The organism is Chitinivibrio alkaliphilus ACht1, from assembly GCF_000474745.1.
In the GTDB taxonomy this organism is placed as follows: Bacteria; Fibrobacterota; Chitinivibrionia; order Chitinivibrionales; family Chitinivibrionaceae; genus Chitinivibrio; species Chitinivibrio alkaliphilus.
Genome location: NZ_ASJR01000001.1, coordinates 1 through 57,671 on the forward strand (window position 1 = coordinate 1; position 57,671 = coordinate 57,671).

General features: G+C 47.7%; 46 protein-coding genes, 5 tRNA genes, 1 other RNA gene and 1 riboswitch (1 of these 53 running past the window's edge). Of the genes, 36 read left to right on the plus strand and 16 right to left on the minus strand.

The features are described 5' to 3' along the window. Positions 1–10 precede the first annotated feature (10 nt). Positions 11–154: a hypothetical protein gene (locus CALK_RS12730; protein ID WP_155851748.1), complete on the minus strand. Its 144-nt coding sequence runs from the start codon at positions 152–154 to the stop codon at positions 11–13. A 196-nt stretch (positions 155–350) separates the two neighbouring features. Between CALK_RS12730 and CALK_RS00005 the strand changes: the two genes are divergently transcribed. The 11 genes from CALK_RS00005 (at position 351) to CALK_RS00055 (ending at position 14,853) form a co-directional block, all read left to right on the plus strand. Continuing rightward, the gene (locus tag CALK_RS00005; protein WP_022635576.1) at positions 351–1,625 is read left to right on the plus strand and encodes a pyridoxal phosphate-dependent aminotransferase; all 1,275 of its coding nucleotides are present in this window, start codon (positions 351–353) and stop codon (positions 1,623–1,625) included. A 171-nt stretch (positions 1,626–1,796) separates the two neighbouring features. Then, positions 1,797–2,183, plus strand: coding sequence for a DUF2721 domain-containing protein (locus CALK_RS00010; protein WP_022635577.1), 387 nt, complete (start codon positions 1,797–1,799; stop codon positions 2,181–2,183). A gap of 32 nt (positions 2,184–2,215) precedes the next feature. Beyond that, the gene (locus tag CALK_RS12980) at positions 2,216–2,692 is read left to right on the plus strand and encodes a hypothetical protein (RefSeq protein WP_022635578.1); all 477 of its coding nucleotides are present in this window, start codon (positions 2,216–2,218) and stop codon (positions 2,690–2,692) included. Between the two features lie 34 nt (positions 2,693–2,726). Beyond that, positions 2,727–4,139 (plus strand): exodeoxyribonuclease V subunit alpha, encoded by a 1,413-nt coding sequence (gene recD / locus CALK_RS00020; RefSeq protein ID WP_022635579.1) that lies wholly within the window; start codon positions 2,727–2,729, stop codon positions 4,137–4,139. Continuing rightward, on the plus strand, positions 4,130–7,399 hold the full coding sequence (gene recC / locus CALK_RS00025; protein ID WP_022635580.1) for an exodeoxyribonuclease V subunit gamma: 3,270 nt from the start codon (positions 4,130–4,132) through the stop codon (positions 7,397–7,399). The genes recD and recC overlap by 10 nt, the downstream gene beginning before the upstream one ends. Next, the gene (locus CALK_RS00030; RefSeq protein ID WP_022635581.1) at positions 7,396–10,758 is read left to right on the plus strand and encodes a UvrD-helicase domain-containing protein; all 3,363 of its coding nucleotides are present in this window, start codon (positions 7,396–7,398) and stop codon (positions 10,756–10,758) included. Before recC ends, CALK_RS00030 begins: the two co-directional genes overlap by 4 nt. Before the next feature lie 66 nt (positions 10,759–10,824). Next, positions 10,825–11,730: a GIY-YIG nuclease family protein gene (locus CALK_RS00035; protein WP_022635582.1), complete on the plus strand. Its 906-nt coding sequence runs from the start codon at positions 10,825–10,827 to the stop codon at positions 11,728–11,730. 160 nt (positions 11,731–11,890) lie between these two features. Continuing rightward, positions 11,891–13,255: a DNA recombination protein RmuC gene (gene rmuC / locus CALK_RS00040; RefSeq protein WP_022635583.1), complete on the plus strand. Its 1,365-nt coding sequence runs from the start codon at positions 11,891–11,893 to the stop codon at positions 13,253–13,255. Positions 13,256–13,342: 87 nt separating this feature from the next. Next, positions 13,343–13,804, plus strand: a complete 462-nt coding sequence (locus tag CALK_RS00045; RefSeq protein WP_022635584.1) for a hypothetical protein — start codon at positions 13,343–13,345, stop codon at positions 13,802–13,804. Next, positions 13,801–14,148, plus strand: coding sequence for an endonuclease NucS domain-containing protein (locus CALK_RS11795; RefSeq protein WP_022635585.1), 348 nt, complete (start codon positions 13,801–13,803; stop codon positions 14,146–14,148). Before CALK_RS00045 ends, CALK_RS11795 begins: the two co-directional genes overlap by 4 nt. A gap of 165 nt (positions 14,149–14,313) precedes the next feature. Further along, positions 14,314–14,853: a hypothetical protein gene (locus CALK_RS00055; RefSeq protein ID WP_022635586.1), complete on the plus strand. Its 540-nt coding sequence runs from the start codon at positions 14,314–14,316 to the stop codon at positions 14,851–14,853. A gap of 482 nt (positions 14,854–15,335) precedes the next feature. Here CALK_RS00055 and CALK_RS00060 read toward each other — a convergent pair whose 3' ends face one another. Then, the gene (locus CALK_RS00060) at positions 15,336–16,226 is read right to left on the minus strand and encodes a DMT family transporter (protein WP_155851749.1); all 891 of its coding nucleotides are present in this window, start codon (positions 16,224–16,226) and stop codon (positions 15,336–15,338) included. Positions 16,227–16,498: 272 nt separating this feature from the next. On the opposite strand from CALK_RS00060, the gene leuC reads away from it, so the two are divergent. The 6 genes from leuC to CALK_RS00090 all read left to right on the plus strand — a co-directional run bounded on the left by leuC (position 16,499) and on the right by CALK_RS00090 (position 24,430). Further along, entirely contained in the window at positions 16,499–17,914 is a 1,416-nt protein-coding gene (gene leuC, locus CALK_RS00065; protein WP_022635590.1) for a 3-isopropylmalate dehydratase large subunit, read from the plus strand. Further along, the gene (gene leuD / locus CALK_RS00070) at positions 17,911–18,546 is read left to right on the plus strand and encodes a 3-isopropylmalate dehydratase small subunit (RefSeq protein WP_022635591.1); all 636 of its coding nucleotides are present in this window, start codon (positions 17,911–17,913) and stop codon (positions 18,544–18,546) included. The genes leuC and leuD overlap by 4 nt, the downstream gene beginning before the upstream one ends. A gap of 176 nt (positions 18,547–18,722) precedes the next feature. Next, positions 18,723–19,949: an MFS transporter gene (locus CALK_RS00075; RefSeq protein ID WP_022635592.1), complete on the plus strand. Its 1,227-nt coding sequence runs from the start codon at positions 18,723–18,725 to the stop codon at positions 19,947–19,949. After that, the gene (locus CALK_RS00080; protein WP_022635593.1) at positions 19,942–22,530 is read left to right on the plus strand and encodes a phosphoenolpyruvate carboxylase; all 2,589 of its coding nucleotides are present in this window, start codon (positions 19,942–19,944) and stop codon (positions 22,528–22,530) included. Before CALK_RS00075 ends, CALK_RS00080 begins: the two co-directional genes overlap by 8 nt. 116 nt (positions 22,531–22,646) lie before the next feature. Continuing rightward, a complete protein-coding gene (locus CALK_RS00085) occupies positions 22,647–22,826 on the plus strand; it encodes a hypothetical protein (RefSeq protein ID WP_022635594.1) in 180 nt (59 codons plus the stop codon). A 161-nt stretch (positions 22,827–22,987) separates the two neighbouring features. After that, entirely contained in the window at positions 22,988–24,430 is a 1,443-nt protein-coding gene (locus CALK_RS00090; RefSeq protein WP_022635596.1) for a glycoside hydrolase family 5 protein, read from the plus strand. A gap of 192 nt (positions 24,431–24,622) precedes the next feature. Here the strand turns inward: CALK_RS00090 and CALK_RS00095 are convergent, their stop codons facing one another. From CALK_RS00095 to CALK_RS00105, 3 genes are all read right to left on the minus strand, one after another. After that, positions 24,623–25,726, minus strand: coding sequence for a phosphoribosylaminoimidazolesuccinocarboxamide synthase (locus CALK_RS00095; RefSeq protein ID WP_022635597.1), 1,104 nt, complete (start codon positions 25,724–25,726; stop codon positions 24,623–24,625). 68 nt (positions 25,727–25,794) lie between these two features. After that, entirely contained in the window at positions 25,795–26,172 is a 378-nt protein-coding gene (hisI, locus tag CALK_RS00100) for a phosphoribosyl-AMP cyclohydrolase (protein WP_022635598.1), read from the minus strand. Beyond that, a complete protein-coding gene (locus tag CALK_RS00105) occupies positions 26,169–27,428 on the minus strand; it encodes a glutamate-5-semialdehyde dehydrogenase (RefSeq protein ID WP_022635599.1) in 1,260 nt (419 codons plus the stop codon). The genes hisI and CALK_RS00105 overlap by 4 nt, the downstream gene beginning before the upstream one ends. Before the next feature lie 195 nt (positions 27,429–27,623). On the opposite strand from CALK_RS00105, the gene CALK_RS11800 reads away from it, so the two are divergent. After that, entirely contained in the window at positions 27,624–29,129 is a 1,506-nt protein-coding gene (locus CALK_RS11800; protein ID WP_022635600.1) for a T9SS type A sorting domain-containing protein, read from the plus strand. Between the two features lie 329 nt (positions 29,130–29,458). Here the strand turns inward: CALK_RS11800 and CALK_RS00115 are convergent, their stop codons facing one another. Continuing rightward, positions 29,459–29,641: a hypothetical protein gene (locus tag CALK_RS00115; RefSeq protein ID WP_022635601.1), complete on the minus strand. Its 183-nt coding sequence runs from the start codon at positions 29,639–29,641 to the stop codon at positions 29,459–29,461. Positions 29,642–29,757: 116 nt separating this feature from the next. Here CALK_RS00115 and CALK_RS00120 point away from each other — a divergent pair, with 116 nt between their 5' ends. Then, positions 29,758–30,495, plus strand: a complete 738-nt coding sequence (locus CALK_RS00120) for a hypothetical protein (RefSeq protein ID WP_022635602.1) — start codon at positions 29,758–29,760, stop codon at positions 30,493–30,495. A gap of 38 nt (positions 30,496–30,533) precedes the next feature. Here CALK_RS00120 and CALK_RS11805 read toward each other — a convergent pair whose 3' ends face one another. Further along, positions 30,534–32,267: a glycoside hydrolase family 19 protein gene (locus CALK_RS11805; protein ID WP_022635603.1), complete on the minus strand. Its 1,734-nt coding sequence runs from the start codon at positions 32,265–32,267 to the stop codon at positions 30,534–30,536. Between the two features lie 151 nt (positions 32,268–32,418). Here CALK_RS11805 and ssrA point away from each other — a divergent pair. Continuing rightward, positions 32,419–32,772, plus strand: a transfer-messenger RNA (tmRNA) gene (gene ssrA / locus CALK_RS12480). 99 nt (positions 32,773–32,871) lie between these two features. Here the strand turns inward: ssrA and CALK_RS00130 are convergent. From CALK_RS00130 to CALK_RS00140, 3 genes are all read right to left on the minus strand, one after another. Next, positions 32,872–35,103 (minus strand): glycoside hydrolase family 9 protein, encoded by a 2,232-nt coding sequence (locus tag CALK_RS00130; protein WP_022635604.1) that lies wholly within the window; start codon positions 35,101–35,103, stop codon positions 32,872–32,874. 186 nt (positions 35,104–35,289) lie between these two features. Then, positions 35,290–35,373: transfer RNA gene (locus CALK_RS00135), tRNA-Ser, on the minus strand. Positions 35,374–35,421: 48 nt separating this feature from the next. After that, a complete protein-coding gene (locus CALK_RS00140) occupies positions 35,422–36,072 on the minus strand; it encodes an MtnX-like HAD-IB family phosphatase (protein WP_275574358.1) in 651 nt (216 codons plus the stop codon). A 90-nt stretch (positions 36,073–36,162) separates the two neighbouring features. Here CALK_RS00140 and CALK_RS00145 point away from each other — a divergent pair, with 90 nt between their 5' ends. The 4 genes from CALK_RS00145 to recO are packed head-to-tail and all read left to right on the plus strand — an operon-like array spanning position 36,163 to position 42,704. Then, on the plus strand, positions 36,163–37,500 hold the full coding sequence (locus CALK_RS00145; protein ID WP_034636041.1) for an ATP-dependent 6-phosphofructokinase: 1,338 nt from the start codon (positions 36,163–36,165) through the stop codon (positions 37,498–37,500). Between the two features lie 17 nt (positions 37,501–37,517). Further along, positions 37,518–41,180, plus strand: coding sequence for a methionine synthase (gene metH, locus CALK_RS00150; RefSeq protein WP_022635607.1), 3,663 nt, complete (start codon positions 37,518–37,520; stop codon positions 41,178–41,180). Beyond that, complete coding sequence (locus tag CALK_RS00155) at positions 41,173–41,976, plus strand: amidohydrolase family protein (RefSeq protein ID WP_022635608.1); 804 nt, start codon at positions 41,173–41,175, stop codon at positions 41,974–41,976. Before metH ends, CALK_RS00155 begins: the two co-directional genes overlap by 8 nt. Continuing rightward, on the plus strand, positions 41,970–42,704 hold the full coding sequence (gene recO / locus CALK_RS00160) for a DNA repair protein RecO (RefSeq protein ID WP_022635609.1): 735 nt from the start codon (positions 41,970–41,972) through the stop codon (positions 42,702–42,704). The genes CALK_RS00155 and recO overlap by 7 nt, the downstream gene beginning before the upstream one ends. A 39-nt stretch (positions 42,705–42,743) precedes the next feature. Here recO and CALK_RS00165 read toward each other — a convergent pair whose 3' ends face one another. Both CALK_RS00165 and CALK_RS00170 read right to left on the minus strand, forming a co-directional pair. Next, positions 42,744–42,944, minus strand: coding sequence for a hypothetical protein (locus tag CALK_RS00165; protein ID WP_022635610.1), 201 nt, complete (start codon positions 42,942–42,944; stop codon positions 42,744–42,746). 108 nt (positions 42,945–43,052) lie between these two features. Next, positions 43,053–43,139: transfer RNA gene (locus CALK_RS00170), tRNA-Leu, on the minus strand. Positions 43,140–43,260: 121 nt separating this feature from the next. Between CALK_RS00170 and CALK_RS00175 the strand changes: the two genes are divergently transcribed. From CALK_RS00175 to queG, 9 genes are all read left to right on the plus strand, one after another. Beyond that, positions 43,261–43,899: an RluA family pseudouridine synthase gene (locus CALK_RS00175; RefSeq protein WP_022635611.1), complete on the plus strand. Its 639-nt coding sequence runs from the start codon at positions 43,261–43,263 to the stop codon at positions 43,897–43,899. 125 nt (positions 43,900–44,024) lie between these two features. After that, a riboswitch (cobalamin riboswitch) is annotated at positions 44,025–44,188 on the plus strand. A gap of 35 nt (positions 44,189–44,223) precedes the next feature. Next, complete coding sequence (locus CALK_RS00180) at positions 44,224–46,242, plus strand: TonB-dependent receptor plug domain-containing protein (RefSeq protein ID WP_022635612.1); 2,019 nt, start codon at positions 44,224–44,226, stop codon at positions 46,240–46,242. An 18-nt stretch (positions 46,243–46,260) separates the two neighbouring features. Then, positions 46,261–47,325: a hypothetical protein gene (locus CALK_RS00185; RefSeq protein ID WP_022635613.1), complete on the plus strand. Its 1,065-nt coding sequence runs from the start codon at positions 46,261–46,263 to the stop codon at positions 47,323–47,325. A gap of 92 nt (positions 47,326–47,417) precedes the next feature. Beyond that, positions 47,418–47,618, plus strand: a complete 201-nt coding sequence (thiS, locus tag CALK_RS00190) for a sulfur carrier protein ThiS (RefSeq protein WP_022635614.1) — start codon at positions 47,418–47,420, stop codon at positions 47,616–47,618. Positions 47,619–47,620: 2 nt separating this feature from the next. After that, on the plus strand, positions 47,621–48,388 hold the full coding sequence (locus CALK_RS00195) for a thiazole synthase (protein WP_022635615.1): 768 nt from the start codon (positions 47,621–47,623) through the stop codon (positions 48,386–48,388). A 1-nt stretch (position 48,389) separates the two neighbouring features. Continuing rightward, on the plus strand, positions 48,390–49,493 hold the full coding sequence (gene thiH / locus CALK_RS00200; RefSeq protein ID WP_022635616.1) for a 2-iminoacetate synthase ThiH: 1,104 nt from the start codon (positions 48,390–48,392) through the stop codon (positions 49,491–49,493). 25 nt (positions 49,494–49,518) lie between these two features. Then, positions 49,519–50,295, plus strand: coding sequence for a TMEM165/GDT1 family protein (locus tag CALK_RS12485; protein WP_022635617.1), 777 nt, complete (start codon positions 49,519–49,521; stop codon positions 50,293–50,295). After that, positions 50,292–51,185: a DUF3078 domain-containing protein gene (locus CALK_RS00210; RefSeq protein WP_022635618.1), complete on the plus strand. Its 894-nt coding sequence runs from the start codon at positions 50,292–50,294 to the stop codon at positions 51,183–51,185. Before CALK_RS12485 ends, CALK_RS00210 begins: the two co-directional genes overlap by 4 nt. 6 nt (positions 51,186–51,191) lie before the next feature. Continuing rightward, on the plus strand, positions 51,192–52,127 hold the full coding sequence (queG, locus tag CALK_RS00215) for a tRNA epoxyqueuosine(34) reductase QueG (protein WP_034635976.1): 936 nt from the start codon (positions 51,192–51,194) through the stop codon (positions 52,125–52,127). On the opposite strand, the gene mfd is transcribed toward queG, so the two are convergent. The 4 genes from mfd to CALK_RS00235 form a co-directional block, all read right to left on the minus strand. After that, a complete protein-coding gene (mfd, locus tag CALK_RS12490) occupies positions 52,106–55,522 on the minus strand; it encodes a transcription-repair coupling factor (protein WP_022635620.1) in 3,417 nt (1,138 codons plus the stop codon). The genes queG and mfd overlap by 22 nt on opposite strands. A 41-nt stretch (positions 55,523–55,563) precedes the next feature. Further along, positions 55,564–55,636 (minus strand) — tRNA-Lys (locus tag CALK_RS00225). 20 nt (positions 55,637–55,656) lie between these two features. Beyond that, positions 55,657–55,729, minus strand: a tRNA-Lys gene (locus tag CALK_RS00230). Positions 55,730–55,749: 20 nt separating this feature from the next. Further along, positions 55,750–55,822, minus strand: a tRNA-Lys gene (locus tag CALK_RS00235). Positions 55,823–55,965: 143 nt separating this feature from the next. Between CALK_RS00235 and CALK_RS00240 the strand changes: the two genes are divergently transcribed. The 3 genes from CALK_RS00240 to CALK_RS00250 all read left to right on the plus strand — a co-directional run. Continuing rightward, on the plus strand, positions 55,966–56,601 hold the full coding sequence (locus CALK_RS00240; protein ID WP_022635621.1) for a hypothetical protein: 636 nt from the start codon (positions 55,966–55,968) through the stop codon (positions 56,599–56,601). A gap of 66 nt (positions 56,602–56,667) precedes the next feature. Further along, positions 56,668–57,060 (plus strand): response regulator transcription factor, encoded by a 393-nt coding sequence (locus CALK_RS00245; RefSeq protein ID WP_034635983.1) that lies wholly within the window; start codon positions 56,668–56,670, stop codon positions 57,058–57,060. Between the two features lie 18 nt (positions 57,061–57,078). Next, positions 57,079–57,671, plus strand: the 5' end (the start) of a protein-coding gene (locus CALK_RS00250; RefSeq protein ID WP_022635623.1) for a response regulator. 1,675 nt of this gene lie beyond the right edge of the window; the window shows 593 of its 2,268 coding nt (coding positions 1–593); the start codon lies at positions 57,079–57,081; its stop codon lies beyond the right edge, outside the window.

Consider the following 57,671-nt stretch of genomic DNA (forward strand, 5'->3'; position numbering starts at 1 on the left):
GGATTGAAACCTACAACTGCATTACCACTATTAACAAGATTAGTCGCCCCCTTCGCGGGGGTGTGGATTGAAACACACGCAACAGATAGTGCGTAAGACGATTTTCCCGTCGCCCCCTTCGCGGGGGTGTGGATTGAAACTCAAATACTCTCATAAGATCTCCTTGTTTTGCCGTCGCCCCCTTCGCGGGGGTGTGGATTGAAACATTGGTATGGGCATATACAGCCGGCTTATTTAGCGTCGCCCCTTTTGACCACCTATGATTTGTTCTGGATGGTAGATCGTATCCACAAAGTACTTGCATACTCATAGAGGCCAAGGTATACTCTGAGAAAAAGAAAGGACGATCGATGATACCTGCTCTTAATCCTCTCGTGCTAAACTTGAAAGAGTCTGCCACTTTGGCAGTAAATATTGAAGCCCGTCGCTTACGGGATATGAATAAAGAAATTTATCATTTTGGATTTGGCCAGTCACCCTTTCCGGTACCGGAGATACTCCGACGCGGTCTGGAAGAACATTCACATAAAAACCATTACCTTCCAACGCGGGGATTGCCCAAACTGTGTGAAGCTGTGAGCAGCTTCTACCAAAAACAATTCAACTATACCTTTACACCGGAAGATGTTTTTGTTGGTCCCGGCAGTAAAGAATTAATCTTTCAATGTATTTACCTCATTGAAGGTCCCCTTTTGGTACCGGCTCCAAGCTGGGTGAGCTACGGGCCTCAGGCAACTCTGCGGGGAAAACTCATTAAACCCATTATTACCCAGCGAAACAATAGTTATAAGCTAACGGCAGAAGAACTTGATCGTGCCTGTTATTCTTTAGGGGAAGGGCAGAAAATACTGATACTCAATAACCCCGGAAACCCAACGGGTGCAGTATATACCCATGATGAAATGAAAGATCTTGCAGAGATCTGCCGTGCCTATCATGTTGTGGTTATTTCCGATGAAATCTATGCCATGATTGATTTTAATCATCAGAAACAGGCGGGAATGTCGCAGTATTACCCCGAAGGAACCATTGTTTCCGGTGGACTTTCCAAGTCTTTTTCCGCAGGTGGATACCGTCTCGGGGTACTTCTTATACCTGAGGAACTTGCTATTTTAAAACAGGCCTTGAAATCAATTATCAGTGAAACCTACTCATCCGTATCTGCTCCGGTGCAGTATGCTGCATACGCTGCCTATGCATCATTTGATGAACTGGAAGAGTATATTTCCACCTGTTGTGACATTCATCGGTTTGCCGGGGAGTATCTCCATTCACGGTTTTTAAAAATGAATCTTAATTGCCCCCGTCCCGGGGGAGCATTCTATCTTTTTCCCGATTTTGAAAATTACCGCGATGTCTTTCGACGCCAGGGGATTTCCACAGGGTATACACTCTGTGAGAAAATTCTGCAGGAAGCACGGGTTGCCCTTCTTCCCGGTGCAGATTTTTATCTTCCTGCTACCAATCTCGGGGTTCGCGTCGCCTCTGTTGACTATGATGGTGCCGCCGTTCTTAAAGACTGGAAGGGAGCTCAGGAGTGTACCGCAGAAAAAACAATGGAGTTTTTTCCCAATCTTGTGCGGGGCTGTGATGCCCTTGAGGATTTCCTCAAAAACAGTATTTAAGTGGTCGTCTGGGAGAGAAAATTTCAAGCGCTCAGAAACATTGATTAATTATAAACCATGGGGATGGTACATTTCCATGGTTTATGTGCAAAACTGCAGGAAAGAGCTTCCTATCTGTTTGTTTTGTGTATCAAAAGATATATTTACCCTATACTGAAAGGAAAGGATACTATGCATATTGATCTTACCACACCGGCCCTGCTCTTTCCGGCTATTTCCCTCCTTCTTCTTGCCTATACCAATCGTTTTCTTGTCCTTGCGCAGCTTGTGCGGGAGCTTGTAAAGGAGCAGGACAGCCGGAGTAAGGAAAATCTTTCCCGCCAGATTGAGAATCTTGGCATTCGCCTTCGCCTCATACGGATTATGCAGCTTTTCGGGGTGATCTCATTTTTTCTCTGCACCCTATCCATGGTCGCCCTTTTTATACGCTATACCTCCGTGGGGAATTATCTTTTCGGCCTGAGCCTTTTGTCTCTTTTGGCATCCCTTGTTGTATCCATGTGGGAAATAGCCATATCAACGCGGGCGTTGCGCTATGAACTTTCGGGACTGGAATAGAAAGGTAGAGAAAAACAGAAATGTGTCATTAGATGTCACACCGGTATGGTATATTGCAGATACAAAGGAGTAACAATGATTCATCGCCCCTCATACTATTTTGCAGCCGCCCTTCCAACGAAAAAAAATCCCATAAGGCTTTAGCCTATGCCCTTTCACGGGCTCTTTTTGAGGGGCATGTTTCCCTTAATTTTCCCGCGTATGTTGACTCCTGTACGCCCTTTGGGCAGGGGGATGATTTAGAGCATGAAGTGGTGGAAAATCCCTTTATTGAAAATTCTGATGATGTGAAGGATCTAGCCGCCCTTCAGGACGGGGAGGATGATTCATACTGTGTGCACGTCCATGAAGACGCCGGGGAAGAGAGTGTTCCCCCGGCATTTTTTGTCTTTCAGAAAGACCGGGTCTACCTCCACCGTTATTTTATCTATGAAACCCGTATTCTGCACCATATCTCCCGATTGCGCAGCCATAGGGCACACCCCACATTTTCTTCCGGATTTTTTTGACCTGGCACAGCGCCTTTTCAGCTCTGATGAAGATATGGGCCATCTCACAGAAAAGGAACGAATCGACTGGCAGTGTGCCGCGGCGCTACGGGGAATGTTGCAGAATTTCCTCCTCATTACGGGGGGACCCGGCACGGGTAAAACCACCACCGTGGCAAAGCTTTTGGCCCTCTATATCTATGAGTATCCCCATGCCTCAGTGGTGGCGGCGGCTCCCACGGGAAAGGCCGTGCAGCGCCTCGGTGAATCTCTGGAAAACAGCCTTGCCAGCCCCCATTTTCATCTGGATGATCCCCGTATTCGCCGGCGTTTGGAGGATATTCCCCGGGCCACCATCCATCGTCTTTTGGGCTGGCAGAAGGGGCGCACGGAATTTCGCCATACAGGGGCCCACCCCCTGACATACGATCTGATTATTGTGGATGAAGCCTCCATGGTGGATGTCCCCCTCATGGCAAAGCTTATGGCGGCGGTGAAGGACGGCGCAAAACTTATTCTCATGGGTGATAAGGATCAGCTTGCCTCTGTGGAGGTGGGATCTGTCTTTGGTGATCTCTGTCGCAGTTTTGCCCGCGGTGGCTACCTTCCCCGGGAGCGGGAGGTAATAAACAGATGTATTCTCCGCCCGGAATGCCACATCCCCAAAACCTGTGAAGACGATGCTGCACAGCCGGTTCTTGTGGAGCTGCTCCGCAGTCGCCGCTTTACTGCTGACAGTGCCATTGGCCGTCTCAGTGCGGCCGCTATTGGCGGACGCTTTCAGGATGTTGCCGCCCTTTTGAAGGCAGGGGAGGTCGAAACGGGATCAGTGCGGGTCTATGAAAAGCCCGGAGTGCTCCACGGGGAGACTGCAGAGCGTATCGGGGAGTATGCGGCGTATATTGATGAAAAAGATACCCGGCGTGCTTTGGAAAAGCTTGATCGCTTTCGTATTCTCTGTGCCATGCGCAACGGGGAATACGGGGTGGAGCGCATGAATGTGCTGGTGGAACAGGAGCTGACCCGGCGGGGCTGTATTTCTCCAAATGGTGAGAGGCTGTATCATAACAAACCCCTTATTATCCGGCAAAACAACTACGACCTCGGCCTGTTCAACGGTGATACGGGGGTGGTGCGGCGCAGTGGTGGGGGGTTATATTTTTACTACCGCACACAGGATGAGACAGAAACGGGGGTGGCAAAAATCCCCGTGGAAAAATTGCCCCGCCATGAACCCCTCTTTGCCATGACCATACATACCAGTCAGGGCTCGGAATTTGACCATGTTTTTTTGGTGCTTCCCCCGGTTACAATCCCCCTTCTTACACGGGAGCTTTTTTATACGGGCATAACCCGGGCTAAAAAACGGGTGGATATATGTGTTCCACAGGATGTCCTCGCCTATACCCTGCACCGTCAGGTAGACCGGGTTTCCGGCGTTGAAGAAAGGATTACCCCATGGGAATAACTATCTATTTTTCAAACCGCATGGAACATCTTGCCAGGCACTATGCCCGGCAGATACAGAAAACAGCCCCGTCCACGCCCTTTTCGCCCACGAAGGTCATCACCCAGACGGCGGGTATGGGGCAGTGGCTCAGCCTTTTTACAGCTCAGGAAAATGGTATTTCCGCCAATACACACTATGCAACACCGGAGGAGTTTCTTCGGGATGTTATGGAAGAGGCGGGGCTGTGCAGAAAAGAGGAAATCTATACGCAGGAGGACTGCCTCTGGGATTGTTTCCGCCTCTTTGAGGAAAATCCTGCTTTTTTTGACGGGGAGGCACGCCGTTTTGCCGCAGTGCGGGAAGTGGCAGAGTATATCCGCCACGATTCACGTCATAGATACGACCTTGCCGTAGCCGTGGCCGATCTGTTCGATCAGTACGATATGTACCGTCCCCATATGCTTACCGCATGGGAGCAGGGGGACTATGTTCTGCAGGATGACCCCTTTTTCGGAGCGCAGGAGCGCTGGCAACGCCTTCTCTTTCGGCATTTGAGCCAGGAACGCACAAAAAAATATAAACATTCACTTTATGTTGATTTTGTTAAGATGTTGGATAATAGCGTTTTGCAGAAATTAGATCTCCCCTTTAATCACCTCTTTTTCTTCGGTATATCTGTCCTTCCTCCACAGACCGTACAGATCCTCTCCCGGTTGGGGGAGGTCTGTGATATCACCTTTTATTTTCTCAATCCCTCGCATCACTACTGGTATGATCTCATCAGTGACAAACAGCGGGCATTCCTTATGCAAAAACATCCCGCCCTGGCGAAAGCAAGCGATGGGGGAAATCCCCTTCTGGTAAATAATGGTACCACGGGACGTGAGTTGTTCAGTCTTTTTATGGAGCATGAAAATTGTGTAAATGCCATGAATTTCGATCTCTTTGAAGAGCATTTTCCCGCCACACAGCTGGGAGACCTTCAGGGCGATATTACCCATCTTGCGGGTAGTTTTTCCGGGAGAAAAGCAGACGGATCCATCAGCATACACTCCGCCATAACACCCCTGCGGGAAGTGGAGATACTCTATGATCATATCTGCAGCGCCATGGATGAGGGCATATCCCCCGATGAGATTCTTGTGATGGCGCCGGATATTGACCTCTATCGCCCCTATATCGAGGCGGCATTTTCTCCCCGCCGGGAGAATGATCCCCGTATTCCCTTCACCATTTCCGATTACTCCTATGATTCTGAGAAATCCCTTATCGCCCTCTTTGAAAAAATCTGTTTTCTCAATACCACCTCCTTTTCAGCAGAGGATGTCTTTGCCCTGGCGGAGCACTCCCTTGTATGTGCTGTCTTTGGGTTTTCCCGGGATGATCTTGTGGACATACGCTACTTTCTCAAGGATCTCGGTCTGCGCTGGGGAAGCGATGCAGAGCAGGCCAGGCGGGAGGGGATTGAGGAAAACCGCTTTCACTCCTGGGAACATATCCTTCACACGGCGGCGGTGTCCTTTGCCGTGAAGGGGGATGAGGAAATTTACTCCACGTCCCGAGATCAATATCTGTGTCAGGATATCCTTGAAGGAGCGGCGGGGGCCCCCCTCTTTACGTTCTTTGGCTTTGTATACACCCTGCTGGATTTTACCCGTGAACTTTCCGGAAAAAAAACACCCGCCCGCTGGATTCAGCTTTTGCAAAAATGGCTCCTGCGCTTTTTTCCCCCCGATACCGCCTTTGATGATACGGGGCAGGCGGGGGTTGAGCTTTCTCTTATAGAGGAAAAGCTGGAGCTTCTGCAGGAGCATACGGAAGACCTTACAGAGACACAGGAGTTTTCCCTGGTGCGTACCGCCTTTTTTGATTCCCTCCGTACGGCCAAAAAAAGCGCCTTTTTGGCACGGGGGGTTACCTTCTGTTCCCCCGTACCCATGCGCAGCATTCCCTTTGATATGGTGGCATTCCTTGGTATGAACAGCGGTGAATTTCCCCGTCTCTCACCGCCACGTGCCTTCAATCTCATGGAGGCAAAACACTATCCGGGAGATCGCAACAGCAAAAATAGCGATCGCTACCTCTTCCTTGAGGCGCTTATTTCAGCCCGGCGCCGCTTCTATCTTAGTTTTCTGGGGCGGGATCAACACGATATGTCTGAAAAGACTCCCGCCACGGTGGTAACGGAGCTTCTGGAATATATCAACGGTGCTGAAGAGCTTTTGCAGGTTCAGCACCATCCCCTCTATGGCTTTGATTCCCGCTACTTTAAAAATGATCCTGCCTGGTTTACCTATCAATATTCCCCCCCGGGGAAAACATCTCCTCCAGCCTCTGCCCGCCACGGACATCCTGAGGAGGGGGATATTCCCGAGGAGATTGATATTGCACACCTTGTTCAGTTTTATAAAAACCCCATACGATATTATTACCGCCTCCTGGGTATCAGCTTTTTTGATGATGACTGGACAATACCTGGGGAGGAAGCCCTCGATGACGGGGATAATTTGGTAAAATATTCCCTGAAAAAGACCTGCCTTACCCATGAGGGGGAGGAATCTCTCAGTGAATACAGAAACAAACTGCAGATGCGCGGCCTCTGGCCCCCCGCAGAGTACGGAGAATATCTCTGCGAAAAGGCTTGTGATGGTTATGAAGGAGTCTTTGAGAAAATGCGCACCCTCCGCGCCGGAGAAAACCCGCCCCTGCATCATGAGACGATCTGCACGGTGGGGGATCACACCCTTACCCTCAGTGGGGAAGAGCTGCCCTGGTACACCCATGAAAACAAAAATATCTTTGTTGTTTCCAGTGTATCCAGTCATAACCAAAGGGCAAAATATTTGATTGAAGCAAAACTTTACTCCCTTTTTCTATCAAGCTGTAAAGAAATAGATTGCGTATGGTATGTCGGCCCCAAAAGAGAGGGCGGTTCTTCAGAGGTTATTCCATTTTCGGCATCCCGGGATGAATCGGCCGGGGAGCTTCTTTCCCGCCTTGCAGCACTGTTTTTGCAGGTACATCGGAAAATCCCCCTGCTTTTCGGTCCTGCGGCGGGAGAAAAATGGATACGTCAGGCCGAAAAATGTAAAAAGAAAAAGGGAGAGAAGAAAATGACGGCTCAGGAGATCCTTTCTGTACTTCGGGAAAAAGATGCCGCATACGATCCGGCCCTGCGTCATTTTCTCTCTTTTGTTGACAGTGATATTTTTACAAAGCACTATGAACAGGACTTTCGCTTTTTAGCACAGTTTTTCTTCAAGGGGGCTAACTCATGAATCCACAAACCTTTGACGTGCGTAAAGTACCCCTTTCCAAAATATCCATGGTGGATGCCAGTGCGGGGACGGGAAAAACCTACTCCATAGCCCTCTTGGTGATACGTCTCATCCTTGAAAAGGATATGGATATCCGCACAATTTTGGTTTTAACCTTTACAAAGGCGGCCACCCGTGAGATACAGGGGCGTATTCAGGCCTTTCTGCAGGAGCTACACAACTGCTGCGAATATCCGAAGAAAATAAACGATTCCCCTCTTCATGCCTGTCTTCCCAGGGATCCAGAACAACGCAGGGAAGCACAGAGGCAGATCGCCCGTGCCCTTTTGTTTATTGATGAAGCCCCCATTTACACCATCCACGGCTTTTGTCAAAAAATGCTGAGTACACACCCCTTTGAAACGGGAAATCTCTTCAGCCCTGTCGTGCTGGAGGACAGTGCGGAGCTGCACACCCGCTTTATAAATGTGTGGTGGCGAAAGTGCATGGCCCATTCCAAGCCCCGTCATCTTCATCTCCTTGCCCCCCATATACTACACCGGGAAAAGCTTTCCCCCCTGGTGTCGGCTATTCTTGCGGGAAAAGAAATAGATCCCCCCAAAGAGGTTGATAAAGAAATAGATCCCCCCAAAGAGGTTGATATCGAAAGGGCCCTTACAGAGAAAGAAGAAGCCCTGTCCCGCTGTGAAGAGGAGCGACAGAAGCTGTGCAACGATGAAGCGGCCCTGGAGGAACTGCGTGCAGTTCTTATAGAGGAAAGAGCAAAGAAAAGAGCAAAATTTATTGAAACCCTTCTGCAAGTCCTGGAGACGCATTGTACACCGAAAGACCTTATAAAAGAAATCTTTACTCAGGCCGGTGATGTACGGAAGGATATTGCGCGACGGGAAAACCTCATGGAAACAGAGCTTATTTCCACCCTTATTTCCCTGCGTAATAAAGAAAAAGAGTGCAAAGCAGATTCTGACAAACAGTGTCTCTGTGCGGCTCAGCATCTGGCATGGATCATGGCACAAGCGGCGGCCCATGATATCCGTCAGTATAAAAGGGAGCACTCCCTTCTGGAGTTTGACGATCTTATATTCCATCTGCACCGGGTGGTGTGTGATGAATCTCCCCGCGGAAGGGCTGCGGCAGAGGCAATAAGCCGGGACTACAACGCCCTTTTTATTGATGAGTTTCAGGATACGGACCAACGGCAATTTGAGATACTCAATGCCCTCTTCGGGGAAAAACCCTGTTTTTATATCGGTGATCCCAAACAGTCTATCTACGGCTGGCGCGGTGCCGATCTGGATACCTACTTCATGGTACGGAGAGAAAAAATCGATGCCCTGTACTCCATGAAAGAGTGCTTTCGATCCACGCCAAATCTGGTATCATCCTTCAATACCTTCTTTGGTGCAACAGACTCCTTTTTTGAACACCCGGAGCTTAGCTACACCGAAGTGGAGGGGAAAAACGATACCCCGTGGGATACGCCCCCCCTGACTGTCTATACCGGGGGAGCAAAAAGGGATGAAATTATTGCCCTTTCGGCAGATCGTATCACGCAGTTTCTTATAGAACACCGGGAGGTCTCCCTGGAAAAATGCGCCGTCCTTGTGCGTGCACACCGTGAGGCCGCGGACATAAAGGCGGCCCTTGCCCGGCGGGGAGTGCCTGCTGTCACTATTGATGATAGTTCTCTTTTTGCCACGAAGGCCGCGGAGGACCTGCAGGGTGTCCTTGAGGCCCTTGTTTCCGGGGAGGATCGCCAGTTTCGCCGCGCCCTTATTTCACCCCTGTGTGGGTTTTCTGCTCAGGATATTGCCGCCATGCCTGCCGAAACCTATGAAGAACATCTGCGCCGGTTTCGCCTTTTTGCACAGATTTGGGAAGAGCATGGCCTTGCCGCCGCCCTTACCGCTCTTATTTCGGAATACGCCCTGCGTGAGCGGGTCTTTGTGTATTCCAGCCTTGAGCAGGGAGAGCGCTTTTTTGCCGATCTCATGCATCTTATGGACTGCCTTGTCTTTGAAACCGTTAAAAACGGGTTGACTGTGGAGGAGCAGCTTCTGTTTCTTCAAAGGCAGATTGGAAAAGAGACATCCCAAAAACGGCGCGTTGAAAACGACAGCAACTCCCTGCAGATTGTAACCATACACAAAAGCAAGGGGCTTACCTACGATCATGTCTTTTGTCCCTTCCTCAACGCCTCGGAAAAGAAAAAACCAAGCCCCCTTACCCTCGTAAAAACCGATAGGGGATATCGATTTATTGATTTCGACCAGGATCAAGCATATTTGAAGAAAGAAGCCCTGCAGGAAAACCGCCGTTTGATCTATGTGGCCATGACCCGCGCCCGCTTTTCCTGTACTCTGTGTATTGGAAAAAAAGTGAAGGATGGGACTGTGAATCTTGCAGAGGGTGCCTTGAAGGAGTGCGTTGAAAATGTGCAGGATAATTCTGCCATACAAATCATCCCCCTTGATGTACAGGATATCACTGATGTACGGTATACTGCCCCTGAGGAAATCCTGCCCGGTACAAAACGGGAGCTGAAACACCGGGAAAATCTCAGGTCCCAAAGGGATGTATCCAGTTTCTCCGCCCTGTCAAATATGCATGGACTTCCCCCGGAAGGGCTTGATGAAAGGGCGGGCTCCGCCTATGATGAGTGGATATTTACCCGGCGCGGGGGAGCACTCCTTGGAAATTTTCTCCACGATATCTTTGAGACCATTGATTTTACTGCCCCCGCACGGGAGGATATACTCCAATGCGGAAAAAAACATCCCCTGGTTTTTACACCGGAGGATATGCCCCGCTATGAGGAACTATGCCGTCACACCCTGGGGGCGGGGCGTCCCGGAGAAAAAACAGGGTTTTCCCTGGGTGAAATTCCACGCCAAGACACTCTGCGGGAGATGGAGTTTTATTTCTCCCTTGAAAGCAGGAGTGATTTTTCCCGTATCGGGGAGGTGATGCACCGTCATTTTGGATATGATTTTACCCCCCGACGGGAGCATATGCCCGGATTCATCAAGGGTTTTATCGACCTGATCTTTGAATATGCGGGGCAGTATTATATCCTTGACTGGAAAAGCAACAGCCTGGGCAGAGAGCTCTTTCTCTATGAAAATACCAGCCTTGAACAAGCTATGTGTGATAGTAACTATCACTTTCAATACGCGCTGTACACCCTTGCCTTAAAACGATATATGGAATCAAGGGGTATTGATTTTTTACGCCGTTTCGGTGGGGTGTACTATCTTTTCCTTCGCGGGGTACGGGAAGGAACATCAACCGGGGTGTATTACGCACCGCCAAAGAAGGTATTGTCTGTGGTGGATGAGCTTGAGAAGTTTTTTGGGTGAGGGGGAAAACCTCTATGGGGTGTATTAGATTTAACGGTATGCATACAATTTAAACAGGGATATACTATGATTAAATTTGGTAAGACCATAAAACTGTTTCTCATGGACGCTGACCCGGAGGGGCGCATGGTGTGTGAACTCTCCAACTGGACCGGCAAAGCATACAGAATTCCCCGTGGCAGGGTAAAGGATTGTGCAGATCGGGAGGAATTACGCTCTACAGCGGTGTATTTGCTCTTTGGAAAGGCGGACTCCTCCGCCTCACGGCCCAAAGTATATATCGGTGAAGCGGAAAATGTATACAATCGCCTTGTGCAGCATGTTGCTGAAAAAGAATACTGGAATGAATCTGTGGTGTTTATCAGTAAAGATGAGAATCTCAACAAAGCCCATATTAAGTATCTTGAATCCCGATTGCATGAGATAGCTCTTCAGGCTGATAGGTATGATCTAGAAAACGGAAATACTCCCACACGATCTTCGATTTCAGAAGCCGATCAGGCAGAGATGGAAGAGTTTATTCAGTATGTGAAAATGTTGGTAAATACCATGGGGTTCAAGGTCTTTGAACCTATTGTCCGGCAGGATGATACCAGTGGAAATGACATCACGCTCTATGTTTCAAATTCCCGTGGGGCCAATGCCCGGGGCAAACGAGTTTCGGATGGTTTTGTTGTATATATGGGATCAGAAATTGCACAAAACCCCGTTGCTTCTTTTACCAAAGGGTTCAGCACCCTGAGAGATGACCTGCTGGCAAAAAAGATTGTTGTGGAACAAGGGGATACACTTGTCTTGCAGGAAGACTATCTTTTCAGTAGCCCCTCTGCTGCTGCGGCGGTTGTTTTGGGAAGAAGTGCAAACGGGTTGGTGGAATGGAAAGATAGTTCAGGTATTGATCTGAAAACAATTGAGACGGCGGAAATACGAGATGCTGAGACAGAACTTTCTCAAAAGAATGAGTCATGTTGATCCAAGATATTTTCATGACTTCCATGTATTAGCATTGGATGAGCAGAAAAAGGTATTGCGTTCCCCGAAAGTTGTTGTCTGTTGATGATGATATGGAACGTTTCTTTCATATATTACCTGAAACGGGTGGTTACCCCGAAGAAATAAAGGAGCCGTGTGTATGGAAATCTTCTTACTGGTAACGTTACTTCTCATACAAATAGCAGTGATTGTATTTGTATTGCTTCGTAAAAAACAGCTTCTGCATGGCAAAGACGCATCGCAGGCAATTGAATTTCGTGTTCGGAATACTGAGCTGGAGAAACGTATTGAAGAATTACAATCACAGCTGAATGAAGCTTCTGAAATAGAACAGAAACTACAGGATGAACTGAGAAATAAGGCGAGTGAAATTGCTTCACTTACAACAGAAAATGAGTCCCTGAAAAAACAGGCTGTGCAAAGGGAAGAGGATCTTAAAAAGTCAAAGGAAGAGTTGGCCCAACAGTTTAAACTCCTCTCTGCTGATATTCTGAAAGAACAAGCAAGTCAATTTACCACCCAAAATAAGCAGTCTGTTGAAGAGCTTCTGAAACCGATGCGTGAACATCTTGATAAATTTAAGAAGGAGACTGAAGAGTTTTACATAAAGACAGGAAAAGAAAATCATACGCTTTCTAAAAGGCTTGGCGATTTACTGGAAATGAATAATCGGCTTTCAGAAGATGCCACGAACCTTACCAATGCGCTCAAAAGAGATAGTAAGGCACAGGGAAACTGGGGGGAAGTAATTCTCGAACGTATCCTTGAAAGTACGGGGCTGCAAAAGGGGATTCATTTTACTCCTCAGGAGACTCATACAAATGAAGCGGGAAGAAAAATGTATCCTGATGTGGTACTGCAACTTCCTGAGAAGCGACACTTAGTGATCGACTCAAAGGTTTCTTTGACCGCCTATGAACGGTTTTCCGTAGCAAATGACGAACACAGTCAAAAAGAAGCACTCAAAAGCCATCTTATTTCAATTAGAAAGCATATTGATGAGTTAAGTGAGAAGGATTACCAGAAACTACATGGAACGGCATCTCCTGATTTTGTTGTTATGTTCATCCCCATTGAGCCGGCATTTATTCAAGCCATAGCATCGGATGAATCACTTTGGCAGTATGCCTGGAAAAAGAATATTCTCCTCGTTAGTCCATCGTCTCTTCTCTTTGTTACACGGATTGTACTGCAACTGTGGCGACAGGAGGATCAAAAAGAGAATATTGAAGAAATTGTAAAACGTGGAGCAAAGCTTTACGAAAAGCTGCATAGTTTCGTCACGAATTTTGAAAAAGTCGGTGCATCTATTGAAACTGCTCAAAAAACGTATACCCATGCGTACGGGCAACTTATTGCCGGTCGGGGAAATGCAGTCAGACAAGCGGAGATGTTGAAAGAGTTGGGGGTTGAAACAAAAAAGAGCTACCACGGAAAATGCGTGAAGAAGCGTTGGGTGCTCACCTTGAACTTGATGAAAGTGAGTGAGTTATTTTTGTTTTAGGAATCACTACTTGATCTGAAAATGAATTCATTCTTTTTCTTCCACGCTAAGGGTTCATGCAGTATAATGTGATTTAAGGAGAGCTCTATGGATACAAGGTATGAACATACACAGACAGGATATGGTATTATCAGTGTCATAACGGCAGGACTTGTTTTTATTACGGGGCGCATGGTTGTTTCCGGTTTTAGTTGGATTGGCCTGGCAACCCTGCTTGTCCTTGCGGCAGTTTTGGCACTTTTTTATTCCCTCACGGTTACAATTACAGATACTATGCTTTTTGTGCAATTTGGCTCCGGGGGTATTGGAAAGAAGTTCAGGATAAGGGATATTGACTCCTGTCGCCGTGTAAAAACCCCCTGGTATTATGGTTGGGGAATCCGTCTGATACCCCGGGGATTACTCTATGCTGTTTCAGGAGTGCGCGCCCTTGAGATACGCATGAAAAACGGTAGAATATATCCAATTGGCACCGATGCCCCTGCTGAGTTTGAGAAGGCTCTTCAGGAGGCTATTAAGAAAGGTCTGGAAGGCGGTGGGGCATCATGAAAGTGTATGGTATAGAAGAGAACGGGCGGTTTGCTGAATATGTAAAAACACCCTTTCAGGCAGAGCATGAAGAGGTTGTTCTTGAAGATTGGATGGAGAAGAATCCCCATAATATTATTGCAGATGATACGATATTGATTATCGGACGGCAGGTGGCCACTGATATGGGAGGGTTTATAGACCTTCTCGGTCTTAACAGAAGGGGAGATATAGTTGTTATTGAATTGAAACGGGATAGAACCCCCCGCGATACCATTGCACAATCCCTGGACTATGCTTCCTTTGCTGCAAAGCTGGACTCCTCTCAGATCGAAGGCATACTGAGATCCTATGTGCAGGATTAATCCCTCCATCTTGCAGAATACCATCGTGAATATTTTACTCTTTCAGACAGTGAAGCTGTATCATTTAATAAGGATCAACATATTGTAATAGTTGGTCAGAATATCACCCCGCAGATAAAGCAGACTGCAATTTTTCTTTCTTCACGGGGGATACGGGTAAGCTGTGTGGAATTTACGTTTTTTCAGACAACTGCGGGCACCCGCCTTTTATCTCAGGAAATAGTTGTGGGAGCAGAACATCACAAGGTAGACGGAGTGACCTCACAGTCCTTGCCGATGATTACTGAAAAAGAGTTTCTTGCATCCGCCGATGAATACGGCAGGCCTCTTTTTTCACGGATAATAGGGTTGGCACAGGAAAAATCACTGCCTGTTCACTGGGGGACAAAGGGGTTTTCATTGAATGCTGATTATAAGGGAACTCATGTGGCAATCTGCCTTGTATATCCCCCCGACTCGGTATATAGGCAAACAATTCGTACAGCCCTCTATGCACGGGGAGGGGTGGAGAGAAAAACCGCTGTGCCCGCAGAGACTATTGCCAGGCTTAAAAAACAGGCAGAAGCGATTGGGGTTTTTACTTCTGCCGGTGAGGATCTAAAATGTCATATTACGCGGGATCTTTCTCATACTGAAATAGAAGATATACTGCATTGGTGTTTGTCTGTTGCCGGTGAAATAAAAAAATACGGTCTCAAGGAGTAGATGTTTCTGGCAAAGCAGTTTTGTGCAGACTGTTTTTCTGCTGTTTTTGTGGGTTTTGTTCTTTGGAACGTGTTGTCTAACGATAAGATAAGCAAAAAGGTCGCTGAGAAAATGGCATATATCTGTACACGTGTATCAGATTAAAATATTGTAAAAAGCGGAGAATATCGTGTGTACGCTTGTGGAAATAGATAATATGGATGACCACAACTGTACGTCCCACGGTGCTTCACCTCAATCCTCCACCCGTCCGTAACTCTTTCATATAAGCACCATTCAGAAGGGTACGACAGAATTTAAAGCGTAACAAAGCCCTCGTGTATCCACGAGGCAGGGTCTGAAGAGAAAATGATGCCTCGTGTACCCACGAGGCGGGATCCGAAGGGAAAATGGTGCCCTCGTGTACCCACGAGGCGGTGTCTGAAGAGAAAGTGGTGCCCTCGTGCATCCACGAGAGGTGATCAGAGCAAAAAAGTAGAGCCTCATCTTTCGACGAGTCGGGGCGTTTGTTTCGGGGGAGTGCTTTTGATGGTGGTTACGGTGATCAGTATCATTCCCATTCCCACAAGTTGTACTACCGTAAGTGTTTCTGAAAGAATAAATACTCCGAACAGGGAGGCCGTAACTGGCTCGACCATTGCGGCTATTGATGCTACGGCAGGGGTGGTATGCCTAAGCCCATATATATAAATGATAAAGGAGAGACCCGCCCCGAAGATTCCCAGGAATGCAAATAAAGGCCAGTGTGGCGTGGGGTCACGGGGGACAGTTTGCGAAAGATGCGCCACGGGAAAAAGCAGAAGGGTGAGCACCGTAAAGGCGATGGATAAAATGGTTTGGGGGCTTGCATGGGGGGAGGCGTATTTAAAGCCGAAGATGAACAGGGCGTAGGAACCTGCAGAAAGGAGACCAGCCGCTACTCCGCGGGGCGTTACCTCTGCAGGAGTCACGGCGTATGCCCCCGTCAGAAGTAGAATGCCGAGGATAACGCAGAAAAGGGACGCTGTTTTTTTGACCGTGGGGTGTTCAAGGCGGAGTATGCAAGAGAGAAGGTATACAAAAACGGGAGCGCAGTACATAAGGGCCGCCGCAACGGCCACACTGCCCTCGGCAATGCTGATAAAATAAAAGGTGAAATTGCCCGCAACTCCCAGGCCCGCTACTGCCGACCATACCCATACCCGTGGACGGAGTATCCCGCTATTACGGGGGCGTATACCCAGCCAGATAAGCACACAGACAAGGCCCATAGCCCCGCGGTAAAAGGCAATATTTGTGGCGTCCCATCCATATGCCGTGAGGAGGCCGGCTACTCCCCCGGAAAGGCCCCAGAAGAGCGCCGCGATGACTACTAAAATAGTGCTTTTCATGATTCTCCTACATTATGGGTGATAAGCGTCTTCTCTTGGATATGGGAGCACATGATCAAATTCAATTCCCATCTCGATGAAAATACATCACTCCGGCAATATCTCCCATGAATTTTTCTTTTGAGCACTTTGCGGGGGGAGGTGTAGGGGGCTTGTTTATGTCTGCCTGTGGGGAGGAGATGAAAAAATCCCTGTTACTCTGTATCGGAACGTATATTTTCCTGTAAAAGATCCTGCCCTGGCAGGAGTAACTGTCAACAGAGAGAAGGTAGAATATGGGAAAAACACTTTTTGAAAAAATATGGGATGCCCATGTGGTGGAGGAGCTGCCCGACGGCACGTCTCTGATCTACATCGACCGGCATCTGGTGCACGAGGTCACAAGCCCCCAGGCCTTTGAGGGCCTTCGCCTGAAAGGCAAAACCGTACGACAGCCGAAGCTGACCTTTTCCACCATGGATCATAATGTACCCACGGACGAGAGTCGCCTCACCATCAGTGATCCCGTTTCACGGGCACAGGTGGAAGCCCTTGAGAAGAATTGTAGTGACTACGGTATTACCCTCTATGGCATTGGAGATCCTCATCAGGGGATTGTCCATATGATTGGTCCTGAAATGGGTATTACCGTGCCGGGACTCACCCTGGTGTGCGGTGATTCCCACACCTCCACCCACGGAGCCTTCGGCTCCCTTGCCTTTGGTATTGGCACCTCCGAGGTGGAACATGTCCTTTCCACTCAAACCCTTCGCCAAAAAAAGCCTAAGACCTTTAAGGTTGAGTTTACGGGGAGCCTTCCTTCCCACGTTTATTCAAAGGATATGATTCTGAAGCTTATTGCAGAGATCGGCACAGCCGGCGGCACGGGGACGGTCTTTGAATTTTGCGGAGAAGCCGTGGAAGCTCTTTCCATGGAAGCCCGTATGACCATGTGTAATATGTCCATTGAAGGTGGCGCCCGGGCCGGCCTTATCGCCCCCGACGAAACAACCTACGCCTATCTGCGTGAAAAAGAGCGGCCCTATGCACCGCAGGGAGAAGAGCTTGAGCGGGCCATTGCAGAGTGGAAAAAGCTTCCCAGTGATCCCGATGCAGAGTTTGACCGTACCATGACCATCAATGTCTCTTCCCTGTCGCCGCAGGTTTCCTGGGGGACCAGTCCCGGCATGACCATTTCTGTGGACCAGGCGGTACCGCAGCTGGACGGTGTGCCCGGATACAGTGAGGAGGATGTGAGCAAGGCCCTTGAATACATGGGGCTTGAGCCGGGACAACGCCTTGAGGATGCCCATCTTGATACGGTATTTATCGGTAGCTGTACCAACGCGCGTATTGAAGATCTTCGTATTGCCGCAGAGATTTTGCGGGGACAAAAGAAGGCCGACCACATCCGACTTCTCGTGGTACCCGGGTCTCAGCAGGTGCGTCTTCAGGCGGAAGCAGAAGGGCTTGACAAAATCTTTACCGCCGCGGGAGCTGAGTGGCGCTGGGCCGGATGTAGCATGTGTCTTGCCATGAACCCCGATAAGCTTGAGCCGAAAGAGCGGTGTGCCTCCACATCAAACCGAAATTTTGAAGGTCGTCAGGGTGCGGGCGGACGTACCCATCTTATGAGCCCTGCCATGGCTGCGACTGCGGCGGTGGCGGGAAAAATCGTTGATATCAGAACCTGGAAAGGGGGGGCAAAATGAAACCCTTTACACAGCATCGGGGTATTGTAGCCCCCTTGAATCGTGCCAATGTGGATACGGATCAGATTATACCAAAGCAGTTTTTAAAATCAATAAAACGAACGGGCTTTGGCCCCAGTGCTTTTTTTGACTGGCGCTATGATAAGGAGGGGGAACTGAATCCAAACTGGGAATATAATCATCCCCGATATCATCACCGTTCTATTCTGGTAACCCGCAATAATTTTGGCTGTGGTTCCAGCCGTGAACACGCCGTGTGGGCCCTTGCTCAGGACGGACTCCGCGCCATTATTGCTCCCTATCGGGGCACGGGAGACGGACAGATTCCCGGGTTTGCCGATATTTTTAAAAATAATTGTGCCAAAAACGGCCTGGTCACGGTGGAGCTTTCCGAAGATGAGGTTGAAGAGATCTTTCAGACGGTCTATGCTGAAGAAGGTCTTGAAGCAACGGTTGATCTTCCTGGACAGAAATTGATTGTCCATGCCGCAACAGGGGATACCACCTATTCCTTTGACTACGATTCAAGTAATAAGGACAAGCTTATTCGCGGTCTTGATGATATTGAAGAGACTCTGCAATATGAAGATGCAATCAGTCGCTTTGAAGAGAACCATGAAACATGGATCTAATCTCTCAGGGGGGAGTGCTTTTTTCTTCTTGACAAGATGGAGTGAAAAAAGATATCTTCCCCGTGGTTGAGGATGTTACTATGTACCGCCTTTGTGGCGTGACAGTATGTAAAAGCCTCCTGCAGAGCTGAATAATCGGCTGTGCAGGAGGCTTTTTCTATTTCTAAGGAGAAATTATGGAGAAGAGTTTCCGGGGCAGTTCTCACTGGACGCGGTGGCAGGTATTGATAGCAGGCATTATTTTACAGACGGCTATCGGTGGTATCTATGCATGGAGCACTTTTGTTCCGGCCCTGGTTGAAACGTACGGGTATCGTACCGGGCAGACCGGCCTGATTATCGGTCTCCAGATTGCTGTCTTTTCCAGTATTACCATTCCCGGTGGAAAACTTCTCTATGCCTGGGGACCGCGAACTACTGCAGCCGTAGGGGCTGTGCTCTTTGGTGCGGGGTATGTGGCTGCATCCTATTTTGCCCACTCCTTTCCCCTTCTTCTCTTCTTTCTTGGTGGCGTAAGCGGTACGGGTATTGGCTTGGTCTATGTCTGTCCCCTAACAACGGGTATGCTTTGGTTTCCCCGCAATAGAGGTATTGTGACGGGGGCTGCCGTATCGGGATTTGGTTTGGGGGCGGTAATTCTCTCCCTTACGGCGGAATACCTTATGAGACAGGGGGGACTCGGTGTGGACGAGATGTTTCGTGTGACGGGGGGGCTTTTTGGCGGGGTTGCCCTGTGTGCGGCCCTACTGTTGAAAACTCCCCATAGTATGGGACGGCCACGGGAAGAAGCGGGGGATGGTTCAAGACCAACCATGCGAGGTACCTTGATCTTTCGTTTTATTCAGTATGCCATGTTTGCCGGTACCTTTTCGGGACTTCTCTTATCGGGAAATCTCACCCCCTTTATTCTGAATATGGGTGGTTCCGAGGCGCAAGCCGCGCTCAGCATCTCTCTTTTTGCCGTGGGGAACACCCTGGGGCGACTTATTTGGGGGGGAGTGCATGATCGTCATAAAAGCCGATGGACAATTCGCTGCTCCCTGGGACTTCTTACGGTGGTGCTTCTTGCCATGTCAGTCCTCGGTGGACCAGATATGATTCGACTCCAACTTCTCTTGATTATCCTTGCCGGATTTGGTTTTGGTGCCTGCTTTGTGGTGTATGCAGCAACGGTTGTAGAGATTTTCGGGGTTGCCAGTTTACCGAAAATGTACCCCTTTGTGTTTATGGGGTACGGAGCTGCCGCCCTCATTGCCCCGGCCTTTGGTGGATGGAGTGCTGATCGTACGGGTTCCTACACAACAGGGATTGTTATAAGCGCCGCTGTGGTTGCTGTCGCTTTTTTTCTGACCGTTCTCCTCAGAACCTATTTCACCTCTGCAAAGGAAGAGATTCATGCATAGGAAGACTGAATATTCCGATCGTGTCGCTTTGCCGTATCAGCTCTACAGTGCTCTATTTTCAACCCTTCCATACGGCGATCTTGCCGTGTCATCAAGCCAGCTGCTGCTTTTTACCAAGGAGTGTGAACGCCTGTTATATCAAGAAGAATCTCCCACTGCAGTAGTGGAGCGGTTTTGTTCCCACTTACCCCTAGAGAAACGGCATGATCTATTGTTCCAGTTTTTACAAATTGTAGAACGACAGGTTGTTCTTTTTGACGCTATTGAGGATGCAGCCTTTCCCCATTTGCACAGTCGGTATGATCGGGGTACCTTGAAATCTCTATTGCAGCGGGTTGATGAGGCGGAGCTCCATTCTTCCTATGGGCACCACCTAAAGAAATATGCCGTGCGTATGGTTCTTACGGCTCACCCCACTCAATTTTATCCTGAACCGGTTCTCGGCATTATTCGGGAGCTCATTACAGCTTTACAGGAAAAAGATCTCCATGCGATACGTCAGTTTCTTTTGCAGCTTGGGCGAACCCCTTTCCGAAATCGTCGAAAACCGACACCCCGCATGGAAGCCCATGCTGTTTTGTGGTATCTGGAAAATAATTTTTATGATGTTATCCCTGCCATTTGGGAGGAGGCGGTGCGAGCTGTGCCGGAAGACCTTGATCCAGAGCAACTTGCGGGGATGCTTGAAATTGGTTTTTGGCCTGGGGGAGACCGGGATGGTAATCCGTATGTAACCGCAGAAACAACACGGGAGGTTGCCCGTACCCTGAAAGAGTCTATTCTCTCCCGTTATATACACGATATGGAACGTCTGTTAAAGCGGCTCACCTTTGATGGTGTCTTTGAGGGGCTACAGGTATGTTTAAACAAGATTATTCAAACAAGAGATGCTCATACAACACAGGGAGAATCTGCGGGGTATGCTTCACCGCAGGAGCTGTGTTCTGATCTGCAGGAAATTCGCCAGTGTCTTCAAGATGATCATCAAGGGTTGTTTATACAGCATATCGATACGTTTATTACACGGGTGCGCATCTTTGGATTTCACTTTGCAATTCTCGATCTTCGTCAAGACAGCAGTGTCCATCATGAGGTGTGTACTGAGATACTTCATACTCTGGATAGACAAGGGGTATTTCCATCTCATCTGAAGGAGGTATGGGATCAAAACGGTGCAACGGCTGATTTCTTACGACAGCTCTTAGAGACACCGCTTTCGCTTGAAGAGATTTCCATGGATACACTTTCCGTCATAGCCCGAGAGACCCTTGATTCCTACCGGGCGGTATGGGATATTCAGCGTCAAAATGGTCCGCGAAGTATCCATCGATCCATTATATCAAACACTCAAAGTGCATGCCACGTGCTTGAGGTCTTTGTGCTGATTCATTTATCGGGAGGAAGCCTGGAGACTTCGGGCCTTGATATTGTACCCCTTTTTGAAACCATTGATGACCTCACCCGGGCAGATGCTGTTATGAAAGAGTTGTATGAGACCCCCGTATATCGAGCCCATCTTCAACGCCGTGGCGGTGTACAGCATATCATGGTGGGTTTTTCCGACGGCACAAAGGACGGGGGATATCTTGGGGCAAATCTTGGAATCTATCAGGCAAAGCGGCGGTTAACTGCTGTAAGCCGTGAGGCCGATATATCCCTTGTGTTTTTTGATGGGAGAGGTGGTCCTCCCGCGCGGGGTGGCGGTAATACCCACCGGTTTTACCGTTCCCTTGGGCATGATGTTTCCCACGATCATCTCCACTTGACCGTTCAGGGGCAAACTATCAGCTCAAATTTCGGTACCCGTGATAGTGCCCGCTACAATATTGAGCAGTTATTTACGGCAGGTCTGGAGTCCTCACTCTTTTATGCCGAGGAGGGTGTGTTATCTGCAAAGGAGGCAGCTCTCCTTGATGAACTTTCACAGCAGGCCCACGAAAAATATCTTGCCCTGCGGGAAGATCCTCTTTTTATACCCTATCTGGAAGAGATGACCCCCCTCCGTTTTTATGATCGTCTCAATGTTGGCAGCCGTCCGGTGAAGCGGAAGGGGAATACGCGGAAGTTCAGCGATCTTCGGGCAATACCCTTCGTAGGATCATGGAGCCAGATTAAACAAAATGTCCCAGGATTTTACGGTCTGGGCACCGCCTTGGAGTCTTTGCGGGATACTCCGGGAAAATGGGAGGCTGTGCAACAGCTCTATGTGGACAATCTCTTTTTTCAAACCCTCATAGACAATGCCATGCAGTCTTTGGCCAAAACCTGCTTTCCCCTTACGGCATCTCTGCAAAATCATCCGCGGTATGGGGGCTTTTGGAAGATCCTTGAAGAGGAGGCGAAACTTACAGAACGACTTCTCTGTGAAGTGGCGGGCATCTCCTGTCTTTTAGAGAAAGAACCGGTTATCCGTGCCTCTATCAAAATCCGGGAAAAAATAGTGCTCCCCCTCCTGGTAATACAGCAATATGCCCTGGAAGAGCTTCAACGGTGCGATGAACCGGAAGAGCGGGAGATTCTGGAGAAACTGGTGGTAAAATCCCTGGCGGCAAATATAAATGCCAGCAGGAATTCTGCGTAGATATAGTTGGTATTTGGTAAATAGTATATATTGCTCTGTAAAAATTGCAATTCAGTGGAATTATACGGTAGTAGTATAATACTATTCTCATAGACCCGATTTACAAAGGAGTACCAATGAAAATGCAAAAATGGCGAGAGTTTTTCATTACCCTTATTTCTGCAGCTGTCAGTGCAAACGTGGGAACATATCTGGCACGAACCTTTGAGCTTTCTTGGTATATGCACGGCCTGGTGGTGACGGTCTTGTTTTTACTGTGCTATGGAGCGGCCCAAAAGATTGCACCGTCTTCGTAGTGTGTACGCCGTGGATCCCGCACAAGAGGAGATTTCATGGATACGCTCCTGTTGAAAAGATACAGGGGAGGTACTATATTCAGTTTTCCGGTGCAGAGAGCTTTATATGCGCAGAGGAAGAAGGGATTAATTTTATTTTTTACAGTCAGCAGGAGCACATCGTGAAGATAATCTTATTAAATGACAGGCAGAAGGCAGAGATGAAATATCCATACACCGCATCGATATGTATTCTGTTTTTATTACTCCCCCTCTGTGCGGATCAGCTTCCCCGTTTACGGGTTTCCGGAGACAGTATCATTACTGTTCAGGGAACTTCCGTTTCATTTAGGGGGCTTCATATTACAACAGAAGCATGGGGACAGTGGGAGTATCCGCAATCAGACAGTCTTGCAGCGAGGGGAAAATACCCCTTTATACCGCATAGAAATATTCCGAAATACGCCCTTGAAGAGAGGGATTTTGATAGTATTGCGGCTCTTTCCCCCTTTCTTGTAAGATATGAATTGGCCTATTCCCATTTCTCAGAAGATACTCCCGAAAGAGATGCAAATATGCAGGTTTTACAGAGGCACATCAAAGAATTTAATCGACGTGGTATCTATGTTGTACCCGTTCTTCATTTTGGGCCCGGTTTGCATTTGGCTAAAGCGCACTATGAAGATGCAAAGCACGGTGATGAGCGGGTACAGACAATTTTTGAAGACAGGGATACCTTTGTCCGTCATCGTGACTGGTGGGTGTATGTAGCAGGTCATCTGGCTGAATTGCCCGGTGTTGCGGCATATCAGCTCTACGTTGAACCGAGGATCCCCTCCCGTGAAGAGGGGGGGTATACTGTGTTTGCTGAGAGAACGCAGGAGCTTTGTGATGCCATCAGGGCTATTGATCCGCATACTATATTGGTACTGCATACAGCCTTCAGCAGAGAGGCGAATCCCGGCGAATCCTATTGGTCAAATGAGGAGAATGCCTTTCGCACAGATACGGGTGAACAGGGTATTATCTGGAGTGGTTCTCCGGAATTTATTACAGAGGATATCTCCTATTTTACCTATATTGACGATCCAAACATTGTGTATGCTTTCTCCGCATACGTTCCCTATGAGTTTTGCAGTAAGGGTGCACAAAGTACTTCGGGGAATCCCTTTACTGCTGACTATTTTGCTGAGAAGATGAAAGATTTTATTGAACCCCGTCTTGCCTTTCGGGAGAAACTCTCCGTCCCTGTTATTGTCGATGAATTTGGGGTAAACCATCTTCAGAGCAGAGAAATGGCAGAAATCTGGCTTGCCAGTGTACTCGATGTTTTTGAAGCGAAGGAGGTTCCCGCGTGGTTTTATCAGTATAAGGGGTTGTCTGATCCCTATTCCGGGGGCGAAAATAATTATGGGATATACACCTATACACGGCTTTCTTCACATGAAATACAGATGAGTGACAGCTCCTACCGTTTTGCACCCTTTGCCCGGGAGGCTGCAGAAAAAACAGGCTACGATACGCTTTTTCACAATTATTTCTGGAAAGGCGGAGATTTTCGAACTCTTTCCATAACAAACAATGAATCCATCAGGGAAATTATCAAAGGGTATTTTAACAAATAACCACCCTGTATGGTATGATAGTGGCATACCTCGTAGGTGAGGCGGAGTTGAATTTTGCTTTCCCGTACAACGGCACTGACAAAATACTCTCAGGTATATTCATTGATCGTCATGCAGACACTGGCCTGAGTGATTATTTGGTATGAGACCATACAGTTGCCGGAAGAGGTGAGGGTGCTCTCCTTTGTTTTTTTATTCGTCAATCACCCCGTATGAGCTCTTAAGGATAGAAATAATCTCCTCCCGGGGCGCTGCGGGAATGGGAATTGATTGTCCTGTAATAGTCTCTGCCATGGATCGGTATGTCCCGGATACCTTCAGAAACACCTCCCGGGGGAGTCGCAGCTCCTCCGCAATTTTTACCCGCTCATCCATGCGCTCCTTTTGGGTGAGTATGTCCGGGTCGGGGATATTTTCCAGAAGGTATGTTCGAAACTCCTCTTTAGAGTTTTCCACGATATGTCCCTGCTGATACTCCCGTGCGTCCCACATGCGGGAAGAATCCGGTGTTCCCACTTCATCCATATAGATAAGGCGTTTTGTGCCGTGCATATCTTCTGCATAGCCAAATTCAAATTTTGTATCAACAAAGATCTGTCCTGCCCGGGCAAGCTCGTTGGAAATGAGGTCTACTCCCTGGCAAAGAAGCTCCTCATAGCGTGCCACATCCTCTTTTGAGTGAAATTTGAAGGCCTCGTAATTGGCCATGATATCCCCGTGGGAAATATTCACATCGTCTGCTTCAGGAACACCGGGAATCCCCCGCAGGATACCCTTTGTGGATGGGGTAATGAGGGTCTTTGAAAGTTTCTGATTTTTCTCAAGTCCATCGGGCAGTTTGATACCGCAGAAATTGCGTTCTCCGCGCACGTAGGCACGCCACATGGATCCGGTGATATAGTTGCGGGCAATCGCTTCAATCATTACGGGCTCTGCCCGCTGTACAATCCAGACAAGGGGGTGGGGAGTGTCAAGAATATGTGAATCAGCGAGGCCCCGATCACGAAAACGGCGAAACCAATGATTTGCGATGGCATTGAGGGCAGCACCTTTTCCGGGGACACCGTTCATGCCTTTTTCTGCTTTCCAGAGACATTCAAAGGCTGAAATCCGGTCGCTGATCACCATAATTCCCAGGGATGAATCCGGAGAAACGGGGTAGTTTTTTTCAGATATGAGACGATGGCTGTCCTCGGGGGTAAGCCAGTATACAGAACGTACTTTTCCACGATGGACCGGTTGGTGTGTCCGAATGGGAAGGGTATGACTGTTTTCAAGAACCGTATATGCTGTCATGAAACTCCTGTCCTTACTGGGTATGTATCTTCTGTTCAAGGTCGCTGAGAATTTTTTTCTCAAAAACCTCAGGACATATCTGCACAGGGAGACTCCGTTTCACCCCACGTGGTGTCCTCAGCACGGCGGTAAAAACACGAGCGGTACCCCTTGTGGCAGGCAGCACCTTTCTGGAAAATCCTGAAAAGGAGGGAGTCTCCATCGCAATCAATGCGTGCTTCCTGTACTTTCTGGGTATGCCCGGAGGTTTCCCCCTTTTTCCACCGTTCCTGCCGGCTTCTGCTCCAGTAGACCATATCACCGGTTTCCAGGGTTTCCTTGAGGGTATCCCGGTTCATCCAGGCCTGCATGAGTACCCGACCGGACTCTGCATCCTGTGCAATGGCACAGACGAGGCCCTGATCGTTAAAGCGTACTTCCCTGAGGAGGGCGTCTGAATTTTTCATTCCCGTACCTGCCCTTCACCTTCAACAAGCCATTTATAGGTGGTCAGATCATCGACCCCCATGGGGCCCCGTGCATGGAGTTTATCCGTGGAGATACCGATCTCACAGCCCATGCCGTATTCACCACCGTCGGCAAATCGGGTGGAGGCATTAACCATGACCGATGAAGCATCCACGCGGAGCTGAAATGCCGCCATTTCATCGGTGTCAGCCGTTACAATGGCTTCGGTATGACCCGATCCGTGACGATTGATATGGGCGATGGCCGCATCGGTGGAGGAGACTTCCCCCATGGTTACAATGAGATCAAGATATTCCCGATCCCAGTCCTCTTCTCCGGCAGGCTCAACATCATCAGAGAGTGTTTGTATGGCGGCATCGCCCCGTATGCACACCCCCTCTTGAATAAGGGCGGAAATAATATCTTTTTTTACTGCTTCGGGAACATCCCTGTGGATAAGGATTGTTTCCAGGGCGTTGCAGACACCGGGACGCTGAGTTTTCCCGTTTATTGCAATGGCACGGGCCGTCTCCGGTGATGCCGAGGGGGCAATATAGAGATGACAAACCCCCTTATAATGTTTGATGACGGGAATATGGGAGTGTTCCACCACGGTTTCAATAAGTTTTTCACCGCCCCGGGGGATGATCAGATCCACCGTGGAGGATTCCTTCAGGAGATAATTGACCGCCTGACGATCCGTGGTATCAATGAGCTGTACCGCCTTTTCAGGAAGTCCCGTGTCCCTGAGAACATCAGAGAATATCCGGGCAAGGATGGTATTTGAATAAAATGCTTCAGAGCCACCCCGGAGGATAACCGCGTTGTTTGACTTCAGACAGATCGCTGCAGCATCAACGGTAACATTGGGCCGGGATTCATAGATAATGCCCACCACCCCTATGGGAACTTTCATTTTGCTCAGGCGCAGACCGTTTTCAAGGTTTTTTTCTTCATAGCGTTGTCCGATGGGAGTGGGAAGATTTTTGATGGTTTCCACACCGCTGATCATGGAGTCTATCACCGTATCAGACAGGGTGAGGCGATCGATCATGGCCGCCGAAAGACCTCGTTTTTTTCCTGCTGCAAGATCTTTTTTGTTCTCATCCTGAATTTCTTTTCGATGCGTATCCAGGGCTTTTGCCATGGCTTCAAGGGCATGGTTTATTTGCTCAGCGGGCTCAGCGGCAAGGATGTATCCCGCCTCTTTTGCCGCAGTGGTGAGAGTGTGTATCTGTTTTTGCAGGGTATTCATTCCAATCACCTCCGTTCAGTTTTCTTCAAATATACCTCTTGCGACGCTCAGTCGGTACAGCTTTTCGAAAACAAATCTGTGGTCTCACCCAGGGGGATTTGTAAAAAACAGGGGTAATATTGCGAAATAGGTACATAAACCTGCGATTTTCCATTTTTTTTATTATTCTATAGATGCTAACAATACGGAGGTTTTATGAAACAGTGCGTTTTTGTTCTTGTTCTTATTTCATTTCTTTTAGCAGAGGTTAGTCGGGCCCCGAAGCAGGTTCCTCCCGGTGATCTTTCCGTGGAAGAAGTGCCCATGTTCATTAGTATTGGATGGGATGATAATTCTCATTCCGGTATGCCTGGAAGTACAGCCGAAGAAGGAGGTGTTCGCTGGGTGTGTGATTTTACTAAGGAACTTCGTAATCCTGAGGGGACAGGGCAAGAGGAGACCTTTGACGGGGCGCCCGTACGTACCACCTTCTTCTCTAATTCATTCTATATTGAGCCCTATAATGGAGATTTCTCTGTTATGGTTAAGTGGGCACATAATTATGCCTATCGGTTGGGGCATGAAATTGCGAATCATACCCACAGTCATCTGACTGGAGGAGATGGTCCCTACCTCTCTGTAGATGCATGGGAAGAGGAGATTTACAAATGCAGTGAGATGTTTAGTCGTCCTGCTCCTGCTATTGAAGATTCAGCGCTCACTGCTGATGATCCGTCCCTTGGTGCAGGTGTTCCCATTGAAGAAATTGTTGGGTTTCGTGCGCCGTATCTATTCTATGGGAATAACCTCTTTACAGCATTAAAAAATCTTAATTTTATTTATGATTCGAGCATCGAAGAAGGGATGGATCCGGCTCAGGATGGAACCAATTTTTACTGGCCCTATACCATGGACCATGAAAGTCCTGGGCACCGCTATATGTCTGAAGTAAGCGGTACAAAAGAGCCTGAATATGCCGTGCCGGAACATCCCGGAATCTGGCAGTTGCCTGTGTATGCCTTGGTAACTCCTCCCGATGATGAGTGTGAAAACTACGGGCTGGCTCCGGGGTTTCGTGATCGCCTGAAAGAACATGTCACAACCTTGGGGAAACCTGGTGCTTTTGATGTGGACAATGGCAAAATATCCGGACTTGATTACAATATGTTCTATTTTATCGAGTTCAACCTTACCAAAGAAGAGGTTCTAGCGACGCTGAAATACTCCCTTGATCAGCGAATGCGGGGAAATCGCGCCCCCATGGTTATTGGATTTCACAGCCAGTACTACACCCCCGTGTGGAATGGAAATGCGGGGAATATTCCTGACGATGCAGATCGTCGTGCCATTGTGGAAGAGTTTGTACAATATGCCTTAGAGACCTATGAAGATGTTCGTTTTGTTCCCATGCGCGATTTGCAGCAGTGGCTCGAAACCCCCGTGGCATTAGAGGGTAGTACTCCTATCGGTCGGGAAGCATCTCCCCGCCATCATCGAGGGGTTCAGATCATTTCTCAACGAGAGGGGTTGCTTCTTTCGGCAAAAGATCAATTTGATGCAACCGTACGGGTGTATACTCCTTCTGGACAGCTTGTATTTGAGGAAGCTCGTCATATTCCTCGTGACGGTATTCACGTAGCCACTCCTACCCTTCGTGGTATGTATGTGGTACGAATTTCTGGCGGAGATAAGACGATTTCCCAGCGTGTTCTCTTTGAGTAGGGCAGATACTCTTGCTGTGAACTCGTAATCGCTGTTTTTTGTACGGGGTGGGTTAATCCACCCCGTATGTCGTTATAGAGCGAGGGAGATATCACGGCATATGGAGTAAAAACGGTGCCGATGAAGTGTGTGATTATTTTTGCTGACTGTTGCCCCAAACAGTACTAGAGGTTTGTCATGCTGTATGACCATTGCATAGATAGAATATGATCTCTCCGAAGATATGGGGCGTATGTGAGTTGCTATGGGGAAGTGATGCCCTCGTTTAAGCGAGAATATCGCATAAATTGAGGGCCGTGATAGGGCGATTTTTCATTTCCCGTGAAGTTTTAGGGAAGGAATGCCGTGTCTTGGAGAGAAACCTGGGATTGGTATCTCACATTGTCTGACAAGGTTTCACGGGGTGCTTCTTTGTTGTCCGGTGTTTTAAAATCCTCACGGGAATGGTCGGGTGTGGTGTGGCTTAGGTTGAGATAGGCAATGAGTGCAACAAGACTGAGAATGTAGCGCATAATAACTCCTTTTGTGATGAACAGTCCTAGTATATAATACTTCCCGAGACATGTCAATAAAAAGAATTCTGTTTCCCTGAGAAATGAATATATTTTGAAAATACCGGGAGGTTTCTATGACCCCAGAAAATGTTTTCGGCTATTGTGATCGCTGTGAGAAATACCATAGTCTCCCCCAAGGAAAGGCTCGCCAGAAAGGGGAGGAGCTTCTTCAGTCTTTGCAAAATGAAGGCTGTCTCGATTTTGAGCTCCCTCGGCACTTGCGAAGGAGAGAGTACTCTACTGATTCTCTCTACGGGCCGCATCGTGGAAAAATGTTTGGGGTGCTTCACTGCGTTGACCAATCAGGACAAGAGCAGTTTCTCAAGGCATTCTCCTGTCAACACAAGGGAGAATGGAGTGTTCCCGGATGGGTGCCACCCATTGTAGACGGAGCTCGGTATTTAGAAAAGGTTCGTTCTGGAGGAAACGATATATCACGACTCACAAAACTGCTTCACCATGAAGACACTCCGCTCATTCGTCAGAAGCTGAAAACAGAACGACGTCGTATTTCTCAAGCCCTTATGGAAGAACTCTTTGAAATGTATGAGTTGATGAATTTTCGCGGAGAAAAAAAAAGCTTACGTGAGGTGTTTCGCGGTTCGGGAGGAATACCTACAGGAACAGGAGACTGTTGTGCTCCAAAACTTCTTCATCATGCCGCAGTTATCGGGGCGCACCCCCTGGGTATTGCAGAGTTTTATCTTGGTCGAGAGACTCCTTCATCAAATAAAAAAGAAGGCCGGTTTTATCCGGCCTGTAAAGAGAGATGTCAACCCATCCTCGGGTTTCTTTTATGTGGGATTGAATAATCTTACGAGCCACAATCTACGTTTATTTGTGGTATGGCTTAATAATACCCCATGTTTCCACAATCTAAATAGTCTTCAATCAGTATGTCCATAATTTCCGCATACCGTTTGTAGTACCCGGCACGATTGGTAACACGATAATCACCATCGCCGTTTCCACACTCAAGGCCACCGTTTATAATATTTGCGGTCATACCGAATTTTGATTCATGGCGTCTGGCCGCAATATCCTCTTCAGTTGGCTCCCACAGTCCTGTCATAACGGCGTGACAAGACGGTTTGGGTGCTTGTGGATACATCCAAAACCAGATGGCTGTCTTGAATGCCAAGGTTGCATCGGGCTGCCCGTCTCCCGTATGATCATTCTCAATCACCCAGTGGGGATTATCTAAGAGTATCTGTTTATCTCCGTAGAGAAACTCCGAGACCTGGCCATAATTATAGTTCCAACTGATCTGTATTGGCCCACGGCCATGGTATGATTTTCCCGCAGATGGGGGGTACACGGCATGGCCTTCATCTCGGTAATCAAGATCGGTGCTTCCCTTTTGCCACCGTGCTTCCTCTATCCAGTAGAGTCCCCATGTTTTGGGGTAGAAGTCGGAGCCTTGTCCGGTGGTCTCGTGAGATATATTGGCGAGAAAGGCAGCGAGTTCTCTTTGGCGTGTTTCAAAATCACCGACGTTGCAAAAGTCTGCATAACTGAATGAGCTGGAGAGTATTTCCTCTTTTGAAATATTCCACTCAGCGTTGTAATCAGGGTGGGTTATCATTTCACGGGATTCACCGGTGGCTTCGTTAAACCACTTAATTTTTTGTGCATAGTTTACCCCTTCGCGTAACCATACTTCAATGCGGATATCCGCAAGTTCCCGGACTGCATTGAGCAGGGATTCATAGGTGTAAAAGTCAAAATCTCCATCGCTTTCAATTTTTGCAGCGTCATCTCCATCCCAGGGAGAGTTGCCACGACCGAAGCCATAACGGTTGGGGAAGAGTTCCTCATAGGTTTCTTCGTCGAGAAGCTCTTGGAATCGTTCTACCACGCCAGTATTTTCAAGGGAAATAGAAATTGTATCGTCACTGATGACGAGATCCCCGTCGGTGCCTACAATGCCATCTTCATCAAGGGTGAGAAGTATTCCCTCAAGGGGCACATAGTCTGTATCCTGGGGGGCTACGGAAATACTATACACGGCATGTTCTGCATTACAGATGCGAGCTGATCGTGTGGGAGCATTTGGTGGTCTTTGTGAGGAGCGTCCATCGGCAAAGACGGGGCCGCCGCTTTGATGTATCAATCGAATGGTTTTCTGCTCATTTTGCCCGGTGAGACGAAGAAAGTATATTCCGTGACTGAGGGAAGAAAGGGGAAGCTCTGTCACGCCGTTTCTGTCAAGAGCAGTTTCGGCCATACGTCTTCCCTGAAGTGAATAGAGAGCTGCTGATCCCCGAGCAAAGCTGTTTCCGGCAATCAACCGTGCTTCTCTTGCACTGTTTTCCAGATAGGGGGCATCTGCACTCCTTTCAGATTCTGTTACCAGGGAAACTTTGTCAGAGATGCGAATAGGCAGTGAAGCTGTCACTGCTTCTGTACCGTCTGTGTCGACTTCAATCACTTGATCACAATGTCCTTCAATAAGAGCTTCTGCCGCAAGGGTTATGGTTGCTGCAGTGTTCACATCAAAGTGAACCTCTTGAAAGAGTGTATCCTGCACTGCAGAGACACTACAAAAAAGAAAATGAAGGAGGAGGAGCACCAGAAATTTCATAGAAAATCCTTTCCAACCGTTTTACGTGTAATATACTACGATAGGGTTTCTTTTGCAGGAATATTCCGGGAACACTATTATTTTCTGCAAATATCTCTTTTCCGTTGAAGATTCTTCTTTTTCGTTATATATTAAAGGATAAACTCCATATGGGGGTGTACAGGTTTTCGACGGCTTGTAGGATCTTTGAACAGCATGTCGAGGATAATGGTTGGCCTCGTTAATCATCCATTAAACAATAACTGCTGAAGATTACAACTACGCAGTAGCAGCGTAACAACGCTGCGACTCCTTTGAGCCATTGTCGTTCGTGGCTTTGGGGAGTATAAAACAGAACGATCGACAGTGAGAGGGCATTGGCTCGCTGTTTAAATTAAGATGCTGGTTGCTGTGTATGCCTGTCTTTCGGCTGACACTGCAACGAGATACAATAGAAAGACTAAGCATGTAGCGGTTCAATCTGAATACTTGTCGGACAGGGGTTCGATTCCCCTCACCTCCACCATGGCATAGAATCAATACCAAAGTAGTACCTCTTGTGCTACCCCATTAAAAAGCTGATACAGACCGATTGGTCCGTATAAGCTTTTCTATTTTGATGGCCTTACTTTTCCTCCTGGTGCCCAAAAAAGACGAGAGAGTCTATTTGGATATCACTACTGTAGCGGGTGTTTCCTGTTTGAATGGCAATGGATTCTATCTCTGTGCCATTGAACGGTTTTGATTGCCCAAAGCCCTGCTGAGAGAGCCGCTCAAACGTAATACGCAGAGCCTCATCATTTTTGGGAGTCACAAAGGTGCCGTGGTAGTCATGGTCTGTAACAGTGGGGGTAACGGCGTTGATTCGCAGGGATGGGCCATCACTGAAGCTGCCATAGATATAGAACCCTGCAAATTCGTCTTGGTGGCGGTACTGTGGAGGAAGGGTAATGCTCATACCGGCATAGGGATACTCATCTCCCTTCTTGGGAGCAAGGCGAAATGTACCCGCAGCTTGGTTAATCCATGTGGCGACACTGTAATCATCAGCATAGGGATACCATTGTGAGGTGTTGAGTGGGGCCTTCCATCGTTGCTCTTTTCCTGACACCTGCTGTTGTGGCTCTTTGAGAGAGGAATCAGCCGGAGCAGGTTCACTGGTGCTTGCTGCAGCCGCCAAAAGCCAAATTGCATAGGCTTGACTCATGGTCACGGTTTCGCTGGTGACGAAATTGCGTTCCCAGTCATGAAATACTACTTCATCCGTTTGAAATGAGTCGAGGTGGCTTGCGGGTGGGGTGCCAAAATACTCTTCCATGGCAGAGTGGGTTTCTCTATTAACCGGTCCGAGGGCAACAGCGCCATGGGGAAAGTCACCGGTTAGTTCATATATCTGGTTATATACGTTTTGGAAGGTTGAGGAAAGACGGGTGGTGGCAAGAAAGGATATTCCCCAGTTATTCCGGCCAAAGAGAAGATCTACCATATGTTCATGAAGGCGGATGAGTTCGGGGGAGGGTGATTCACGATGCCATACTTTTGCGGCAGCTCCCACGGCATTCCAGCAGAGCAGGGATGACCATGTGTAGTCTGCAGGAATTCCCCAAAGGGGATCCATATTGCTTGTAAAGTGGTCCATATCAGCTTGGGCTGCTTTGGCTGAACGGGTGTCATACGGGGCCAAGGCTGCGTTTACGGAAAAGTTGTAAACTCCCCAGCTCAACCATTCTCCTGGTCCAATCTCGTAGGAAAGAGCTATCGTGCGGTATGTGGTGTCCTTCGTGGCACGATAGAGCTCTACTGCAGCAAGGGCCATATTGTCTTCGAGGCTATTATCCCGATAGTAATCATTGGTGACATCCCGCTCGAAGACCGTTTCGTCCAAGGCATCCTCAGCACGGGCACGGTGAAAAATAGCCTTTGCTTGTTGTAGATAGCGTTGGGCCTCTTCCTCTTTTCCCACATCTCTAAAAATGCGAGCGCCCTTGGCAAGGGTTGCAGCGGTAATTCCCATGTGTACAGGGCTTAGGGCTGTAAAGGCTGGACGATTCCCATCTAAGGCGTCATGCTCAGGAAGACGCACCCCTTGGCGATGATCTTCCGCATCACCCACTTGCACTACAAATATATCTTCTTCGGGATAGGTTTTCATGAGGTATTCCAGACCAAATCGGGCCTCTGCAAGAATGTCAGGAAGTGAAGATTCAGACAGAACGTTCGTAAAGGCTTTGGGGTTTGTTTCCCATGCTTTCAGAAGGTAGTAGGCGGTAGTTGCGTTGGTGAGGGTAAATTTAATATAATCGCCTGCATCATACCACCCTCCGCGCATGTCAAAGGTATGGGTGGGTGAGGCTGGTTTCCACACTCCCTTTGAGGCGGGGCCATCTACAATGTGCTTACGAGCAACAGAGTCTCCAAGATGAGTACCTTGACGTGCTCCTGGTCGATCTTGTGGCCAGCCGCTGCGTGCTGTGCGAAGATGGCGCAGAGCATCTGTAATAAAAACGCTGTATGGGTGCTCCGTGATGCGTAGTTGTACGGAGGCATCTTCCATGATAAAAAGATATTCTCCTGTCTCCGCAAGGGGCGAGATTTCAATTGTATGATTGAAGGGATGACTGGTGTGTTTTCCTGTTCCCACCAAGGATTGTGGGGTTGTTCCTGAACGAAGGGTGTCATTTCCCTGGATAATATGCCATGGGGTGTCGATCATATCCGTATCAGATAGTACGACAAGGGAGATAGATCTGTCAGGACGATATCCAGCTTGATTGTAACGGATATGTATGCCAGATACGTGGGTACAAAGAAGAAACAGGACAAAGAAAAGGCTTCTTTGTGGATACAACAGAGACATGGTCAAAACTCCTTCAATAATAATGTATGGCAGAAATATAGTATCCAATACAAGGGTATGACGTGGAGAAGAGGCTTTTGTAGAGCATTGTCTGAAAAATGCAAAAAAACAGGAAGATATTTAACAGTATGTGAAGAATGAGTGACAAAATAAAAAAAAGTGCGAAACTCCGCACTTTATAAGTAGTGGCGGAGGGCGAGAGACTCGAACTCTCAAGCCTGACGGCGGCGGTTTTCAAGACCGCTGGATTACCAATTATCCTAGCCCTCCGAACTGTGCCTGTAATATATATGACGAAAAAAGAAGAGGGCAACTTTTTTAAATTTCTTTCTGTAAAACCGTGTAGATATGGTCGTAGGATTCAAAGGGATAGTAGGATAACCCTGCGGCAGAAAGGCGGCGTGCCAAACTGCTTCGGGCAAAACGAATATCTGCGCAAGATGCGGCGCGAAAGTCTGATGAGCCGTCCCCCGCATAGATACAAAGAGCATCTGTGGGAATTTGGTCCCGCAAAACAGCCTCTTTAGAAATTCCATAATACGAGCAACGATACTCCCTTTTTGTCGGAGGATCAAGGTAAAGATTTCCTTTGTGAAACCTTCCGGGGTTTGCAAAGATGGGGAGGTGTCCAAGATTGTGCCTTTCAAGAATTGGGCGAATGTATGAACAGCTTCCTGCACTGATAACTGAAAATGTACCACCCTTTTTTTCCACAAGGGATACCACATCCTGCACGGCGTGATACAAAGGAAACTGTGCGATATAACGGTCATAGGTGTGTGCGGATATATTGATTGCACTAAAAAGTTTTTGCATAAACCCGAAGCTGGTAAGTTGATTTTGCTGAACTTGTTCTAAGAGAAGCTCATAATGCGGTTTATGAGCGCCGTCAATAAAATATTCATAAAACTCTTTCGAGCTCATGGTACCGTCGAAATCGGAAAAGAAAAAATCTGTTTCATGGAGTATCCCTTCTTTCTATCTCTACGCTTTGCCGCCCTGTTGCACGGCGGCATAAAATATATTTTGTTACGGTGTGATATCTTAATTGGGGGAGATATGGCTGCAATACAGGGCCTGGAAAACAGCGATTTTCGAATTCAAAAACTGGGGGAGTGTTCCATTGATACTCCCTTATCATATTCAGAGCGCAACGATGATAAGGTTGCTAATTTTACGAAGAGTGGTACACGGGTTGTCTTGAATGGCAGGCTCTATTCTCATGAAACGGAGAGCTTTAAACCCCTTTTGCTTGAAGCAGCAGGACCACGTAATAAGATCTATTTTGACCCAAGTAAGGTGAAAGCCGGCATTGTGACTTGCGGTGGATTATGTCCGGGGTTGAATAATGTTATTAAAGGGCTAGTGCATTCCCTGAGCCGCTATGGAGTACAGAATATTATCGGGTTTCAACACGGCTTTATGGGTATGCTCCCTGATTTCTCTATTCCTTTTATGGAATTGAATCGCTCAGCTGTTTCCGGTATACATCGGGAAGGGGGTACTATTTTGGGTACCTCTCGCGGGTTTGGAGAACGTACGGAAGATATTGTTGATACCCTGGAAAAAATGAATATCAATATGTTTTTTACCATTGGCGGTGATGGTACGCAGAAGGGCGCTCTTCGTATCAGTGAAGAATGCCAGCGTCGTGGGTTGAAAATTGCTGTGGTGGGTATCCCCAAAACAATTGATAATGATCTGAGTTTTGTGCGGAAGTCCTTTGGTTTTGAAACGGCCGTTGATAAGGCGGTAGAATCGGTGTATTCTGCTTCAGTGGAAGCAAAAAGTGTTGTAAATGGTATTGGCCTTGTAAAACTGATGGGGCGTGAGTCCGGTTTTATTGCAGCTCATACAGCACTGGCGTCAAGTGAGGCGGATATTGTCCTTGTGCCGGAAGTACCCTTTTCTCTTGAGGGAAAACGGGGGCTTTTTGCTACTATTGACGCATGTCTTGCAGAGCTGGGCCGTGCGGTTATTGTTGTTGCCGAAGGTGCGGGACAAGATCTTTTGCGTCATTTTGAAGAACGGTATCGTGAGGTTGACGCGTCGGGGAATAAAAAAATTGGCGATGTTGGAATTTATCTGCGTGATCAGATTATCGATCACTTTCGCAGCCTTAATCGCCCCATGACCATGAAATATATTGATCCTTCCTATATTATTCGTAGCCAAGCGGCTAATCCAAACGATTCACTTTATTGCTCACGCCTTGCCAGTAATGCTGTTCACGCCGCCATGAGCGGAAAAACTTCCATGCTTACGGGACTGGTGCACAACTACTATGTGAATATTCCCATTGAAATGGCCGTGGCAAAACGAAACTCTATTAATCCGGACTCTTCCCTCTGGCGCGGTGTTCTTGAAAGTACCGGACAGCCACCGAGGATGGTATAACAACAAAAGGAATGTGCATGACAACGGGATCTCAACAATTTATTGAAGCACTGAAAAAAGAAATTTTGATACTTGATGGTGCCATGGGCACCATGATTCAAACCTACGACCTCACAGAAGAAGACTTTCGTCTTCCTGAATTGCAGGATCATCCGGTTCTCTTAAAAGGGAATAACGATCTGCTCTGTCTCAGCCGTCCTGATATTGTCCGCTCGATTAGCAGGCAGTTTTTGGAAGCAGGAGCGGAGATTATTGAAACAAATAGTTTTAATTCAAACCATGTGTCCCAAGCAGATTATCAACTCACCGACTGGGTAGGGCGCTTGAATTATGCCGCTGCATCCCTTGCCCGTGAAGAGGTGGATCGCTATATGGAAGAGACCGGGAAAACCTGTTTTGTGGCGGGGGTTCTCGGGCCCACGGGACGAACTGCTTCCATGTCACCCGATGTGGAAGATCCGGCAGCACGAAATATTACCTTTGATGCCTTGGTGGAAACCTATCTCATGGCGGCCAAAGAGCTTGCTGCAGGAGGGGTTGATCTCTTTCTTATTGAGACTGTCTTTGACACCCTTAATGCAAAGGCGGCGGTATACGCCCTTGGAGAATTAGAGAAAGAGAGTGGGCAGGAGTATCCCTATATGGTTTCGGGAACTATCACCGATGCGAGCGGTCGTATGTTGACAGGACAGACCCCCGAGGCGTTTTATACGTCTCTTTCCCATAGGTCGATGACCAGTGTTGGCTTAAATTGCGCCCTTGGTGCTGATGATCTCATTCCCCATCTGGAAAGTCTTTCCAGTGTGGCATCATGCTATATCTCTACCCACCCGAATGCAGGGCTTCCCGATGAGCTGGGAAACTATAATCATTCGCCGGAACATATGGCTGGCATTCTTGAAAAAATTGCTCGAAGAGGACTTCTCAATATTGTTGGTGGGTGTTGTGGGACAACGCCGGAGCATATCCGTGCCATTGCGGAAGCGGTAAAACCTCATGCCCCTCGCTCTCTGCCGAAGACGCAGACAAAAGCCATGGCACTCAGCGGTTTGGAACGGATGGTGGTTGATTCCTCCTCTCTTTTTGTCAATGTGGGGGAGCGGACAAATGTTGCCGGTTCACGTCGCTTTGCCCGTCTCATTCGCGAGGAGAAGTATGAAGAAGCTCTTGCCGTAGCCCATGATCAGGTTGAAAATGGTGCGCAGATCATCGATATTAATCTTGATGATGCCATGCTCGATGCACAGAAAGAGATGCGGCACGTACTCAACTACTTTTTATCAGACCCTGCAGTTGCCCGTGTACCCTTTATGATAGATTCATCTAAGTGGGAGGTTGTGGAAACTGGCTTGAAATCATTGCAGGGAAAAGGGATTGTTAATTCCATATCTCTCAAAGAAGGGGAAGAGGAGTTTCTCCAGCGGGCACGCAGTTGCATGCGATATGGAGCTGCCGTGGTTGTTATGGCCTTTGATGAAACGGGGCAGGCCGAAACCAAAGAGCGTAAGATTGAAATTTGTTCCCGTGCGTATGATCTTCTAAAAAATAGTGGCTTTCCTACTGAGGATATTATCTTTGACCCCAATATCTTTGCGGTAGGAACGGGTATGGAGGAGCATCGACGGTACGCCATCGATTTCATTGAGGCAACACGGGAGATCCGTCGTCGTATGCCGGAAACTCATGTGAGTGGTGGGGTAAGTAATATCTCCTTTAGTTTCAGAGGGATGAATCCGGTACGTGAAGCGATGCATTCATCTTTTCTGTACCATGCTATCCAGGCGGGAATGGATATGGGAATCGTGAATCCTGCCATGTTACAGGTCTATTCCGACATAGATCCTACTTTGAAAGAGTTGGTGGAGAATCTCCTTTTTGACCGTACGGATACAGCGACGGAGGATCTTCTGACCTATGCTCAAAATCTGAGTGACGATACAGGTAGTACCGGAACTACCGCAGTTGATGCGTGGCGTGAAGAGGGGATTGCAGAACGACTGAAACATGCCTTGGTAAAGGGAATTACTACCTATCTTACAGATGACCTCTCGGAAGCGCGAAAGCAATATGCAAGCTCTGTGGAAATTATTGAAGGTCCGCTCATGGCTGGTATGGATCATGTGGGAGAACTATTTGGTGCTGGGCAGATGTTTCTTCCGCAGGTTGTAAAGAGCGCCCGTGTCATGAAAAAGGCCGTGGCCTTTCTTCAGCCCTATTTGGAGGAAGAAAAGGTGGCGGGAAGTAGCAGCAGTGCGGGTAAAATTCTCATGGCGACGGTGAAAGGAGATGTGCACGATATTGGGAAAAATATTGTAATCATCGTCTTGCAGTGTAATAATTATGACGTGATTGATATGGGCGTTATGGTTCCCAATGAAGATATTCTTGCTCGTGCTACGGCTGAAAAGGTGGATGCCATTGGAGTTAGCGGTCTTATCACCCCTTCTTTGGATGAAATGGTACATCTTGCGCAGGAGATGGAATCTCGGGAGATGACAATTCCCCTCTTTCTTGGAGGAGCAACCACCTCCGATATTCATACTGCTGTAAAAATTGATCCGGCCTACTCAGGACCTGTGGCACGTATGCGTGATGCATCTCAAACTCCTGGTGCATTGTCTAAATTTCTGGGGGGAGAAGCTGCGGCCCAAAAAAAAGTATTTAAGGAAAAATATGCCACCCTCCGGGAAAATCGAAAAAAGGCCGGCCCGGCACAATCTGTATCCCTGGAACAGGCACGGAAGAATGCCTTTGTTCCTGATTTTTCCACGTATACGCCGACACGGCCACAATTTCTGAAGGATACACAGTTTATTAATATACCCGTAACAGAGGTTGCACCTTATATCGACTGGCGGTTTTTCCTGAATGCCTGGGATTTTAAGGGCTCCCTGGAGAGTATTATGAGTGATCCTTTAAAAAGCGGTGAAGCCAAAAAATTGCTTCGCGAGGCTCAGGCTTTTTTACGGGTTATTGAAGGGGAAAATCTGTTGAAAATTAATGGAAGCCTTGCCTTTTATCCTGCTGCTTCAAAGGGTGATGACATCTATCTGTATACTGGAGAGGATCGTCGTGAGGTTCTTGATATTGTGCCAACGCTTCGGCAGCAAATGGAGAAAAAAGATCGACCGCATCTTGCCTTGGCAGACTTTATTGCTCCTGCCGACAGTGGAGTTGCTGATTACCTTGGTTTTTTTACGGTGACTGCCGGCCTAGGACAGGATAAGGCTGAAGCCTTATATCGACATGATAATAATGACTTTCATGCTATTTTGCTTTCTATTCTTGCAGATCGGCTTGCCGAAGCCTATGCGGAGTATCTGCATGAACAGGTACGAAAAGAGCTGTGGGGGTTTTCTCCCCATGAGTCCCTCTCTTTGGAAGAGCTATTACGTGTTGACTATCAATCCATTCGCCCGGCACCGGGCTATCCGGCGTGTCCGGAACATAGTCAGAAAGAACAGATCCTCTCCCTTACCCGTGCTGATACTATTGGGGTGCACCTCACAGAGAGTTACATGATGCTTCCTTCTGCATCAGTGTGCGGTTATTTTTTTGCCCACCCTGATGCGCGGTATTTCTCGGTGGGAACAATCTCAGAGGAGCAGCTAAATGATTTTTCTCAACGCAGTGGTCTCTCAGTGTCGTATTTGCGATCGGAGCTGGCAAAAAATGTCTAAGAACGTGTCATGCATCGATGTTCACGGGCATGTCTTCCCCGATTTTCTCGCAGAAAAAGCGGTACAGCACGTGCATGACATGTCTGAAGGAATGCCCCCACCAGCTTTGAGAGGAACACGGGATGCGCTTCTTGAAAGCATGCACAGAGGGGGAATAGATCATGTGGTTACCCTGCCTGTGGCAACAAAAATATCTCAGGTTTCTTCTATTAATGCTTCTTTGCCAGAGGCGACCGAAGAGATAACTCCCTTTGGTGCAATTCACCCGGAAAGCCCTGACTATAGGCGTGAAATTTCTCAATTAGAGAAGCGGGGCATACGAGGAGTAAAGATTCATCCCGAGTTTCAAAATTTCTACATTGATGCACCGTCTCTCGATGAGTTTTTTTCATATTTGGCAAAGAGTTCTCTCATTGTGCTTACCCATGCCGGGCATGATCCTGGTCCTTTCTCCGGTGAGCACGCAACTCCCGAGCGTATTAAAGCCCGTCTTACACGAACACCGGGGCTAACCCTTATCGCGGCTCATATGGGCGGTTTTCTTCAGTGGGATCGGGTCGAAGAGTATTTGGTGGGAGAGGATCTTTATCTGGATACCGCTGCCGTGGCAGGATATATGTCTCAGACACAGTTTGAGCGTATCTGTCGTACCCATGGAACAGAGCGGATTCTCTTTGGTTCGGATTCTCCGTGGTTTTCCCAATCGCGCGCTCGTGGCTTTGTTGAATCCTGTTCTTTTTCTCGGTGTGAACAGGAAGATATCTTCTTTCGTTCTGCCCAGAAGTTGTTATGGTAGAACAGACTGGTGGGTATGTCTTAGCCACAATTCCCTACGGTGAAACCAGCCTCATTGTGAAGCTCTTTACAAAGGAGTTTGGGCTGATATCGGTGCTGATCAAGGGGGGAGTTAGGAAAAAATATATTCCTGAAAGTGGTGCTCGTATTTCCCTAGAGATTCGCCGACGAAATTCTTCTGGTCTTTTTCTATCCTACTCCTGCGAAGAAAAGGGAATCTATCAGTTCCATCACTCACTGCTCAAAACGGCTCTTCGCGATACGGCCTTTGAAATGATACTCTCTTATTTCCATGAAGAGGAACCTCACAAAGAGGTGTATCTCCTCGTGGAACGATATCTTTCGTATCTGGAAGAGACGCCAGACTCATTCTCACTCTATGGACTATGGCTGTTTATACTCCGTCTTTCTCAATCCCTGGGGTTTGCCTATAGCCTTTGGCGGTGCGCCCTCTGCAATTCACCCTTGGAAGAGGCACGGCTTACTCCTGTACAGGGAGGATTTATCTGTCGTCGGTGTAACAGGGGAGCACAAGGCCTTTTTCCCCATGAGCTCATGGGGCTTTTGCGTCAAGGGCGCCCTGGTCCAGAGGAGGTGGTTGTGTCTATGACAGCGGCTCAGAAACGATATGTTACGGAAGAACTCATGGGGTTTCTCGCAACGCATAGTCAATATGGAGGGCGTAATCGGGCCGCAACGTTTCTCTTTGATGTTCTTGCCCGCGCATAGGCACAAGGGCGGTTTGCGAACATTCTCTCAGTGGTCTATCTACTTGCTATGAAGTGTGAAGGACTGTTGCTGTTGTTCCATACGAATAGTTTGTGCCGTATCGGAATAGGTGATTGTGTCTCGTATTCCGCCAACAATAACGCGACGCTCATGGGTAATTCGACCCCCATGGGAGCATCGCATGCTTATTCCACGAAGTAAACCGCCATTTAATGAATATCCATGGGATAGTATCTTCATGATTTTTCTCCCGTCTAAGAACTCTTCTCTATATCGGTAGTGCGAGGGATCTTCAATAGTTTTATTTTAAGAAAAGAAAGAAAATAAAGGTTGTGAAAACCTTCATAGTGGTGCGGTTGAAAGGACTTGAACCTTCACGGCCATATGGCCATATGAACCTGAATCATACGCGTCTACCAATTCCGCCACAACCGCTTATGGTATGAACGACGATAATATATATAGTGTCTCCCCGTGGACACAATTATATTGAAAATATCCATGGTGGCCAAACAGAAGCTATTTTATGATCCTCTCTGTATCGAAAGGTGGTTTCATGGGGTGTTTCCTCTCAATTGTGTATGATGCTCCTTCCTGGGCTCTTGTTGAAAAACCTTCGGGAATGCTTTCAGTGCCGGGACGCGGACCGGAAAAAAAAGATAGTGTTGCCTATCGGTTTCGACACTGTTATCCCGATTCCATAGTACAGCCTGCCGTGCATCGCCTTGACATGGCGACATCGGGATTACTTCTCTTGGCAAAAACGAAAGAGAGTCATAGAAATCTTTCTATTCAGTTTCAAAACAGGGATGTAAAGAAAGAATATGAGGCGTTACTTGATGGTGTTCCTTCCACCCGTTCCGGACGTATTGAACTGCCCTTCCGCCTTGATCCGGAGAATCGTCCTCGTCAGGTCTATGACCCGGTTTATGGTAAATGGGGCGTAACAAGATGGTATCTTCGGGGCGTTGAGTCGGGGCGTGCACGGGTCTGTTTTATTCCTGAAACAGGACGAACACACCAGCTTCGTCTCCATGCTGCCCATGAGCACGGCCTTGGCATCCCTATTGTGGGAGATTTTTTGTATGGTCGGGGGGTCAACACCCATAGCTTGTTGCTCCATGCAACAAAGCTTGCATTTACAGACCCGGATAGCGGTGTGTGGCGTTCCTTTTCATCACCAGTTCCATTTTAAGGTTTGTCTACTCAGAATGCGGCTGTGTCAACGATGGGGGCTTGTGTGTTCCTCTGTATTGAAGGTGTTTCCCTATACGGGGGGCATGTCTTAATTTCAAAAAAAGAGTGTTTTTTCTCTGAGTGATATATATTTGCGCTTTGGGTGTCAGGGAATCAGGTGAAAATCCTGAGCAGTCACCGCTACTGTCAGGTGCAAAAACAGGTCAACTTCAGTACAGCCACCCTCCGGGGGAAGGCAGAAGTATGATGCACCAAGCCAGGAGACCTGCCCAATATAATCTTGCTTCCCGTGCGGTGAACTGGGGATAGTTGGAAAGGTATAATGAAACAAATTGTGTATCTGCTGCTCTCTCTCTGCATATTGTGGAGGGGAGAAACGATCTATGCAGCTTCTTCAGAGCTGAAGGCCATACCCTCAGAGCTTGATTCTCTCGAGGTTCGTGCATACCGACACCCCTTTTCTTCTCGTGAGTATCCGGGGGGGAGGTCCGTATCCTTTTCTCAAGGAAGCCGTGAACAGTCTCTTTCCCGTGTTCTTGCGAAGCAACCGGGGGTGGAAAGCAAGCTCTATGGCGGAAAGGGAAGTTTCGAAACCCTTTCTCTTCGGGGTATGCCGGGTAAGCAGGTGGGGATCTACCTTGATGGCCTTCCTCTTAATAACCACGGTACGGGGTATTTCGATTTATCCCAGCTGGGGGGATTCCCCCTTGCCGGTGCAGACATTCAAACAGGAGCTGTCCCCTCCTATTTGCAATCCCATTCTTTGGGGGGCAGCATCAACTTTATTCGCGATACAACACCGTCCCAGAACGGGGAGATCTTGTTTCGCTTGGGGAGCTTTGGAGAAAAGGGAGCCGCAGGACGGTTCTACAGCGGAGATGATTCTTCCTATCTCTCTGCTCGACTTTCCTTTGAAATGGCTCGTAATGATTTTCCCTATCTTGATCGTGGTTCTACTCCCTACGATACGACAAATCATCGTGTGGAGAATCTTGAAAATAGCGCCTATGCAGCGGTTTCTGCAAAGATCCATGGAGGTGGAATTCTTCGGGAGGGGCGATGGAATAGTGCAGGGTTCTTTCAAAAACGGTATCGGGAAATTCCCGGAGAAGAAGGGCGAATTAATCGTTTTGCCTTCTTTGAAGAGGAACTTTTCTCTCTTTCCGGCTCTGTGAGTACTCCCCGTAAGAGTGTTCATCGAGGGCGTATCCGTTTTGAGCGAGCTTCGTATTTTTGGACCGGCGCAGACTACTTTGGCCATTCCATGGATAATTTGGCAGATCATGAGCAAGCAGAGGTCCTTTCGGAAACCCTCGACATGTCCTATGGTGGAAACAGAGAGTGGATACTAACCCCCGCTTTGACAGGGCAGCTTTCATGGCGTTCCACCTTCGCCTGGTTGGTTCCATCGGGAGATATTGAAGGTGTCTCCATGGGGCAGTGGGAAAGTGGACTTGCCTCGGCTGGTCTTGGTGGTGATCTTGTGTTGGAACACGGGCAAACCCGTTTTAGTCTGGGTACGTTTCTTGATGGGGGAGTGACCGGTACATCGGGAGGGAAAAATACCTATACTGGCCATGTTGTGGATGAAGGGTGGGATCCTTTTCATACCACATCAATCCAAGCGGGAGCGGCATGGTTTTCCCGGGATGCGTGTTCATTCTATTTGAGTCTTGGGGCATCACAGAAACAACCAACTCTTACGGAGTTGTATGGATACGCTGCAGGTATCTTTCCCAACCTTTCTCTCAAGGATGAGCGAGGCTATAGTGGCGAAGTTGGGGCGATCTTTTCCGGGCTCACCGGTGGTGCAAAGACAACTCTGTTTTACAGTCAAAGGGAGAATCTCATCGCACCTGTCATCAGCCCACGAAGTGGGTTGGGACAGTATCAAAATATGGGACGGGCAGAATCTTATGGCCTTGAGCAGAGCGTGTATTATACCCTGGGAAATAGATTCTCCGGTACCACGGCTATGACACTTCAGGAGAGTCGTGATCGAGCAGGTATATACCGAAACCGCCGCCTTCCAGATCAACCCCGGTTTTCCCTTGCAAAGACAGGTGAAATAGCATTGCCGGGAAACCTTACCTTATCGCCTGTTGCACAATATCGCAGTCGTATCTATCGTGATCGAGCAAATATACGTGTTTATCCATCGGAGGGGGCTGGCTTTTGGAATATCGACTGTTCCCTTTTGTGGCAGGGGGACTCTTGGTCTGTGGATGCCACGGTGTTTGATATTACATCACAACGAGATAGTGCCACCGAGGAAAGCGGATATTACACCCTGCTTTATCCGGGACGGCGTTTTGTTCTACAGGTACATCGAATGTTTTAATTATACCAAGGAGTTTTTATGAGATCGTATGTGCAAACAGTAGTAGTGGTCCTACTTTTTCTTCTTTATACGGGCTGTCTTTTTTCTTCAGATGATTCTTCAGACAGTGCTGATGAGCAAGTGTACACCGGCACGATTGATCTTACTTCCTATGCCCAGGAAGATAATAAGACACCCCATGCAAGTGTTCTTGCCACAGCGAAAGAGTTCTTATATGTTGGTATGCAGCGGCTTGATGGATGGGACGTGGTCGCCCCCTCTCTCTTTCTTATTATAGATCGGCTTTCAGGAGAGGTTGTTGAGGAGATCGATCTTACCTATGGCAATGTGTCATCCATGGAAGTGGTCGGCACCACTGCATATGTAGTAAACCCCGGAAGCTTTATGATGGATGGAGACGGAGGTGTGGAGCGTATTTGTTTGAGAGAATCTACCGTCCATACCGTTTTTGATAGTGATGATTTCGACCCGGTAGAAGCTGTACATGTGGGGGGCGATTCTCTCTTGGTTGCCACGCAAAATACCGATTGGCAAGACCCCGCCTATTCACTTTATCTGATTGATGGCAGTGCTGAGAATACCGTTCTTGATACACTGCTTTATCAAGAGGCTGGAACTATTGATGCCCTCGCATATCTTTCTGGGAAAGACGTCTTCTACGTAAGTGCAGCAAATGCTCTTATGCGATACACCTCTTTTCCTGAAATGAATGGTGAGAGCATTGAGACAACCCTACCCGTACGGAGTATGGTAGCCTACGAAGACAAGTTGCTTGTTATTGAAAGTGATTATGAAAGTGGTTTATACGGATTTGTAGAAGGTTCCTCGTACACCAAAATGCTTGAGATTTATCAAGATGCGCGTGCTGTCGTGTGTGATGGTACGGCATATATACTAGAGCAGCTGGGACGAGATAATATTATCCGCCTTACGGAAGATTTCTCCATAGACTATCAGCGAAATATGGGGAGTGATCTCAATATATATGATGTGGCAATTTCTTCGGGAGGCACTGGGTACTTTCTCTCGTACCAGAAGGGGCGTATTGTTCCCTTTCATGCTGAGAGCGGTGAACCTCTCTAAATTTCTGCCATGGCTGTGGCCTTGATATATTTTATAAAGCACGCCGGTATCATCTCTGATGCTTGCGTGCGTTCTTTTCTCTGGAGGATATAATGCAGTGTCATATAAATGGAACGTCCGTAGAGGTAGAGCCGGGCACAACCCTTCTTTCAATACTTACAGCGCGAGAATTACTCCCCGAATCTGTTGTTATTGAACGGAATGGAACTATTGTGGGTCGTGATCGCTTTGATGAGGTTGTTGTGGTTGATAAGGATACCATCGAGATACTCAGCTTTGTGGGAGGAGGGTGATCATGAAGGATACCTTGATTCTTGGAGGTGTAGAAATTGAAACCCGTCTTTTTACTGGGTCGGGAAAGTATCACGATGAGGCGATTATTCCGGAGGTGCTTGCAGCGGCCGGATGTGATGTGGTAACGGTGGCACTTCGTCGGGTTGATCTAAAAAAGAAAGAGACCTCTTTTATTTCTCATATCCCGCAGAATAAACAGCTCATGCCCAATACTTCCGGGGCACGAACCGCAGAAGAAGCTGTTCGTATTGCCCGTCTTGCCCAAGCCATGGGGTATGGAAACTGGATTAAAATAGAGGTAATCCGTGATTCCAAATATCTTCTTCCGGATAATCTTGAAACCCTCCGGGCAACAGAGCTATTGGTAGAAGAGGGCTTTGCGGTATTTCCGTATATGAGTCCAGATTTGGCCATGGGACGACGTATGGTTGATGCAGGAGCAACGGCGGTGATGCCGCTTGGGGCGCCCATTGGCTCAAATGGCGGGCTTCGTACAGAAGAATTAATTCGTATTATGATTGAGCTTCTGGATATTCCTATTATCGTTGATGCAGGAATTGGGAGACCCTCCCATGCAGCGGCCGCCATGGAAATGGGTGCTGCTGCGGTGTTACTCAACACAGCCATAGCAGCAAGCCCAGACCCCGTTGCGATGGCACGTGCCTTTGCCGATGCAGTATCTGCGGGAAGACGAGCCTATGTTGCCGGGCTTGCACAAGAACATCATGAAGCCACAGCATCGTCTCCATTAACGGGATTTTTGCACTGATATGTCTTTACAATCCCTTCTTGCATCGTGGTATGAGCGCCCTTTTTCGGAGAAAAAAATCTCCTTTGATGCTGCTCTTGGAGCCCGTTCTTTTTCCATGGATGCGTTACAAACCCTGCTTTCAAGAGATGCGGCAACGCATCTGGAAGAGATGGCTCAAGAAGCCAAAAAACGTACGGAACAGCATTTTGGAAAAGCCGTAACTCTCTTTACTCCTCTCTATGTTTCTAACTACTGTACCAATGGATGCCGTTACTGTGCTTTCCAACGGGATAATCACATACGTCGGAGACAGCTTTCCCCTGAAGAGATAGAACGGGCAGGAGATGAGATTGCGGCCACTGGTATGCGACACCTTTTGGTTTTAACGGGAGAGGCTCCTCGCATAACAACCTTCGCATACTTGGAGAAGTGCCTTAGTATTCTTGCGCCACGTTTTTCAAGTCTATCCCTTGAGGTATATCCCATGAAGGAACATGAATATGCCCGCCTGGTTGAGCAGGTGCAGCTGGAGGGGGTGACGGTGTATCAAGAGACGTATAATAGATCCGTATATGCTGCCATGCATCCCTTTGGTGAAAAACGTGAGTATGACTGGCGTTTAGAAACGGTCGATCGTGCTGCCAGAGCGGGAGTTCGAAGTGTTACCGTGGGGTCTCTTCTCGGTCTTGATGAGCCTCGAACAGAGCTGGGGGCCTTGGCTCTCCATCTTGATTATATTACCAAAACCTACCCCGGTGTCGCCCCGGTGGTTTCTTTTCCGCGGTTGCGTCCCATTGCGGGAAGTTCATTTCCTGTACCGTATCCTGTTGATGATGCCTTCTTTGTGCAAATAGTACTTGCCTTTCGTATTCTCTTTCCCCATGTGGGCATTACCATGTCAACGCGGGAGGAGCGTCATATCCGAAATGGACTTGTTCCTCTGGGCGTTACAAAAATGTCCGCGGGGGTTTCTACGGCTGTTGAAGCAGGAGAAGAGACCACGGAAGGACAATTTGAAATAGCCGACGATCGTTCCTTGGATGCGGTCTGTGTATGGTTGCAAAAGGAAGGGTTTCAGCCTGTTTTACACGACTGGAATCGTTGTTTTACAACGGATAAATAACCGTATTACGTGAAAGGTTTCTTGTATGGATTGGAAAATTTTCATTAGTACCTTTGGCCTCATATTTCTTGCCGAACTGGGCGATAAGACTCAGTTTGCTATTATGGCAGCCACGGCAAGTCGCCGATCAATTCTCCCTGTGTTTTTAGGAGCCTCCCTTGCCTTGGTTCTTTCTACCTTAGTTGCCATTGCAGCAGGGACCCTTCTGCGACGCTTTGTTCCGGACAGCGCGCTTCAGATTGCAGCAGGAGTGCTTTTTCTTATCTTCGGGGCGGTGATCCTACTGGGGGCACTTCGCGGAGAGCCTGCTGAGGAGGAGGCATTTCAGGATACAGCTCCTGCTCTACAGGGTGGGGGAGTTGTTGAGCGCTCCGTACTCTATCTTGCTGAAAATCTCGAATCGGAAATTTTGGCATCCTATGAGGATGTTCGAGCACGCGTTGACTCGCCTGAAATCGAAGAGCTTCTTTCGCAACTTATCGAAGAAGAAACGTCCCATCTTTCAAATCTCTCAACCCTTTCCTTTGAGGGAACACAACATGTGAAAGATCTTGAGACGCACGAAGAGAAATGTATTCTTGAAGAGCAGAAGAAGGGCACGGAGGATGGTTCCATTGCAGAGATACTACAAGATATTTTACAGAAAGAGCATAACATATACATGGTGTATCGCAGTCTTTCCCGCAAGGTAAAGATTGAGTCCGTACGTCATGTTATGAAAGGCCTTGCGGAAGAAGAAAAACGTCATATTGTGGCTGTTGAAGATATGATTTCTCATTATAAAAATAAGGAACATCTATGAAAAAAATTGGTATTTCTCTCGTCTTTTGTATGAGCCTTGTGTGGGCAGAAAATATGCCCCAGGAAGCGTGGAAACTTTCGGCCACAGCGAATCTTACGGTTTCGCAATCGTATTATTCCGATAATTGGGATGGCTCGCAACGGGGTACTGTGGCATGGATGGCAGATTTTTTGGGTCGGGCGAAGAAACAAATATCCCCTGTGCTTCGTACGAGAAACACCTTGCGAATTGACTATGGGCAGACAAAGTCTCAAGATGAAGACGGGAATTGGGATGATTTTACCAAAACCACCGATCGCATTGAGTATGAAACGCTGCTTCTCTTTTCTCTTAATGAGTGGATTGAGCCCTTTATCTCAGCTAAGGTAAATTCTCAGTTTACCCATGAGGCAAAACGGGTTGACCATGATTCTTCCTTGGTGAACCCAAAGTATGATCTTCGATTCAATCCTATTACCATTACAGAAAGCTTTGGGGTATCCCGTGATTTTATTGCGGAGGAGAACAGTTCTCTCTCAGCTCGTTTGGGTGGAGCGTTTAAACAGACGATTCGACGCTGGGAGTTGCAGGAAGATGGGACCTACGATGATGAGTTTATTAATGATGCCGGTTTGGAGCTGGTAGGAGAATACGAAACAAATCTGCACGATGATTTTCTGGAATATCGAAGTACCCTCTCTCTTTTTACCGCCTTGGCAAGTTCTGAGGAGTATGACCATGACGACTGGAAGGTGCCCCAGGTGGAGTGGGATAATTCGGCCACGATCCATCTTACAGACTATATTATTTTTCGCGCTGGTTTAGAGTTACTCTATAATAAGCTTATTGATACTGATGTGCGGCTTCGGCAAAATATGTCTCTCGGTATACAGTTTCGCCATTCGAATTAGGTCTGTGTGGATCCATATCGTCTGAGGGAAGCAATTCGTGATATGGCCTTGGTCACGGGGTTTAGCGCCTGTGGCTTTGTTGCTCTTCGCCGTCTCTCAGAGCACGATTCCTCTCTCCAAAATTGGCTTTCTTCCGGGTATCATGGTTCCATGGGGTGGATGGAGAACCATTTTGAAAAACGTCTTGACCCGCGTCTTCTTGTACCGGGGGCTGAGACCGGAATTATACTTCTTCTCAACTATTTTCCCCAAAAGAAGTACGATGACACCGGGCACGTTCTATCAAAATATGCCTACGGAGATGATTATCACGGGGTAATGAAGCAGATGCTTTTTTCCTTGCGTGATCAGATAAACACGGTGGTGCCCGCAAAGGGACGTGCCTTTGTAGACTCCGCCCCGGTTCTAGAGCGGCCATGGGCTGTTGAAGCGGGCCTTGGGTGGATTGGAAAAAATTCCCTCCTTATTCATCCCGTCTTGGGTTCATTTTGCTTTATTGGAGAACTGTTTCTTTCATGTACTCTGCCTCCCGACGCTCCATGGAGCGGTTCTTCTTGCGGCACTTGTAACCGTTGTCGCACTGCATGTCCCACACAGGCCATTGTTTCTCCTGGATGTATCGACTCACGTCGATGCCTGTCGTACCTTACCATAGAACATCGGGGGGAGATACCGCCTGATCGTTCTCTGTATTCCCGTGTTTTTGGATGTGATCTATGCCAAGATGTCTGTCCGTGGAATCGTAGCTGTACTCCTACGACGGTGCCGGAATTCATACCAGATTCCTTGCGACAGGATGTGTACGAACAAGACCTTTGGAAGCGGCTGACCCCGGAGGATTTTAACCGACTCTTTTCGTCATCTCCTCTGAGGCGAACAGGGTATACCGGGCTTACGCGAAATATTGATCGGTGTTCTTCTCAGGATGAGGATGCCTCATAGAGACATTTTTTAAGAATTGCTCGTACTGTTTCGCCGTTTTCAAGGGGCGTACCGGAGGGGATTTTTGTCACCAATTCCATGGCGGTATCGACAGCACGTATCGAAAACTGTGCCGATGATGATTGTGAAAAGAGGCTGATTGTTTTTTGTACCGCCTGGGCGTCCTTTGACGAGACACAAAGAGTGAGGGTTTCTTCTTCGAGGGTTATTTTTGAGATAAAAAACCTCATGGCGCGAAGTTTTATTTCCATGGTGAGAATCAAGTGCATCACCTCTTCGGGAAGGGCGCCAAATCGATCAGATATTTCTCGTTCAAAGGCACGAAGCTCTCCGAGGGTTTTACAGGAGGTACATCGCTGATACAACTGAATTCGCAGGCTTCCTTCACGAATATAGGATGCGGGAAACTGTCCGTGCAATCCCAGGTGAATCTCTGTTTCCGCAGGAAGCACCTCCGTATTACCTCGGTCTCGAAGACGCTCAATCTCTTCTTTAAGAAGTTCGCAGTAAAGCTCAAAGCCGACAGCGGCAATTGTACCTGACTGGTCGGTTCCGAGAAGATTACCCGCACCGCGCAGTTCTAAATCACGCATGGCAAGCTGAAACCCTGATCCAAGATCGGTATACTGTTCAAGCGCTTTTAGTCGCTGTACTGATTCCTCTTTTATTGCCGCAAAATCATGCACAAAGAAGTATGCGTACCCCTGTGTGTCAGAGCGTCCCACTCGTCCCCTGATTTGGTATAGCTGAGACAGCCCCATGGTATTGGCATCTTCTACAATAACGGTATTTGCATTGGGGATATCAATACCATTCTCTATAATTGTGGTAGATACGAGGATGTCAATTTCACCATGGGTAAAACGGGTCATAATCTCCTCGAGGGTTTCCCCATCCATTTGACCATGTCCAATGCCGATAGATGCTTCCGGAACAAGAGATTGCACACGGCGCTGTAGCTCATGTAACTCTTGAATTTTATTATGTACAACAAAAACCTGCCCACCTCGCTCAAGCTCATCCTGTATGGCAGATGCAAGGAGCTCGTCATTTGATTCCGCCACGGTTGTTTCCACGGGAAGCCTGTTTTGCGGAGGAGTTGTTATGAGTGAGAGGTCACGTATTCCAGCCATGGACATGTGCACGGTCCGCGGAATTGGGGTTGCACTCATGGAGAGCATATTAATACTACTTTTGAGGGCGGTGAAGCGCTCTTTTTGCCGTACACCAAAACGTTGTTCTTCATCGATGATGACCAAACCGAGATTTTTATATCGTACGGACGAAGAGAGTATCTTATGGGTTCCCACGATAATATTTATCGAACCATTTGAAATATCTGCAAGGGTTTTTCCTGTTGTACCCTGTGAGGTAAGTCTGCTTAAGGTGGCAATACGCACCGGAAATTCCGCCATACGTTCACGGAAGGTTTTCCCATGTTGTGTTGCCAATACGGTTGTAGGGGCAAGAACTGCTACTTGATACCCCGCGATAACTGCTTTAAAGGCGGCGCGCATGGCCACCTCAGTTTTTCCAAAGCCTACATCGCCGCAGACGAGTCGATCCATGGGACGACTGCTTTGCAGATCTTTCTTTATTTGGATCATGGTTTTTTCTTGATCCGGCGTGGGTGTATAAAGAAAGGACTCTTCAAACTCTTGTTGCCACGAACTGTCCGGCGGTAGGGCAAGTCCTTCGGCATACTCCCGTTCTGCATAAATACGAATGAGCTTTCCCGCCATCTCTTGAATATTTTTGCGAGTTCGCTCTTTTTTCCGTTTCCACCCTGATCCCCCCAGCACTGAAAGGGACGGGGGAGCAGACTCTTTACTGCCAATATATTTTTGAACTTTATGAAAATCCCGGATGGGTACATGTATCCGAGCTTTTTTCTGAAACTCAAGGAGCATGCAATCAGTAGAATGTCCTGCTGCTTCAATGGTTGTAATACCTCGAAACAGGGCGATACCGTGATCGATATGCACCACAACATCTCCCGGAGAAAGGCTATCATAGCGTAAAAGCGGTGCTGTATGCTTCGAGAGCCCCCGTCGTTTTTTCTGAACTGTACGATTAAAAAGTTCAAGATCTGTGTAGTAGACAATTTTTTTGTTCTGAGAGGAAAAGCCCTTTTGAAGGTACCGGACTTGTATCGCCTCTTCCCACTCAGAACCGATAAGTTCTGTTAAGCGCTGTTTATGCCCTGTTGTTTCGGTACATAGGACAATATCGTATCCTTCTTCTTGTTTTCTCTGCATATCCTGTTTAAGCAGTTCCAGTTGCCCGGCAAGACCGGCAAGGGGGACAAAGTCGTAGTGGTGACGAGTCTCTGCACAGCTGTATACTTTTAGGAATAGATGGGGATGAGGGGCCACTTTTTTTTCTATTTTGTCGGGGGATACAAGCAGATGTTCTGGAGAAGAGATACAGGGTCGAAAGAGATCGGGAACCCGTCCCATGTGGTTTGTATAGTTGGTTTTTATGCGACTGTATCTATCTGAAATGGATAAATAATCATCATTGATAATACAGGTGTCTTTATGGAGATAGTCAAGGAGACACCCTTCACCCAGGGAAAACCAGTGGCGAAACCAGTGCATACCGTTTTTATGAGGCCGATTTGTCCACTCATGTTCAATTCGTTCATAGAGGGACGCGGGTAAACCTGCTTTTTCCGTGTACTGTTCCAGCTTCTCCAGAGCATCAATACGCTGTTCATCATGAATTGTCTCTTCTCCCATGGGAAGAATCTCTAGGTTGGAGCGTGCCCGGACTGATTTTTGAGTAAATATATCAAATTCACGAATTGAATCGAGTGTGTCTCCCCAAAACTCAAGGCGGAGTGGATGTTCTTCTCCCATGGGGTAGATATCCATAAGGCCGCCTCGCCGAGAAAAATGTCCCGGTTCATTGACGGTTACTTCACGGCGAAAGCCAATTTCCGTGAGCCACCGTTCAATATCTTCCAAGTCAAGTTCGTCTCCGCAGTGCAATGAAATTGTTTCATGAAAAAGCGTTTTCGGTGGGGGTACTGGCTCAAAGAGAGCAGAAGCCGATGTTATCACACATTTTTTTGGCTGGCGAAGAAGGTTCTGCAACGTGGACAGCCGTCGTTCTTGAGTTGGTCCAAAAATAGGCCGCATGGTATAGGGTATTGTATAGGCTGTGGGAAAATAGAGAGGAGAATCGGGAAGCATATCTTCAAGTTCATCACAGATTCGTTGGGCCTCCTTGTCAGTAGCAGCGATATAAAGAAGCGGCCCTTTTTTATGATGTAGATATGCTGTTAAAAAGGCATCTGCACCGGGAGTCAGGCCAGAACAGGCAATGCGGGAATATTCCTCGAAGAGTGGAAGGAGTTCGGGAAAAGTTAGTTCTGTTTTCCGTGTTGTCATAACACCCCATAAAAAAAACTCCCCACGGGGAGTTTTGAGAATGAGCCAACAAGGGATCGAACCTTGGACCCACGCCTTAAAAGGGCGTTGCTCTACCAGCTGAGCTACTGGCTCATATTGTGTACACGTATAAATGAGCCAACAAGGGATCGAACCTTGGACCCACGCCTTAAAAGGGCGTTGCTCTACCAGCTGAGCTACTGGCTCATATTGTGTATATGTATAAATGAGCCAACAAGGGATCGAACCTTGGACCCACGCCTTAAAAGGGCGTTGCTCTACCAGCTGAGCTACTGGCTCATTTTCTTTCAAAGACGGACCTAATATATGACATGCTTTGAACGAATGCAATACATAATACAAGAAAATTACTATTTCATTTCTTGAAAAAGAATCGATTTTATGATATCCTCAGAGTAACAGGGTTAATCAACGGTTTTGATATGGCACAGGGAAATCTTTCTCCGGAAGAGTTTGAAAGTCTTTTTGAAGAGTTGAATGCCATTGTCAATTCCGATACTTCTTTGCATCAAGAGGTAAAAGAGAGTCTGTCCGAGGGGAGTGATGAGCTGCTTCGGGATGATTCTCTTATTCAAGAAGCCTTTATTGCCAGTGAACGCAAGGAGCCCATCCCAGTTGAGGAAGACAACAGTGATAATTCTGTCCATGGCGAGCAAGAAGAACTTGAGAAATTCTTTACCAATGTACGAAACGAGACTCCTCCCGTGGACGTTGACTTTCTGTGTCCCTTGTGTAACACCAGAACATTTCGTGCTCGATATCGGGAAGATGTGCATAATATACGGATTCTTGACTATGAATGTACGGGGTGTTCCGTCTTGTTTACAGATCCTACCCGTTTTCGCTTTGATGAAAACCGGGAAAAACAGGATATTGCACATAAAAATGATGACTTTTCTTGCCCGGTTTGCTTGGGAAATGAGTATGAAGCAGTCTATGATCAAGGTATTGGGGAAGTGCAACTTCGTTCTTATCAGTGTAAGTCTTGTACTGTGCTTTTTTCTCGTCCCGAAGCATTTTCTCGGCCCTGTAATGAAAATGAAGGGTCCGATTCATAATAATCATTGTTTTTCCTGTAGCCATGTCATACTGATAGGGTATATACAAAAATGGGAGTTGTAGCCATGCATTTTTTGGTCGTAGAAGATGATTTTTTTTGCCGGAGTATCTTAGTAAATATTTTGAACGAGCACGGCAGATGTGATGTTGCTGTTAATGGGAGCGAAGCATCTCTTGCCTTTGCCAGTTCTCTTGAACAGGGAACATCCTATGATGTTGTTTTTCTTGATATAATGCTGCCCGATAAGGATGGTCAAACCCTTCTTAAGGAATTTCGTGCTGCAGAAAAAGAACACGGAGTACGTGCCGGTATGGGTGTGCCTATTATTATGACAACAGCCTTGGATGATCGCGGTAACATTCTTCAGGCATTTTCCAGCCAATGTGAAGGGTACATTGTAAAGCCCGTGGATGAGGATAAGGTTGCTGAAAAGCTTCGGGAGTTACGGAAAATCTGATTTTTAGGAAAGTCATCTATGCACATTCTAATAACAGACGACGACCCCGTATCGCGTAAGATTCTCCACAGCTTTCTTTTAAAGCGGGGGTATGGCGTATCCCAAGCCCAATCTGGAGAAGAGGCGTACGAGTTGCTCCTCAAGAGTACCGATTTGCCAAATATCGCGATTATTGATTGGGTCATGCCTGGTATGAACGGTATTAACTTAATGCGTAATATTCGAGCACTGCCCGGTGGAGAAATGATGTACATTGTCCTTTTAACCTCCCGTGAGGAAGGGACGAATATTTCTCAGGCCATTTCCGCTGGAGCCGATGATTACATTACCAAGCCCTTTCGAAGTAGAGTTCTTGAAGCTCGCCTTGAAGCGGGGAAACGTATTGTAGAACTACACCAGCGGCTACACCGCGAAACCATGCGAGCCGAAGAGGCTGCCGAAGAAGCTCGGGCGGCTTTACAAGTTAAGGATACCTTTCTTGCAAATATGTCCCATGAGTTACGAACACCTCTGAGCGGTATTGTCGGCTTTTCTCGTCTTCTGAGAAAAACAAATCTTACAGAGACGCAGGAAAAGTATATCAATTCCCTTTCTCTCTCTGCAGATACCTT

What these genes read in the sequence shown, in the direction of transcription:
- CALK_RS12730 (WP_155851748.1), bottom strand. Translation starts at nt 154, where the DNA reads ATGAGAGTATTTGAGTTTCAATCCACACCCCCGCGAAGGGGGCGACGG.
- CALK_RS00005 (WP_022635576.1), top strand. Translation starts at nt 351, where the DNA reads ATGATACCTGCTCTTAATCCTCTCGTGCTAAACTTGAAAGAGTCTGCC.
- CALK_RS00010 (WP_022635577.1), top strand. Translation starts at nt 1,797, where the DNA reads ATGCATATTGATCTTACCACACCGGCCCTGCTCTTTCCGGCTATTTCC.
- CALK_RS12980 (WP_022635578.1), top strand. Translation starts at nt 2,216, where the DNA reads ATGTCACACCGGTATGGTATATTGCAGATACAAAGGAGTAACAATGAT.
- recD (WP_022635579.1), top strand. Translation starts at nt 2,727, where the DNA reads ATGGGCCATCTCACAGAAAAGGAACGAATCGACTGGCAGTGTGCCGCG.
- recC (WP_022635580.1), top strand. Translation starts at nt 4,130, where the DNA reads ATGGGAATAACTATCTATTTTTCAAACCGCATGGAACATCTTGCCAGG.
- CALK_RS00030 (WP_022635581.1), top strand. Translation starts at nt 7,396, where the DNA reads ATGAATCCACAAACCTTTGACGTGCGTAAAGTACCCCTTTCCAAAATA.
- CALK_RS00035 (WP_022635582.1), top strand. Translation starts at nt 10,825, where the DNA reads ATGATTAAATTTGGTAAGACCATAAAACTGTTTCTCATGGACGCTGAC.
- rmuC (WP_022635583.1), top strand. Translation starts at nt 11,891, where the DNA reads ATGGAAATCTTCTTACTGGTAACGTTACTTCTCATACAAATAGCAGTG.
- CALK_RS00045 (WP_022635584.1), top strand. Translation starts at nt 13,343, where the DNA reads ATGGATACAAGGTATGAACATACACAGACAGGATATGGTATTATCAGT.
- CALK_RS11795 (WP_022635585.1), top strand. Translation starts at nt 13,801, where the DNA reads ATGAAAGTGTATGGTATAGAAGAGAACGGGCGGTTTGCTGAATATGTA.
- leuC (WP_022635590.1), top strand. Translation starts at nt 16,499, where the DNA reads ATGGGAAAAACACTTTTTGAAAAAATATGGGATGCCCATGTGGTGGAG.
- leuD (WP_022635591.1), top strand. Translation starts at nt 17,911, where the DNA reads ATGAAACCCTTTACACAGCATCGGGGTATTGTAGCCCCCTTGAATCGT.
- CALK_RS00075 (WP_022635592.1), top strand. Translation starts at nt 18,723, where the DNA reads ATGGAGAAGAGTTTCCGGGGCAGTTCTCACTGGACGCGGTGGCAGGTA.
- CALK_RS00080 (WP_022635593.1), top strand. Translation starts at nt 19,942, where the DNA reads ATGCATAGGAAGACTGAATATTCCGATCGTGTCGCTTTGCCGTATCAG.
- CALK_RS00085 (WP_022635594.1), top strand. Translation starts at nt 22,647, where the DNA reads ATGAAAATGCAAAAATGGCGAGAGTTTTTCATTACCCTTATTTCTGCA.
- CALK_RS00095 (WP_022635597.1), bottom strand. Translation starts at nt 25,726, where the DNA reads ATGACAGCATATACGGTTCTTGAAAACAGTCATACCCTTCCCATTCGG.
- hisI (WP_022635598.1), bottom strand. Translation starts at nt 26,172, where the DNA reads ATGAAAAATTCAGACGCCCTCCTCAGGGAAGTACGCTTTAACGATCAG.
- CALK_RS00105 (WP_022635599.1), bottom strand. Translation starts at nt 27,428, where the DNA reads ATGAATACCCTGCAAAAACAGATACACACTCTCACCACTGCGGCAAAA.
- CALK_RS11800 (WP_022635600.1), top strand. Translation starts at nt 27,624, where the DNA reads ATGAAACAGTGCGTTTTTGTTCTTGTTCTTATTTCATTTCTTTTAGCA.
- CALK_RS00115 (WP_022635601.1), bottom strand. Translation starts at nt 29,641, where the DNA reads ATGCGCTACATTCTCAGTCTTGTTGCACTCATTGCCTATCTCAACCTA.
- CALK_RS00120 (WP_022635602.1), top strand. Translation starts at nt 29,758, where the DNA reads ATGACCCCAGAAAATGTTTTCGGCTATTGTGATCGCTGTGAGAAATAC.
- CALK_RS11805 (WP_022635603.1), bottom strand. Translation starts at nt 32,267, where the DNA reads ATGAAATTTCTGGTGCTCCTCCTCCTTCATTTTCTTTTTTGTAGTGTC.
- CALK_RS00130 (WP_022635604.1), bottom strand. Translation starts at nt 35,103, where the DNA reads ATGTCTCTGTTGTATCCACAAAGAAGCCTTTTCTTTGTCCTGTTTCTT.
- CALK_RS00145 (WP_034636041.1), top strand. Translation starts at nt 36,163, where the DNA reads ATGGCTGCAATACAGGGCCTGGAAAACAGCGATTTTCGAATTCAAAAA.
- metH (WP_022635607.1), top strand. Translation starts at nt 37,518, where the DNA reads ATGACAACGGGATCTCAACAATTTATTGAAGCACTGAAAAAAGAAATT.
- CALK_RS00155 (WP_022635608.1), top strand. Translation starts at nt 41,173, where the DNA reads ATGTCTAAGAACGTGTCATGCATCGATGTTCACGGGCATGTCTTCCCC.
- recO (WP_022635609.1), top strand. Translation starts at nt 41,970, where the DNA reads ATGGTAGAACAGACTGGTGGGTATGTCTTAGCCACAATTCCCTACGGT.
- CALK_RS00165 (WP_022635610.1), bottom strand. Translation starts at nt 42,944, where the DNA reads ATGAAGATACTATCCCATGGATATTCATTAAATGGCGGTTTACTTCGT.
- CALK_RS00175 (WP_022635611.1), top strand. Translation starts at nt 43,261, where the DNA reads ATGGGGTGTTTCCTCTCAATTGTGTATGATGCTCCTTCCTGGGCTCTT.
- CALK_RS00180 (WP_022635612.1), top strand. Translation starts at nt 44,224, where the DNA reads ATGAAACAAATTGTGTATCTGCTGCTCTCTCTCTGCATATTGTGGAGG.
- CALK_RS00185 (WP_022635613.1), top strand. Translation starts at nt 46,261, where the DNA reads ATGAGATCGTATGTGCAAACAGTAGTAGTGGTCCTACTTTTTCTTCTT.
- thiS (WP_022635614.1), top strand. Translation starts at nt 47,418, where the DNA reads ATGCAGTGTCATATAAATGGAACGTCCGTAGAGGTAGAGCCGGGCACA.
- CALK_RS00195 (WP_022635615.1), top strand. Translation starts at nt 47,621, where the DNA reads ATGAAGGATACCTTGATTCTTGGAGGTGTAGAAATTGAAACCCGTCTT.
- thiH (WP_022635616.1), top strand. Translation starts at nt 48,390, where the DNA reads ATGTCTTTACAATCCCTTCTTGCATCGTGGTATGAGCGCCCTTTTTCG.
- CALK_RS12485 (WP_022635617.1), top strand. Translation starts at nt 49,519, where the DNA reads ATGGATTGGAAAATTTTCATTAGTACCTTTGGCCTCATATTTCTTGCC.
- CALK_RS00210 (WP_022635618.1), top strand. Translation starts at nt 50,292, where the DNA reads ATGAAAAAAATTGGTATTTCTCTCGTCTTTTGTATGAGCCTTGTGTGG.
- mfd (WP_022635620.1), bottom strand. Translation starts at nt 55,522, where the DNA reads ATGACAACACGGAAAACAGAACTAACTTTTCCCGAACTCCTTCCACTC.
- CALK_RS00240 (WP_022635621.1), top strand. Translation starts at nt 55,966, where the DNA reads ATGGCACAGGGAAATCTTTCTCCGGAAGAGTTTGAAAGTCTTTTTGAA.
- CALK_RS00245 (WP_034635983.1), top strand. Translation starts at nt 56,668, where the DNA reads ATGCATTTTTTGGTCGTAGAAGATGATTTTTTTTGCCGGAGTATCTTA.